At 63.0% G+C, this 57671-nt stretch carries 38 protein-coding genes and 2 pseudogenes (2 of these 40 cut by a window edge); 24 read left to right on the forward strand and 16 right to left on the reverse strand.

Annotation, left to right across the window (positions count from 1 at the left end; translation table 11 throughout):
• The 7 genes from murG to lpxC form a co-directional block, all read left to right on the forward strand.
• On the forward strand, positions 1 to 618 hold the 3' portion of the coding sequence (gene murG, locus CKW13_RS00990) for an undecaprenyldiphospho-muramoylpentapeptide beta-N-acetylglucosaminyltransferase (RefSeq protein WP_095106078.1). 453 nt of this gene lie to the left of the window's left edge; only the last 618 of its 1071 coding nucleotides appear in the window; its start codon lies beyond the left edge, outside the window; it ends in the stop codon at positions 616 to 618.
• A complete protein-coding gene (gene murC, locus CKW13_RS00995) occupies positions 611 to 2068 on the forward strand; it encodes a UDP-N-acetylmuramate--L-alanine ligase (RefSeq protein WP_095106080.1) in 1458 nt (485 codons plus the stop codon). Before murG ends, murC begins: the two co-directional genes overlap by 8 nt.
• A complete protein-coding gene (locus tag CKW13_RS01000; RefSeq protein ID WP_095106082.1) occupies positions 2065 to 3021 on the forward strand; it encodes a D-alanine--D-alanine ligase in 957 nt (318 codons plus the stop codon). The genes murC and CKW13_RS01000 overlap by 4 nt, the downstream gene beginning before the upstream one ends.
• Before the next feature lie 4 nt (positions 3022 to 3025).
• Positions 3026 to 3892 (forward strand): cell division protein FtsQ/DivIB, encoded by an 867-nt coding sequence (locus tag CKW13_RS01005; RefSeq protein ID WP_095106084.1) that lies wholly within the window; start codon positions 3026 to 3028, stop codon positions 3890 to 3892.
• A 14-nt stretch (positions 3893 to 3906) separates the two neighbouring features.
• Entirely contained in the window at positions 3907 to 5166 is a 1260-nt protein-coding gene (gene ftsA / locus CKW13_RS01010; RefSeq protein ID WP_095106086.1) for a cell division protein FtsA, read from the forward strand.
• Between the two features lie 102 nt (positions 5167 to 5268).
• On the forward strand, positions 5269 to 6456 hold the full coding sequence (ftsZ, locus tag CKW13_RS01015) for a cell division protein FtsZ (RefSeq protein ID WP_095106090.1): 1188 nt from the start codon (positions 5269 to 5271) through the stop codon (positions 6454 to 6456).
• 112 nt (positions 6457 to 6568) lie between these two features.
• The gene (gene lpxC, locus CKW13_RS01020) at positions 6569 to 7480 is read left to right on the forward strand and encodes a UDP-3-O-acyl-N-acetylglucosamine deacetylase (RefSeq protein WP_095106092.1); all 912 of its coding nucleotides are present in this window, start codon (positions 6569 to 6571) and stop codon (positions 7478 to 7480) included.
• A gap of 72 nt (positions 7481 to 7552) precedes the next feature.
• Here lpxC and CKW13_RS01025 read toward each other — a convergent pair whose 3' ends face one another.
• From CKW13_RS01025 to CKW13_RS01055, 7 genes are all read right to left on the reverse strand, one after another.
• Entirely contained in the window at positions 7553 to 9046 is a 1494-nt protein-coding gene (locus tag CKW13_RS01025; protein WP_095106094.1) for a sensor domain-containing diguanylate cyclase, read from the reverse strand.
• A gap of 86 nt (positions 9047 to 9132) precedes the next feature.
• The gene (locus CKW13_RS01030) at positions 9133 to 10419 is read right to left on the reverse strand and encodes an OprD family porin (RefSeq protein ID WP_371856211.1); all 1287 of its coding nucleotides are present in this window, start codon (positions 10417 to 10419) and stop codon (positions 9133 to 9135) included.
• Positions 10420 to 10680: 261 nt separating this feature from the next.
• Positions 10681 to 10905 carry a hypothetical protein gene (locus tag CKW13_RS01035; protein ID WP_095106096.1) on the reverse strand — a complete coding sequence of 75 codons (225 nt, stop codon included), beginning with the start codon at positions 10903 to 10905 and terminating at the stop codon, positions 10681 to 10683.
• A 133-nt stretch (positions 10906 to 11038) separates the two neighbouring features.
• On the reverse strand, positions 11039 to 12400 hold the full coding sequence (locus CKW13_RS01040; RefSeq protein WP_095106097.1) for a heavy metal sensor histidine kinase: 1362 nt from the start codon (positions 12398 to 12400) through the stop codon (positions 11039 to 11041).
• Positions 12393 to 13067 carry a heavy metal response regulator transcription factor gene (locus CKW13_RS01045; protein WP_095106099.1) on the reverse strand — a complete coding sequence of 225 codons (675 nt, stop codon included), beginning with the start codon at positions 13065 to 13067 and terminating at the stop codon, positions 12393 to 12395. The genes CKW13_RS01040 and CKW13_RS01045 overlap by 8 nt, the downstream gene beginning before the upstream one ends.
• Before the next feature lie 8 nt (positions 13068 to 13075).
• Positions 13076 to 16177, reverse strand: a complete 3102-nt coding sequence (locus CKW13_RS01050; protein ID WP_095106100.1) for a multidrug efflux RND transporter permease subunit — start codon at positions 16175 to 16177, stop codon at positions 13076 to 13078.
• On the reverse strand, positions 16174 to 17343 hold the full coding sequence (locus CKW13_RS01055) for an efflux RND transporter periplasmic adaptor subunit (RefSeq protein WP_095106101.1): 1170 nt from the start codon (positions 17341 to 17343) through the stop codon (positions 16174 to 16176). The genes CKW13_RS01050 and CKW13_RS01055 overlap by 4 nt, the downstream gene beginning before the upstream one ends.
• 212 nt (positions 17344 to 17555) lie before the next feature.
• Here CKW13_RS01055 and CKW13_RS01060 point away from each other — a divergent pair, with 212 nt between their 5' ends.
• From CKW13_RS01060 to CKW13_RS01065, 3 genes and pseudogenes are all read left to right on the forward strand, one after another.
• Positions 17556 to 17807: a hypothetical protein gene (locus CKW13_RS01060; protein WP_095106102.1), complete on the forward strand. Its 252-nt coding sequence runs from the start codon at positions 17556 to 17558 to the stop codon at positions 17805 to 17807.
• A gap of 305 nt (positions 17808 to 18112) precedes the next feature.
• A pseudogene (locus tag CKW13_RS24915) lies at positions 18113 to 18394 on the forward strand (PAS domain-containing protein); the annotation flags it as partial.
• A 198-nt stretch (positions 18395 to 18592) separates the two neighbouring features.
• Complete coding sequence (locus CKW13_RS01065; protein ID WP_371856212.1) at positions 18593 to 19696, forward strand: methyl-accepting chemotaxis protein; 1104 nt, start codon at positions 18593 to 18595, stop codon at positions 19694 to 19696.
• Positions 19697 to 19710: 14 nt separating this feature from the next.
• Here CKW13_RS01065 and CKW13_RS01070 read toward each other — a convergent pair whose 3' ends face one another.
• The 4 genes from CKW13_RS01070 to CKW13_RS01085 all read right to left on the reverse strand — a co-directional run bounded on the left by CKW13_RS01070 (position 19711) and on the right by CKW13_RS01085 (position 22363).
• On the reverse strand, positions 19711 to 20454 hold the full coding sequence (locus CKW13_RS01070; RefSeq protein WP_095106105.1) for a YkgJ family cysteine cluster protein: 744 nt from the start codon (positions 20452 to 20454) through the stop codon (positions 19711 to 19713).
• A gap of 92 nt (positions 20455 to 20546) precedes the next feature.
• Positions 20547 to 20864 (reverse strand): hypothetical protein, encoded by a 318-nt coding sequence (locus tag CKW13_RS01075; protein WP_095106106.1) that lies wholly within the window; start codon positions 20862 to 20864, stop codon positions 20547 to 20549.
• A 117-nt stretch (positions 20865 to 20981) separates the two neighbouring features.
• Positions 20982 to 21506 (reverse strand): N-acetyltransferase, encoded by a 525-nt coding sequence (locus CKW13_RS01080; RefSeq protein ID WP_095106108.1) that lies wholly within the window; start codon positions 21504 to 21506, stop codon positions 20982 to 20984.
• Entirely contained in the window at positions 21461 to 22363 is a 903-nt protein-coding gene (locus CKW13_RS01085; protein ID WP_095106109.1) for a chemotaxis protein CheV, read from the reverse strand. The genes CKW13_RS01080 and CKW13_RS01085 overlap by 46 nt, the downstream gene beginning before the upstream one ends.
• Before the next feature lie 262 nt (positions 22364 to 22625).
• Here CKW13_RS01085 and CKW13_RS01090 point away from each other — a divergent pair, with 262 nt between their 5' ends.
• The 3 genes from CKW13_RS01090 to CKW13_RS01100 are packed head-to-tail and all read left to right on the forward strand — an operon-like array spanning position 22626 to position 26519.
• Complete coding sequence (locus tag CKW13_RS01090; RefSeq protein WP_095106110.1) at positions 22626 to 24248, forward strand: hypothetical protein; 1623 nt, start codon at positions 22626 to 22628, stop codon at positions 24246 to 24248.
• Positions 24245 to 25354 carry a hypothetical protein gene (locus tag CKW13_RS01095; protein ID WP_095106111.1) on the forward strand — a complete coding sequence of 370 codons (1110 nt, stop codon included), beginning with the start codon at positions 24245 to 24247 and terminating at the stop codon, positions 25352 to 25354. Before CKW13_RS01090 ends, CKW13_RS01095 begins: the two co-directional genes overlap by 4 nt.
• 55 nt (positions 25355 to 25409) lie before the next feature.
• Positions 25410 to 26519, forward strand: coding sequence for a hypothetical protein (locus tag CKW13_RS01100; RefSeq protein ID WP_141233935.1), 1110 nt, complete (start codon positions 25410 to 25412; stop codon positions 26517 to 26519).
• Positions 26520 to 26587: 68 nt separating this feature from the next.
• On the opposite strand, the gene norR is transcribed toward CKW13_RS01100, so the two are convergent.
• A complete protein-coding gene (norR, locus tag CKW13_RS01105; protein WP_095106115.1) occupies positions 26588 to 28135 on the reverse strand; it encodes a nitric oxide reductase transcriptional regulator NorR in 1548 nt (515 codons plus the stop codon).
• A gap of 145 nt (positions 28136 to 28280) precedes the next feature.
• Here norR and hmpA point away from each other — a divergent pair, with 145 nt between their 5' ends.
• Positions 28281 to 29462, forward strand: coding sequence for an NO-inducible flavohemoprotein (hmpA, locus tag CKW13_RS01110; RefSeq protein WP_095106117.1), 1182 nt, complete (start codon positions 28281 to 28283; stop codon positions 29460 to 29462).
• A gap of 139 nt (positions 29463 to 29601) precedes the next feature.
• Here the strand turns inward: hmpA and CKW13_RS01115 are convergent, their stop codons facing one another.
• Complete coding sequence (locus CKW13_RS01115) at positions 29602 to 30570, reverse strand: LysR family transcriptional regulator (RefSeq protein ID WP_095106119.1); 969 nt, start codon at positions 30568 to 30570, stop codon at positions 29602 to 29604.
• A 310-nt stretch (positions 30571 to 30880) separates the two neighbouring features.
• Here CKW13_RS01115 and CKW13_RS01120 point away from each other — a divergent pair, with 310 nt between their 5' ends.
• The 4 genes from CKW13_RS01120 to CKW13_RS01135 are packed head-to-tail and all read left to right on the forward strand — an operon-like array spanning position 30881 to position 35655.
• Positions 30881 to 32392 carry an efflux transporter outer membrane subunit gene (locus CKW13_RS01120; RefSeq protein WP_095106121.1) on the forward strand — a complete coding sequence of 504 codons (1512 nt, stop codon included), beginning with the start codon at positions 30881 to 30883 and terminating at the stop codon, positions 32390 to 32392.
• Positions 32393 to 32404: 12 nt separating this feature from the next.
• Positions 32405 to 34597, forward strand: a complete 2193-nt coding sequence (locus CKW13_RS01125; protein WP_095106123.1) for an FUSC family protein — start codon at positions 32405 to 32407, stop codon at positions 34595 to 34597.
• Positions 34587 to 34787: a DUF1656 domain-containing protein gene (locus CKW13_RS01130; protein WP_095106125.1), complete on the forward strand. Its 201-nt coding sequence runs from the start codon at positions 34587 to 34589 to the stop codon at positions 34785 to 34787. The genes CKW13_RS01125 and CKW13_RS01130 overlap by 11 nt, the downstream gene beginning before the upstream one ends.
• Positions 34788 to 34797: 10 nt before the next feature.
• Entirely contained in the window at positions 34798 to 35655 is an 858-nt protein-coding gene (locus CKW13_RS01135) for an HlyD family secretion protein (protein ID WP_095106127.1), read from the forward strand.
• 121 nt (positions 35656 to 35776) lie between these two features.
• Here the strand turns inward: CKW13_RS01135 and CKW13_RS01140 are convergent, their stop codons facing one another.
• Positions 35777 to 36169 carry a DUF4440 domain-containing protein gene (locus tag CKW13_RS01140; RefSeq protein ID WP_095106129.1) on the reverse strand — a complete coding sequence of 131 codons (393 nt, stop codon included), beginning with the start codon at positions 36167 to 36169 and terminating at the stop codon, positions 35777 to 35779.
• A gap of 115 nt (positions 36170 to 36284) precedes the next feature.
• Between CKW13_RS01140 and CKW13_RS01145 the strand changes: the two genes are divergently transcribed.
• The 5 genes and pseudogenes from CKW13_RS01145 to CKW13_RS24925 all read left to right on the forward strand — a co-directional run bounded on the left by CKW13_RS01145 (position 36285) and on the right by CKW13_RS24925 (position 53509).
• Positions 36285 to 37175, forward strand: a complete 891-nt coding sequence (locus tag CKW13_RS01145) for a LysR family transcriptional regulator (protein WP_095106131.1) — start codon at positions 36285 to 36287, stop codon at positions 37173 to 37175.
• Between the two features lie 186 nt (positions 37176 to 37361).
• On the forward strand, positions 37362 to 41300 hold the full coding sequence (locus CKW13_RS01150) for a Tc toxin subunit A (RefSeq protein ID WP_176465023.1): 3939 nt from the start codon (positions 37362 to 37364) through the stop codon (positions 41298 to 41300).
• Between the two features lie 27 nt (positions 41301 to 41327).
• Positions 41328 to 42284 (forward strand): annotated as a pseudogene (locus tag CKW13_RS24920) (neuraminidase-like domain-containing protein); the annotation flags it as partial.
• 1410 nt (positions 42285 to 43694) lie between these two features.
• Positions 43695 to 46172 (forward strand): hypothetical protein, encoded by a 2478-nt coding sequence (locus tag CKW13_RS24655; protein WP_256576495.1) that lies wholly within the window; start codon positions 43695 to 43697, stop codon positions 46170 to 46172.
• A gap of 2 nt (positions 46173 to 46174) precedes the next feature.
• Positions 46175 to 53509 carry a SpvB/TcaC N-terminal domain-containing protein gene (locus tag CKW13_RS24925; RefSeq protein WP_177454736.1) on the forward strand — a complete coding sequence of 2445 codons (7335 nt, stop codon included), beginning with the start codon at positions 46175 to 46177 and terminating at the stop codon, positions 53507 to 53509.
• Between the two features lie 74 nt (positions 53510 to 53583).
• On the opposite strand, the gene CKW13_RS01165 is transcribed toward CKW13_RS24925, so the two are convergent.
• Positions 53584 to 54408 carry an SDR family oxidoreductase gene (locus tag CKW13_RS01165; protein WP_095106137.1) on the reverse strand — a complete coding sequence of 275 codons (825 nt, stop codon included), beginning with the start codon at positions 54406 to 54408 and terminating at the stop codon, positions 53584 to 53586.
• A gap of 27 nt (positions 54409 to 54435) precedes the next feature.
• Positions 54436 to 54900 (reverse strand): multidrug transporter, encoded by a 465-nt coding sequence (locus CKW13_RS01170; RefSeq protein ID WP_095106139.1) that lies wholly within the window; start codon positions 54898 to 54900, stop codon positions 54436 to 54438.
• A 180-nt stretch (positions 54901 to 55080) separates the two neighbouring features.
• On the opposite strand from CKW13_RS01170, the gene CKW13_RS01175 reads away from it, so the two are divergent.
• Positions 55081 to 57671, forward strand: the 5' portion of a protein-coding gene (locus tag CKW13_RS01175; protein WP_095106141.1) for an RHS repeat domain-containing protein. It continues 37 nt past the right edge of the window; the window shows 2591 of its 2628 coding nt (coding positions 1-2591); the start codon lies at positions 55081 to 55083; the stop codon falls past the right edge of the window.

Raw genomic sequence — 57671 nt, forward strand, 5'->3', positions numbered from 1 at the left:
TCGGCCTCGCGCCGTACCACTGGCAACCCGGTGCGCGGCGAACTGTTCCTCAATACCCCGCGCCCGGCCCTGGCCGAGCGCCGCGCGCGCTTGCTGATCCTGGGCGGAAGCCTGGGCGCCGAACCGCTGAACAAACTGCTGCCCGAAGCCCTGGCCCTGGTCGCCGCGCAGCTGCGCCCCGAGGTGTTCCACCAGGCAGGCAAGCATCACGATGAAGTCACCGCCCAGCGCTATCGCGCCGCGGGTGTCGATGCCCAGGTGCAACCCTTCATCAAAGACATGGCCCAAGCCTATGGCTGGGCCGACCTGGTGGTCTGCCGCGCAGGCGCGCTGACCGTCAGTGAACTGGCCGCTGCCGGGCTGCCCTCGATGCTGGTGCCGTTGCCCCATGCCATCGACGATCACCAGACCCGCAACGCCGACTATTTGGCCCGTGAAGGCGCTGCCTTCCTGATGCCGCAGAGAACGACTGGTGCAGCGGACCTTGCCGCTCGCCTGACAGAGGTTTTGATGCAACCAGAACGACTCGACACCATGGCCCAGGCTGCTCGCCGCCTGGCCAAACCCGATGCCACCCGTAACGTGGTCGATACCTGCCTGGAGGTGGTTCATGGTTGAGAATCAAAAAGCCATGCCGCAACCGGAAATGCGCCGTATCCGCCGCATCCACTTCGTCGGTATCGGCGGCGTGGGCATGTGCGGGATCGCCGAAGTGTTGTTGAACCTGGGCTACAACGTCTCCGGTTCCGACCTCAAGGCATCGCCCGTCACTGAACGCCTGGAATCCTTTGGCGCTCAGATCTTCATCGGACACCGCGCCGAGAACGCCGCGAGCGCCGATGTATTGGTGGTTTCCAGTGCCGTGAACACCTCCAACCCGGAAGTCGCCACCGCCCTGGAACGCCGTATCCCGGTGGTGCCGCGCGCCGAGATGCTGGCCGAGCTGATGCGTTACCGCCACGGCATCGCCGTCGCCGGCACCCACGGCAAAACCACCACCACCAGCCTGATCGCTTCGGTGTTCGCCGCCGGTGGCCTGGACCCGACCTTCGTCATCGGTGGCCGGCTGAATGCAGCAGGCACCAATGCACAACTGGGCACCAGCCGTTACCTGATCGCCGAAGCCGACGAAAGCGACGCCAGTTTCCTGCACTTGCAGCCGCTGGTGGCCGTGGTCACCAACATCGACGCCGACCACATGGCGACCTACGACGGCGACTTCAACAAACTGAAGAAAACCTTCGTCGAGTTCCTGCACAACCTGCCGTTCTACGGGCTGGCGGTGCTGTGCCTGGACGACCCGGTGGTGCGCGAAATTCTGCCGCTGGTCAAGCGCCCGACCGTGACCTACGGCTTCAGCGAAGAAGCGGACGTGCGTGCGATCAATGTTCGCCAGCAAGGCATGCAGACCTTCTTCACCGTTCTGCGCCCCGACCGCGAGCCGCTGGACGTCTCGGTGAACATGCCGGGCAACCACAATGTGCTCAACTCCCTGGCGACCATTTGCATCGCCACCGACGAAGGCGTCAGCGATGAGGCCATCGTCCAGGGCCTGTCGGGCTTCCAGGGTGTGGGCCGACGCTTCCAGGTCTACGGCGAACTGCCGGTCGAAGGCGGCAACGTGATGCTGGTGGACGATTACGGCCACCACCCGACCGAAGTCGCGGCCGTCATCAAAGCGGTGCGCGGCGGTTGGCCGGAGCGGCGCCTGGTGATGGTCTACCAGCCGCACCGCTACAGCCGCACTCGCGATCTGTACGACGATTTCGTGCAGGTGCTGGCCGACGCCAACGTGCTGCTGCTGATGGAGGTCTACCCGGCCGGCGAGGAGCCGATCCCGGGGGCCGACAGCCGCCAGTTGTGCCACAGCATCCGCCAGCGCGGCCAACTCGACCCGATCTACATCGAGCGCGGTGTCGACCTCGCGCCGCTGGTCAAGCCACTGCTGCGCGCCGGCGACATCCTGCTGTGCCAGGGTGCCGGTGATATCGGCGGCCTCGCGCCCAAACTCTTGAATAGCCCGCTGTTCGCGGGGGCCGTTGCTGCCGGCCAGGGGAAATCGAAATGACTGCTGCCTACGCCAACCTGGCCTCCACCCTGGACCCGAAAAGCTTCGGCCGCGTCGCTGTGCTGTTCGGCGGCAAGAGCGCCGAGCGCGAAGTCTCGCTCAAGTCCGGCAATGCGGTACTCAGCGCGCTGCAAAGCGGTGGGGTGGACGCGTTCGGCATCGACGTGGGCGACGATTTCTTGCAACGCCTGCTCAGCGAAAAAATCGACCGTGCCTTCATCATCCTCCACGGCCGTGGCGGTGAAGACGGCAGCATGCAGGGCCTGCTCGAATGCGCCGGCATCCCTTACACCGGCAGCGGCATCCTCGCCTCGGCCTTGGCCATGGACAAATTGCGCACCAAACAGGTGTGGCACAGCCTGGGTATTCCGACGCCGCGCCACACCGTGTTGTGCAGCGAAGAGGACTGTATTTCTGCCATCAAGGAACTGGGCCTGCCTTTGATCGTCAAACCGGCCCATGAAGGTTCAAGTATTGGTATGGCCAAGGTGACCTCCGCCCCCGAGTTGATCGAGGCGTGGAAAGCGGCCAGTACCTACGATTCGCAAGTGTTGGTCGAGCAATGGATCCAGGGTCCGGAGTTCACCATCGCCACCCTGCGTGGCCAGGTTTTGCCGCCCATCGCCCTGGGCACGCCCCACACCTTTTACGACTACGACGCCAAGTACCTGGCTTGCGATACCCAGTACCGGATCCCGTGTGGTCTGGCGCCGCAGAAAGAACAGGAACTCATGGACCTCACCGCCAAGGCCTGCGATGCGCTGGGCATTGGCGGCTGGGGCCGGGCCGATGTGATGCAAGACGCCGACGGGCAGTTCTGGTTCCTGGAAGTCAACACCGCGCCGGGCATGACCGACCACAGCCTGGTGCCGATGGCGGCCCGTGCGGCCGGCCTGGATTTCCAGCAACTGGTGCTGTCGATCCTGGCGGCCAGTGTCGAGGCGAGAGGTTAAACCCATGCAAGGCGCATCCCTACGTCATCAGCAACCCGCACCCGGCCGCAAGCCGGTGCCGCGTGGTGCCAGCCGTATGGTGGCAAAAGAGCCGATGTCGGTGCGCCTGCCCAAAGCCAATTTCGGCTTCCTCAAGGCCTTGTTCTGGCCAGTGCTGCTGGTGGCGCTGGGTTTTGGTACCTATGAAGGCGCGCAGCGCCTGATGCCTTACGCCGACCGGCCGATCACCAAGATTAATGTGCAGGGCGACTTGAGCTACATCAGCCAGCAAGCGGTGCAGCAGCGGATCGCCCCCTATGTGGCGGCGAGCTTCTTCACCATCGACCTGGCCAGCATGCGCGCCGAACTTGAGACCATGCCGTGGATTGCCCACGCCGAAGTGCGCCGCGTGTGGCCGGACCAGGTGGTGATCCGCCTCGAAGAGCAACTGCCCGTGGCCCGTTGGGGCGACGAGGCACTGCTCAACAACCAGGGCGAGGCATTCACGCCGCGTGAGCTGGCCAATTACGAGCACCTGCCGCAGTTGTTCGGCCCGCAGCGCGCCCAGCAGCAGGTGATGCAGCAGTATCAGGTGCTCAGCCAGATGCTGCGCCCGATGGGGTTTTCCATTGCCCGTCTGGAGTTGCGTGAGCGCGGTAGCTGGTTTTTGACCACCGGTGCCGGTAGCGCGGGCCCGGGGATCGAGCTGTTGCTGGGCCGCGGGGCTTTGGTGGAAAAGATGCGCCGCTTTATCGCCATCTACGACAAGACGCTCAAAGAACAGATTACGAACATTGCGCGCATCGATTTGCGCTACGCCAACGGCCTCGCCGTCGGCTGGCGCGAACCTGCGACGCCCGAGGCGGCCCAACCCGCCGTCGCGAAGAATTGAGAAGAGGCAGGACCATGGCAAACGTGCAAAGCGGCAAAATGATCGTCGGTCTGGATATCGGCACCTCCAAGGTGGTGGCGCTGGTGGGCGAGGTCGCGGGCGACGGCACGCTGGAAATCGTCGGCATCGGCACCCATCCTTCCCGCGGCCTGAAGAAGGGCGTGGTGGTGAACATCGAGTCCACCGTGCAGTCGATCCAGCGCGCCATCGAAGAAGCGCAGTTGATGGCGGGCTGCCGCATCCACTCGGCGTTCGTCGGTGTTGCGGGCAATCACATCCGCAGCCTGAACTCCCACGGCATCGTGGCGATCCGCGACCGCGAAGTCAGCTCCGCGGACTTGGAGCGGGTACTGGATGCGGCGCAAGCGGTGGCCATCCCCGCCGACCAGCGCGTGCTGCACACGCTGCCCCAGGACTACGTGATCGACAACCAGGAAGGCGTGCGCGAGCCGCTGGGCATGTCTGGCGTGCGCCTGGAAGCCAAGGTCCACGTAGTCACCTGCGCGGTGAACGCGGCACAGAACATCGAAAAATGCGTGCGCCGTTGTGGCCTGGAAATCGACGACATCATCCTTGAGCAACTGGCCTCGGCCTACTCGGTGTTGACCGACGACGAGAAAGAGCTGGGCGTGTGCCTGGTGGACATCGGCGGCGGCACCACCGACATCGCAATCTTCACCGAGGGCGCGATCCGCCACACGGCGGTGATCCCGATTGCGGGTGACCAGGTGACTAACGACATCGCCATGGCCCTGCGCACCCCGACCCAGTACGCCGAAGAAATCAAGATCCGCTACGCCTGCGCCCTGGCCAAACTGGCCGGCGCCGGCGAAACCATCAAGGTGCCGAGCGTGGGCGACCGTCCACCGCGCGAACTGTCGCGCCAGGCCCTGGCCGAGGTGGTCGAGCCGCGTTACGACGAACTGTTCACCCTGATCCAGGCCGAACTGCGTCGCAGCGGCTACGAAGACCTGATCCCGGCCGGCATCGTACTCACCGGCGGTACTTCGAAAATGGAAGGCGCGGTGGAGCTGGCCGAAGAGATTTTCCACATGCCGGTGCGCCTGGGCGTGCCCCATGGTGTCAAAGGCCTGGATGACGTGGTGCGCAACCCGATTTATTCCACAGGCGTTGGCCTGTTGATGTATGGCCTGCAGAAGCAGTCCGACGGGGTGTCGTTCTCCGGCATCGGCAGCAGCCGCGACAACAACAGCGATGAGGCCAAGGCGCCGTTGCTGGAGCGGTTGCAGGCGTGGGTCAAAGGGAATTTTTAAGCTTCAAGTGGCACGCTACACGCGGCAAAAAGCAGCATGCAGGACGTAGTAAGCAGTAGGCGCAGTAGGCGAAAAAACTAGAGAAATGAAAGGAGAGGGAAAATGTTCGAACTCGTAGACAACATCCCGCAAAGCCCGGTCATCAAGGTTATCGGTGTTGGCGGAGGCGGCGGCAACGCTGTCAATCACATGGTCAAGAGCAACATTGAAGGCGTTGAGTTCATCTGCGCCAACACTGATGCCCAGGCGCTGAAAAGCATCGGCGCGCGGACCATCCTGCAACTGGGCACTGGCGTGACCAAAGGCCTGGGTGCCGGCGCCAATCCTGAAGTCGGCCGTCAGGCCGCTCTGGAAGACCGCGAGCGTATCGCCGAGGTCCTGCAGGGCACCAACATGGTGTTCATCACCACCGGCATGGGCGGCGGTACCGGTACCGGTGCGGCGCCGATCATCGCCGAAGTGGCCAAGGAAATGGGCATCCTCACCGTTGCGGTGGTGACCCGTCCGTTCCCGTTCGAAGGCCGCAAACGCATGCAGATCGCCGATGAAGGCATTCGCCTGCTGTCGGAGAGCGTCGATTCGTTGATTACCATCCCTAACGAAAAGCTGCTCACCATCCTGGGCAAGGACGCCAGCCTGCTGTCGGCGTTCGCCAAGGCTGACGACGTGCTGGCCGGTGCCGTTCGCGGTATCTCCGACATCATCAAGCGCCCGGGCATGATTAACGTCGACTTTGCCGACGTGCGTACCGTGATGAGCGAAATGGGCATGGCAATGATGGGCACTGGCTGCGCCAGCGGTCCGAACCGTGCGCGTGAAGCCACTGAAGCAGCCATCCGCAACCCGTTGCTTGAAGACGTGAACCTGGAAGGCGCGCGCGGCATCCTGGTGAACATCACCGCCGGTCCTGACCTGTCCCTGGGTGAGTACTCCGACGTGGGTAGCATCATCGAGGCGTTCGCTTCCGAGCACGCGATGGTCAAGGTCGGTACCGTGATCGATCCGGACATGCGCGATGAGCTGCATGTCACCGTGGTCGCCACCGGTCTGGGCGCGAAAATCGAGAAGCCTGTGAAGGTCATCGACAACACCGTCCACACCTCCATGGCTGCCCAGGCACCTGTTGCCTCGCGTCAGGAACTGCCGTCGGTGAACTACCGCGACCTGGACCGCCCAACCGTGATGCGCAACCAGGCCCAGGCCAGTGCTGCGACCGCGGCCAAGCTCAATCCGCAGGATGATCTGGATTACCTGGACATCCCGGCGTTTCTGCGTCGTCAGGCCGATTGATGGAATGTATCAGGGGGATGAAGGTGATTGGTGTTCAGCAAAGGCCGGGTCTGCTATTATCGCCAGCCTTTGTTGATACCAGTTCGCAATTTGCGCTGAAGCGGCCCAAGCCATGATTAAACAACGCACCCTGAAGAATATTATCCGTGCCACAGGTGTAGGCCTGCATTCCGGGGAGAAGGTATACCTGACCCTCAAGCCTGCGCCTGTAGACACCGGCATTGTGTTTTGTCGTGCCGACCTGGACCCTGTGGTGCAGATTCCTGCTCGCGCAGAAAACGTTGGCGAAACCACGATGTCGACCACGCTGGTCAACGGTGACGTCAAAGTGGACACGGTGGAGCACTTGCTTTCGGCCATGGCTGGCCTGGGCATCGATAACGCCTACGTCGAGCTCTCCGCGTCCGAAGTCCCGATCATGGATGGTAGCGCTGGACCCTTCGTATTCCTGATTCAATCTGCCGGCCTGGAAGAACAGGACGCAGCCAAGAAGTTCATCCGTATCCTGCGTGAAGTGACAGTGGAAGACGGCGACAAGCGCGCCACTTTCGTCCCTTTCGAGGGTTTCAAAGTGAGCTTCGAGATCGATTTCGATCACCCGGTTTTCCGTGACCGCACCCAAAGTGCAAGCGTGGATTTTTCCAGCACTTCGTTCGTAAAAGAAGTCAGCCGCGCCCGTACCTTTGGTTTCATGAGTGACATCGAGTACCTGCGCAAGCACAACCTCGCACTCGGCGGCAGCGTTGAAAACGCCATCGTGGTGGATTCGGATGGCGTGTTGAACGAAGACGGCCTTCGCTATGAAGACGAATTCGTCAAACACAAGATCCTCGATGCAATCGGTGACCTCTACCTGCTGGGCAACAGCCTGATTGGTGAGTTCAAAGGCTTCAAGTCGGGCCATGCACTGAACAACCAGCTCCTGCGCAAACTCATTGAGCAGAAAGATGCCTGGGAAGTCGTGACCTTCGAAGACGCCAGCACCGCGCCGATCTCTTACATGCGTCCGGTTGCGGCCGTGTAAGCAATACTCTCTTTCTTTAGTTTTTAAAGGCTGCCTTCGGGTGGCCTTTTTTTATGCTCGTGTCATTGGGTTTCAACCGGCCACTTCCACCCGGTTGCGGCCGCTGTACTTGGCCCGGTACAGGGCCTTGTCGGCGCGGTAGAACAGGGTGTCGAGGCTGTGCTCGGCCTGGCCGTGCCAGGTGGCGACGCCGACGCTCACGGTGATCGAAGTGTCTTCGCCCGCCATGGGCGCCAGCTGTGCCACTTCGGCGCGCACGTTTTCGGCCAGGCGTTGGGCACCGATGGCGTCGGTTTCCGGCAGCACCACGGCGAACTCCTCGCCGCCGTAACGCGCCGCCAGGTCGCCGGGGCGGCGGATATTGGCCTTGACCACCGCTGCCACCCGGGCCAGCGCCTCGTCGCCCAACTGATGGCCGTGTTGGTCGTTGAGGCGCTTGAAGTGGTCGATGTCCACCATCAGCAGCGACAGCTCACGGCCCGAGCGCTGGGCCCGGGCCCATTCGCGCTCCAGCGCCTGGTCCAGGGTGCGGCGGTTGGCCAGCCCGGTCAGGCTGTCGGTGGCGGCGAGGTGGGCCAGCTCCTGCTCGGCGCTGTGGCGCCGGCGCAGTTCATGGCACAGCAACAGAGTCAGCCACAGCAGGCCCAGGCACAACACCCCGGTGGCGAGGGTGACCACCCATGCCGTGCGCCACCACGCGGCAAACACTTCGTCGGTGGACAAGGCCACGACCACCAGCAGCGGCAGGTTGCCGACCTGGGAAAAGGTGTACAGCCGCTCGCGCCCGTCGATGCTGGAAATGCCGCTGAAACTGCCATTGCCTTCATGCAGGATGCGCACGAAGTTGGGCCGGGCACTGAAGTCGATGCCAATCTGTTCTTCCCCGGCATTCGGCGGCTCCTGGGCCAGCAGCAGGCCGCTGGTGCTCAGCAGGTTGATGGAACTGTCGCGTTCGATGCTCAGGCTGCGGAACAACTGATTGAAGTAGTTCAGGCGCATCGCCGCTTCCGCCACCCCCATGAACTCGCCCTGCTCGGAGCTGATGCGGCGGCTGAAGCTGATGCGCCAGTCGTGGGGCGGCAAGGCGCTCTTGAACGGGCGGCTGATGAACATGCCCAGGTTGGGGTTGTCTTGATGGGCGCTGAAAAAGTCGCGCTGGGCGTAGGTGGTGCTGCGCGGGATCACCGAGGCCGAGTCGGCCACCACCTTGCCCTGGCGATCGAGGAGCATGATCGCGCCCTTGTACGGCGCCGCCGTGGCACGGTCGAATTGCACCAGGTGGCGGACCTGCGGCGAAACCTGTTGCAGGTCGGTGCGCAGGGACGCAGCGATCAGGCCTTTGAGGGACAGGTCATACAGCTCCACATTGCGCAGCACATCGGCGTCGATCAGTTGCACGATATTGGCCGCCGCGCGGGTCGCCGCCACCTCGGCGCTGCCGTGTTCGCGGATCAGCAGGAACGTGACGATGCCGACGATGGCGATCACCGTCAGTGAACTGCCGAGCACCAGAAACCATTCCGAGCGGCTGCGGGGGATCAGGGGCGAAAGTGGGCGAGCAGGCATGTTCAATCCCTGATGACAGTGCGCCCTGTATAAAGGCCGGGCATGAAAAAGGCCAGCGAAACGTGCTGGCCTTTCAGTGGCGCGGATTACATCAGATCAAGGGGGTAATCGACAATCACCCGGTACTCGTGCGTGTCTTGGTCCAGCGAGCCGTAGCCGTTGCCGCCCCGGTGGGTGGCCCACTGCAGGTGCACGGCCAGGTCCTTGGCGGTGCCGCCCTGGACCACGTACTGCACGTCGAAGTCGCGCTCCCAGTGCTTGGCGTGGCGGCCGTCAGCGTTGTACCAAGTGGCGCCGTAGCCGGCGCTTTGCGGGTCGACTTTGCTCAGGTCCAGCTCGCCGCGTGAGTAGCTCACGGCCCCCGTCAGGCCCGGTGCGCCTACGCCGACAAAGTCATAGGCGTACTTGAGTTTCCACGAGCGCTCGTTGGGGCCGTTGAAGTCTGAATACTGCTGCGAGTTATCGAGGAACACGCTGTCGCCCTGGTTGATGTAGTCGAACGGCGTGTTGCCGTTGACCCGCTGATACGCCGCCGTGACGCTGTGGCCGGCCACCCCCAGCACCAAGTGCAGGCTGTAGGTGTTGTTGTCGATGGCGCCCAGCAGTGCCTCGCCGGTGTCCTGGGTGTGGTAGTAGTGCAGGCCCGGGTTGAGGCTGACGGCGTCGCTCAACTGCCAGGTGTAATCCAAGTCGTAGTAGTACTGGTTCCAGATGTCCTTGAGTTCGGCGGCGTAGAGGCTGCTGGTCAGGTTAGGCACCGCGCTCCAGGCCACGCCGGCCCAATTCAGGTGCTGGCTGTCGCGGTGGTCGGGCAGGGTGCCGTAGGACGTGCCAATGCGGCCGTGGCCGCTCTGGTTGTAGAGCTTGGTGAAACTGGCCTGGCCGCCTTCGATCAGCACGCCGTCGAGGTGGGTGTTGCGCAGGCTGAAACCGCGAAAGGTCTGGGGCAGCATGCGGGTCTCGCCGCCTGCGATGACCGGGTTGCTGAGCAGCAGGTCGCCGGCCTTGAGCTCGGTGTCCAGGGCCCGCACTTTCAGGGCGCCGCCGGCGGTAGAGAACGCGCCCGGGGCTTTGCCGTTGCCACTGCCGCTGGGCAGGATGCTGGAGCCGTCGGTGCCACCACCGCCGTCGAGCTTGAGGCCGAGCATGGCGTGGGCGTCCAGGCCGAACCCGACGCGGCCCTGGGTGAAGCCGGATTCAAACACCCCCAGCAGGCCCTGGCCCCATTCGATATTGTCGTCGGCGCCCTGCAGGCGATTGCGGTGCATGTAGTAGTTACGCGCATTGAGCGTGAGGCTTGCGCCGTCGGCGAAGCCATCGCCCGTTGTGTCGTCAGCCTGGGCCGAGGTGCCCAGTGCGGTGGCCAGGGCCAGCCACAGGGGGCTGAGTTTGAGAGTGAGGCTCACAGGGGTAAAAACTCCTTGGGTAATTATTTTTTTAGGGCCACAGATGACTTGTGGGAGCGGGCCTGCCTGCGATGAGGCCGTGTCAGCCGCTGGAGAGGCTGGATACGAGGCGCCCCGGCCCACCTTTTGGCCCACGAAAAAAAGCCGCTAAACAGCAGCGGCTTTGGCTGACAACCGGGCGGGGGAAGAGCCCTGCCTGGCGTCGGGGGAAACAGTCGGGTGGGGCGATCAGCTGTCTTTGTGCGCCGGGTCTTGGGCCGGGGCGGTGGCGCTGTGCTGCGGTTGTTCGGCGTCGCGGGCCTTGGCGGTCAGTTCGGCCCGGGATTTCTCGTAAGCCTCGGCGCGGGCTGCGTTTTTCGCAACAAAGGCGACCGACTCTTCGGCCATCACCAGGGGTGAGAGGAACAACGACGACAGAGCGAACGCGCTGGCAATACCCATTACATTGGACATCTTGAAGACCTTCTTGCAGAGCAAGTGCTATTTGGTGTGAGCAAATTAGCGGTGTTGGCGGCCGGGAAACAGAGCAGATCGCATAAAGGACTGTTGCGTCATCGGCAACAGTGCGGCGGGCAGGGTGCCAGGCTTACGCCGGCAGATAAATACCAAAGGTATTGATACCGCCCTCGCTGCGCACAAACACATCACCGCCGTGCATCAGCGCAATGGCTTTGACGATGGCCAGCCCCAGGCCATGGTTGGCGCCGCTGTTGCGGCGTGAGGCATCGACCCGGTAGAAGCGCTCGAACAAGCGCGGCAGGTGTTCGCCGGCAATGGCCGGGCCGGGGTTGGCCACGGCGAGGGTCACCTGGTGTTCGCCGGCCTCGATGCGCACCTCGATCACCTGCCCGGCGCCGGTGTGCTGCACCGCGTTGTTGAGCAGGTTTATCAGGGCGCGGCGCAAGTGGGCGGTTTCGATTGGCACCTGGGCGTCGCCCTCCACCTGCACCCGCACCTGGGCGTCTTCGAGGATGAAGTCCAGGTAGTCCAGGGTGGTCGCCACCTCGCTGGCCAGGGACGCGGTGGTGAGCTGGGTGGCTTTGCTGCCCTGGTCGGCGCTGGCCAGGAACAGCATGTCGTTGACGATCGAGCGCAGGCGTTCCAGCTCCTCGAGGTTCGATTGCAGCACCTCGAAGTAATGCTCGGCCGAGCGCCCGCGCGTGAGCGCCACTTGGGTCTGGCCGATCAGGTTGGTCAAGGGCGAGCGCAGTTCGTGGGCGACGTCGGCATTGAAGGACTCCAGGCGCGAGTAGGCCTGCTCGACCCGTTCCAGGGTGGCGTTGAAGGCGCTGACGAACTGCTTGAGTTCCGGTGGCAAAGGCGACAGTTGCAAGCGCCCGGACAGGCGTGGCGGCGCCAGGCGTTGGGCTTCGTGGGAGAGTTTTATCAGGGGCTTGAGGCCAATGCGCGCCACCCAGTAGCCCAGGGCCGAGGCCAGCAGCACGCCGACAATCGCCAGGCTAACCAAGGCGACGAGCAAGTGGTGTTGGGTCTGGGAAAAGGTCTCGGTGTCGATGGCGATCAAAAAGCGCAGCGGCGGGCGTTGCTCTTTGGCCGGCAACTGGCTGACCAGCACTTTGAACGGGTAGGCGTGGCCGGGCAGGGTGAGGTCGCGCATGCCCAGCGGGCCGTGGGCGAAGGCGCGCACGCGGGCGTCGGGGGTGCCGTATTCGTAGGCCGGGTCGGCGCTGACGGCCCAGAAGCGGATGCGTTTGTCTTCTTCGCTGAGCAACTTGAGCTTGGCGCTGACCTTGCCCCAGTGCTCGGCGTTGCCGTAGCGGCCCAGGGTGGATTCGAGCACGCTGTAGCGCGCGTCCAGTTCCGCTTCGGGCAACAGGCCCAGGCCCTTGTCCACTTGCAGGTACAACGCGCCGCCAATGAGCAGGAACACCAGCAGCGCCACCAGGGTGAACAGGCCACTGAGGCGCAGGGCGATGGAATCAAACACTGCGGCTCTCCAGCACGTAGCCCATGCCGCGGATGGTGTGCAGCAACTTCTCCTCGAAGGGCCCGTCGAGCTTGGCCCGCAGGCGTTTGATCGCCACTTCCACCACGTTGGCGTCGCTGTCGAAATTGATGTCCCAAACCATCTCGGCAATCGCGGTCTTGGAGAGGATTTCGCCCTGGCGCCGGGCTAGCACGCTGAGCAGGGAAAACTCCTTGGCGGTCAGTTCCAGGCGTTGCCCGGCGCGGGTTGCCTTGCGGCTGAGCAGGTCGATCCACAGGTCGGCGATGCTGATCTGCACCGGTTCGTGGCCGCCGCTGCGCCGCGTCAGGGCTTGCAGGCGCGCCACCAGTTCGAGGAAGGAAAAGGGTTTGCCCAGGTAGTCGTCTGCGCCCTCGCGTAGGCCGCGAATGCGGTCTTCGACGCGCTCGCGGGCGGTGAGCATGATGACCGGCGTCTGCTTGCGCGCCCGCAGCGCCCGCAGCACACCAAAGCCGTCGAGGCCGGGGAGCATGACGTCGAGCACGATCACCGCGTAGTCGCTGCCCAGGGCCAGGTGCAGGCCCTCGATGCCGTCGCGGGCGACGTCCACGGTGTAGCCCTGTTCGGTGAGGCCGCGGTGCAGGTAGTCGGCGGTTTTTTCTTCGTCTTCGATAATCAGGACGCGCATGACCCGCCTCAGTCTGTGGTCGCCAGGGCCGCGTTGGGTGCGGGCATAGGCCGATGGAATAGCCGTTCGAGGGCCAAGTATATGACCGGCGTGGTGAACAGCGTCAGCGCCTGGCTCACCAGCAGGCCGCCGACCACCGCAATACCCAGGGGCTGGCGCAGCTCGGCGCCAGGGCCGGCACCGATCATCAGCGGCAAGGCGCCGAGCAGGGCGGCGAGGGTGGTCATCATGATCGGCCGGAACCGCGTCAGGCAGGCCTCATAGATCGCTTCTTGCGGGCTCAGGCCCCGGTTGCGCTGGGCGTCGAGGGCAAAGTCGATCATCAGGATGCCGTTTTTCTTGACGATGCCAATCAACAGCACCAAACCGATGAGGGCCATGATGGAAAAATCCTGGCCCCACAGCCACAGCATCATCAGCGCGCCGAGGCCGGCCGAGGGCAGGGTGGAGATGATCGTCAGCGGGTGTACGAAGCTCTCGTAAAGCACGCCGAGGATGATGTACACCGCCACCAACGCAGCGAGGATCAGCCAGGGTTGGCTGGCCAGGGAACTCTGGAACGCCTGGGCCGCGCCCTGGAAGGTGCCGATCAGGCTGGCGGGCATGCCGATCTCATTTTTCGCCGCATCGAGCATGCGCACCGCGTCGCCCAACGCCACGCCGGGGGCGAGGTTGAACGACAGGTTGGCGGCCGGGAACATGCCGTCGTGGGCGATGGACAGCGGCCCGACACGCGGCGCCTGCACCGTGGCCAGGGCCGACAGCGGCACCATCTCGCCGGAAAGGGGCGAGCGCAGGTAGAAGTAGTTCAGGCTTTCGGCCTTGCCCCGTTGTTGCGCGTCCAGTTCCAGGATCACGTTGTACTGGTTGGTTTGGGTTTGGTACTCGTTGACCTGGCGCTGGCCGAAGGCGTCGTACAACGCCTGGTCGACATCGCTGGCGGTAAGGCCGAAACGCGCAGCGGCGATGCGGTCGATGTCGATGTGGGTGATGCTGGCGCCCAGTTGCAGGTCGTTGGACAGGTCGCGAAAGGCCGGGTTGGCCCGCAGTTTTTCGCTCAGGCGTTGGGTCCAGGTGTTCAGCGTCGGCCCGTCGTTGCTCTTGAGCACGTATTGGTACTGGCTGCGGCTGGGGCCGGAGCTGAGGTTGATGTCCTGGCCGGCGCGCATGTACAGCACGATGCCCGGCACCTTGGCCAGTTGCGGGCGGATGCGGTCGATGAACTGGCTGGCGGACACGTCGCGCGCGCCGCGCTCCTTGAGGGCAATCCAGAAGCGGCCGTTGGCGATGGTCTGGTTGCTACCGGTGACCCCCACCGAATGGGAAAACGACTGCACCGCCGGGTCGGCGCCGACGATCTTCGCCAGCTCGCGGTGCTTGGCCACCATGTCCGGGTACGACACATCGGCCGCCGCCTCGCTGGTGCCGAGGACGAAACCGGTGTCCTGCACCGGAAAAAAGCCCTTGGGGATCAGCACATAACCGGCCACTGCCATGGCCAGGGTCAGGCCGAAAATTCCCAACATCAGCCGCTGATGGGCCAGGGCCTGTTGCAGCCAGCGGTCGTAGCCGGCCAGCAGGCGTTCGCCGAACCCCGGCGTGGCGTGGGCGTGGTGTTTGGGCGCGCCCATGAACAGCGCCGCCAACGTCGGCGCCAGGGTCAGGGACACCACCACTGAAATCAGGATGGTCGCGGTGGCGGTCAGGGCGAATTCCTTGAACAGCCGCCCCACCACGCCGCCCATGAACAGCAGCGGAATAAACGCCGCCACCAGGGAAAAACTGATGGACACCACGGTGAAGCCGATCTCCGCCGAGCCCTTGATCGCCGCCGCGCGCCGGCCCAGGCCCGCCTCCAGGTGACGGTGGATGTTCTCCACCACCACAATCGCGTCGTCCACCACAAAGCCCACGGCAATGACGATGGCCACCAGGGTCAGGTTGTTCAGGCTGAACCCCATCACGTACATCAGGGCAAAACTGGCCACCAGCGACACGGCCAGCACGCTGGAGACGATCAGGGTCGCCGACCACTGGCGCAAGAACAGCGCCATCACCGCCACCACCAGCAGCACGGCGATCAGCAGGGTCAGCTCCACTTCATGCAGGGACGCGCGGATGGTCTTGGTGCGGTCCGACAGCACCGCCACCTCGACCGACGCCGGCAGCATGCCTTGCAGGCGCGGCAGCTCGGCCATGATCCGGTCCACGGTGGCGACAATATTGGCCCCCGGCTGGCGCGAGATCACCAGGTTGACCCCCGGCGTGTCCCCGGACCAGGCCTGTACATAGGCGTTCTCGGGGCCCTCAACCACCCGCGCCACGTCGCGCAGTTGCACCGGCGCGCCGTCTTGGTACGAGACGATCAACTCGCCGTACTCCTGGGGGTGGAACAACTGGTCGTTGGTGGACAGGGTAGAAATGCTCGACGCGCCGTACAGCGCGCCCTTGGCCAGGTTCAGGCTGGCCTGCTGGATCGCCACGCGCACATCGGCCAGGGTCAGGCCGATGGCCGCCAGTTTGTCCGCCGAGGCCTGCACGCGGATCGCCGGGCGTTGCTGGCCGGTGATGTTGATCTGGCCCACGCCGTCGATCTGGCTGATTTGCCGGGCCAGCAGGGTTTCGACGTAATCGCTCAACTCGGTGCCGGGCATCTGGCTGGAATTGATGGTCAGGATCAGCACCGGGCTGTCGGCCGGGTTGACCTTTTTCCAGGTCGGCAGGCTCGGCATGTCGTCGGGCAGTTTGCCGGCGGCGGTGTTGATCGCCGCTTGCACCTCTTGCGCGGCGGTGTCGATGCTCTTTTCCAGGGTGAATTGCAGGGTCAGGTTGGTCGAGCCCAGGGCGCTGGTGGAAGTCATCTGGGTGATGCCGGGGATGGCGCTGAACTGCACTTCCAAAGGCGTGGCCACGGAGGAGGCCATGGTGTCCGGGCTGGCGCCGGGCAACTGGGCGCTGACCTGGATGGTCGGGAATTCCGCCTCGGGCAACGGCGCGATGGGCAGCCGTGGGAAGGCGATCAGGCCCAGCAGTACCAGGGCGAACGTCAGCAGCAGGGTGGCTACTGGGTGGTCGATGCACCAGGCCGACACCGAACCCCGGCCCGTCATGGCGCCACCTGCGCGGCGGCGGTTTCGATCACCGGGGGCGGCTCAGTGAGCACCTCGATTTTCGAGCCGGCCTTGAGCCGTGACTGGCCGTCGCTGACCAGCACATCCCCAACGTTCACGCCTTGGAGGACGGTCTGCTGGCTGTCTTGGTACAGCACCTGCACCGGTACGGTTTGCACCGCATCCCCCGTTACCCGGTACACAAAGTGCCGCTCCAGGCCACGCTGCACCACGCCGGGCGGCACCACCAGGGCGGCCTTGTCCACGGCGGTCTGGATTTTCAGGGTCACCAACTGCCCCGGCCACAGGCGGTGGCTGTCGTTGGCAAATTGCGCCTTGGCCCGCAGGGTGCCGGTGTTGGCGTTGATTTGGTTGTCGATCAGGCTCAGTTGGCCCACCGCCAAACGCTCGCCACTGAGGTCATCGGTATCGGCGCCGAGAAAGGCGCTGACGGTGGCGCGCTCCTGGGCGCCGATCAGCCGTTGTAGCGTCGGCAACTGCTGCTGGGGCAAGGAAAACTCGACGCCAATGGGGTCGATCTGCGTCACCGAAAACAGCCCCTGGGCGTCGCTCATGCGCAGCAGGTTGCCTTCATCCACCGTGCGAATGCCCACGCGGCCAGTGACCGGCGAGCGGATCTGCGTATAGGAAAGCTGCACCTGCGCCGCATCGATGGCGGCCTGATTGCCCTGGGTGGCGGCCTTGAGCTGGCTGACCAGAGCCAGTTGCTGGTCGTAGGTCTGCTTGGACACGCCATCGTCGACGCTCAGCAGTTTGTAGCGCTTGAGGTTGACCTGGGCCACCTGCAACTGCGCCTGGCTCTCGCCCAACTGGGCGCGGGCCTGGTCGAGGCTGGCGCGGATGGCGCGGTCGTCCAGGGTCGCCAGCAGGTCGCCGGCCTTGACCCATTGCCCTTCCTTGACCAGCAAACGGGTGAGGGTCCCGTCGATCTGCGGGCGGATCACCACGCTGTGCAGCGACAGCACCGAGCCGATGGCCGTGACGTAACGCGGGACATCGCGCTCCACCACGCTCACCACCCGCACCGGCACCGCACTGGCGGCGGCGCGCTTGGCCGGCGCCGGGCGGTCGAGTAGCCACAAGGCCAGGGCGGCGAGCACCATCAAGGCGATGGCGAGCAACAGGGGTTTCTTCTGGATACGCATGCTTATGGAACGCCAGAGCAAAGGGTCGAGGGGGCAGTGCCGTACTTATAACCGCTGGCGCCGGTCAGCACCGTGACCGCCAACTGACAGGGCTGACAGGTTCGCGCCGATCATCGGTGCAAGGCGCCCGTCCAACAACCCTGGCACGCAGGTATACTGGCGCCTTTCGCGGCCCGCCAGTGGCCCGACCCACTGCCTGCACCGGAGCTTCCATGACTTCCCGCACGTCCCCGCCCGTGGCCACCGCCCCGGACGCCGAACCGGCTGACCTGACCCCCGAGGCCCAGGCCGACGCCGACGGCCAACCGTCCATCCCTGCCTTCAAGTTCCCGTTCAAGCCCGGCGAATTGGCTGGCGCGAAAAAAGCCGACCAGCCCTGGTACAAGAACGGCGCCAAGAACGGCCACACCAAAACCCCCGGCGCCGCGCCTCCCGGCACCCGCCGCTCGATGGGCAAGCGCTGAGCCCCACGCCCATCCGTCTTCACACAGGAGCAGCACTGGGGTTGCTCCGCGGTCGTCACGGCACACAACGCTTGAGTCGAAACCTTGGCGTCAATGAACCGCTGAAAACCGCCCCTGCCCGACGCAACCCTTGCCACGGCTCGCTTTCGCCCAAGCCCTCGTAAATTCACGCCGTTGCGGGCGTCTGCAATACGACTTTAGTGGCGATTTAATTGCACAGAAACTGAGCCAGATCAAAATTTGTGCACTCAGTGCGCTTAGAGTCAGCAGCCCTGCCGACCCCTGACAAAACGAGCGCGCAAGCCATGAAGATCAATTTGCCGGTGACCGGGCGCAATGTGGACTTTGCCCCGGACGCGAACATCCTTTCGACCACCGATCTCAAAGGCGCGATCACCTACGCCAACAAGGACTTCATCGACATCAGCGGCTATGGCCGGGAAGAGTTGCTGGGCTCGCCGCACAACCTGCTGCGCCACCCCGACATGCCGCCCGAGGCGTTCGAGCACCTGTGGGCCACGCTCAAGGGCGGCAACTCGTGGATGGGCATGGTGAAAAACCGCTGCAAAAACGGCGACCACTATTGGGTCAGCGCCTACGTCACCCCGGTGACCCGCAACGGCCAGGCCGTGGAATACCAGTCCATCCGCACCAAGCCCTCAGCCCACCAGATCGAGCGCGCAGAGCGGGCTTACACGCGCATGCGCAACCCGCGTTCCTCCTTGCGCCAGTTGACCCCGGTGTTGGGCCTCAAGACCCAATTGTGGTTGATGCTGGCCGCGCTGATGACCCTGGTGCTGGGCGCCGGCACCTGGCTGGCGGCGTTCTCGCCGTGGCTGGCGTTGCTGGCGTTGGGCGCGGGCATGGCCCTGGGCGGCGTGGGCATGCACCTGCTGCTGCGTCCTCTGGACCGCATCACCCAGCGCGCCCGCCGCATTGGCGACAACCCGCTGAGCCAGCGCATCTATGCCGGGCGCAGCGATGAACTGGGGCAGATCGAATTCGCCTTCCAGATGCTCGAAGCCCAGGTCGGCGCGGTGGTCGGGCGTATCGGCGACGCCTCGCAGCGCCTGGCTGGGCACGCCGCGGAGCTGGTGGAACACCTGCAAAGCAGCCACACCAGCACCCTGGCCCAACAGGCCGAAACCGACCAGGTCGCCGCCGCCATCCACGAAATGGCCGCCAGCGTGGCGCAAGTCGCCGGCCACGCCCAACGCGCCTCCCAGGCCGCCGACCAGGCGGGCAGCGAAACCCTTGAAGGCCATCACCTGGTGGGCGAAAGCCGCAGCGCCGTGCTGTTGCTGGCCACCGAACTGGCCAACGCCACCGAAGTGATCCACCAACTGGAAAGCCACAGCACCGAGATTTCCGGCGTGCTGGAAGTGATCCGCAGCATCGCCGAGCAAACCAACCTGCTGGCCCTCAACGCCGCCATCGAGGCCGCCCGCGCCGGGGAACAGGGCCGCGGCTTCGCCGTGGTCGCCGACGAAGTGCGCGGCCTCGCCCAGCGCACCCAGCAATCGACTAACGAAATCCAACGCATGATTAGCACCTTGCAAACCGGTGCCCGCGATGCAGTGGTAGTGATGCAGCAAAGCAGCCAACACGTGGAAAACAGCGTCGACCAAGCCCAACGCGCGGCGACGGCGTTGGACGGCATCAGCCGCCGGGTCAAACAGATCACCGAAATGAGCGTGCAAATCGCCTCGGCGGTGGAAGAACAAAGCGCGGTCAGCGAAGACATCAACCGCAACATCATCAGCATCCGCAGCGCCTGCGAAGTCACCGTCACCGCCGGCCAGCAAAGCCACGTCAACTCCGGCGACGTGGCAGGCCTGGCCGGGGACCTGCGCATGCTGGCGCAGGAGTTTTGGCATAAGCGCCACTGAGGCGCGCGCTGCCGTTACGCCGCGCGCAGGGAAATAAACGCGTAGTTGAGCGGGGTTTCCCGGGTGACTTGGGCGCCGGTGGCTTGGACTTGCGCGGCGATGTCTTCGCCCGAAACGTGGAATTGCCAGGGCTGGGCGGTGGTCGCGGCGATGCGTTCTGGGGCCATGGCGTTGGCGAAGGCGGCCATGTCGGGCAGGTAGGCGGTGAAACCGTCGCCCTTGAGGGCGGTGGTGTGGATGCCCAGTTGCTGGCAGATGGCTTGTTTGCTGTGGATATCGTCGCGGTCGGCCTGGCGTGAACGTTGGATCAGGGCGGCCAGTTCCGGGTCTTGCAGTTCGCCGCCGAGGATCAGTTGCGGGCCTTGTTCCCAGGCTTCGCTGGGGCAGTCTTTGGCGCTGGGCGCCAGGGCGATGTGCGGGTTGATTTCCATCGGGTAGATACGGCACACCAGCGGTCGGCGCTGGTAAATGCGGCATAGCTTGTCTTCGTCCAGGTTGCGGCACGGGCCGACATTGAACGCGGCGAAGGTGATGGCGACAAAGGCCTCGGTGGCGCCGCTGGGTACCTGACAGGAGCGGCGCTGGGCGTGTTCGCGTTGTTGCGCCACCAGGCCCAGGCCGGTGCCGAGAAAACCTTCGACCAGAACGATGATGCTGCCACCATCGGCTGCCCATTGGCGGGCTTCGTCCAGGGTCAGGGGGACGTGGTGGTCGGTGCAGCATTTGCCGCAGCCGACGCAGGAAAACTGAGTGTTCATGACTGGCTTGGGTGCCTCTCGGAAAGCAGCGCCGTGACGGGATTATGTCGCCGTCACAGCAGAGCGAGTGGCTCAAGCAAGGAGTACGCCAGTCACTGCGCCTTGCGGATCGAATCCCATTCGGTGACATAGGCTGTCTTACTTTTTTTGTGATAGAGGCACAGTTCGCTGCCTTTGCGCCCCTTCATATGCTTCTGCGGATACTGGCCTTGCAATAGCAACGCGGTGTAGCCGACCCGGTCGTCGAACTGCGCGGGCGCGCCGACGGGGCTGGTTTTAATCAGGCCGCTGGCCTTGGTACAGGCACTGAGCACGGCTTTGTCGTGGGCGGCCCAGGCGTCGGGGCTGGCGGCGTGGGCCTGGAAGGTGAACGCCACAAGGGCGAGCAGAGGCAGGGTGCGGATGTTCATGGCGCGGGGCTCCTTGGCAAAAAAAACGAGTATGCCTCAACGGCATTTTGTAGAAAGCGGGCTCGCCCGCGCAGGGGGGAAGCAGATTTTTACGGCCGCTACGCGCCCGCTTGCTACCTACAGCCGTACCGGGGTGGGGCTGGGTACGGGGGCCATGCCGGCCCGTTGGTACAGGCGCCGGGCGGGGTGGTTGTGGCTCAGCACCTGGAGGTCCAGGCAGGCTTCGCGGCGTTGCTGCAAGACCTCGAAGGCGTGCAGCAGCAGGGCGTGCCCCAGGCCTTGGCGGCGGGCGCGGGGGTGCACGGCGAGGTCTTTGAGGTAGGCGCTGGTCCAGCAGTGGGCCACGCCGACTACACCGTGGCCGTCGCAGGCGATAAAACACAGTTGCGGGTCATATTCGGCGTCGGTGGCAAAGCGTGCCTGCCAGGTGGTGAGGTCGGGCATCGGCTCGCTGTCGCCCTGGTGGCTGAGGCGCAGCAGTGCGTGTACAGCGCCGGCCAGTTCCGGGCAGTAGGTGCGCAGGTGCACGCCCACCGGCCACTGCGGCGCCGGCAGCGGCCCGCGCAGGTCGCGGCGCAGCAGCAGGGCGGGCAGGCTCAGTAGCCTTGTTGGGCCACGGTTTTCGCGGCGGTAATCAGGCATTGGGTCAGTTCGGGCGAAGAGAACTTGGTCAGCACCGCATTGGCCCCGGCCACCCGGGCCTTTTCGCTGTTCATCGCGCTATCGAGGGAGGTGTGCAGCAGCACATAGAGGTGGGCGAAGTCCGGGGTTTCACGCAGGGTGCGGGTGAAGGCGTAGCCGTCCATTTCCGACATTTCGATGTCGGAGACGATCAGGTTGATCTGCTCGGCCGTGCCTTGCAGTTCCAGCAGGCAGTCGATGGCCTCTTTGGCGCTGCGGGCGGTGTGGCATTGCAGGCCGAGGTTGCGCAAGGTATGCACCGACTGTTGCAGCGCTACCTGGCTGTCGTCCACCACCAGGATGCGCGCGTTGCCCAGCACTTCGGCGTCTTCCATGCTCAGCTCGGTAGGGGCCATTTCGATCTGGGCCGGGGCGATGCTGTGGATAACTTTTTCGATGTCCAGCACCTGCACCAGGTTGCCGTCCACCTGGGTCACCCCGGTGATGTACGAGCGCACGCCGCCGGCGCCATAGGGCGGCGGGCGGATGTCGGTGGTCAGGCAATGCACGATCTTGCTCACGGCCTGTACATGCAGGCCTTGTTTGGAGCGGCTGATGTCGGTGACGATCAGGCAGCCGCCGTCCGGGTCCACCAGGGGCCGCTCGCCGAGGGCGCGGCTGAGGTCGATCACCGACAGCGAAGTGCCGCGCAGGGTGGCGATGCCTTTTACGTGGGGGTGGGATTCGGGCAACTTGGTCAGCGGCGGGCAGGGGATGATTTCGCTGACCTTGAGCAGGTTGATTGCCATCAGCTTGCCACTGCGCAAGGTAAAGAGCAGAAGCGAAAGTGAATCTGCGCGGGCATGAGTGGTGGCCATATGAACCTTCTGTGAAAAGTGGCGTGCATTTTAATGCCGCCAAAAAACTATCGTTGACGGGTTATCGACCCATTGTGGGCAGGCTTTAGCGTAGTAGGGCCAGGTTTGTTTCGGTGGTGGCCATGCTGCCACGCCTACGGCCCTCACTGCGTCGGTTATAAATTGTCGTAGGCCGATTCCCACCAATCGCGTCCGTTTGGTCTGATTTCGCGCAATAAATTGCCTCGCTAGCATCGCGTTTTGTCCTGCGCGAGTGCGTGCCATGCCGCCATCCTCTCCCCCAGAAACCGCTGTCCCCGCCGACAACATGCGCGTCGCCCTGGCGTACATCACCGGTGCCCCGGAAAAACTCTTCGACGCCAGTGTCGATACCGCCCTTTGGGTGTGGGAGGCGATCCAGGGGGATTTCAACCAAGACCGCAGCACCGGGCAAATCGCCTTCGACGCGGCGATTTCCATGGTGCCGCTGGTGGACCAGATCTGCGACATGCGCGACTTGGTCGCCAACTGCCGCGAACTGCAAAAAGACCACAGCAACACCTGGGCCTGGGTCGGCCTGTGCCTGACCCTGATCGGCCTGTTTCCGGTGCTCGGTTCCCTGGTCAAGGGTGTGCTGAAGATCTTCTTCCTGTTCATCCGCCGCTCCGGTGGCCATGCCGTGGAGCAGGCCGTGGACGAGGCGATGACCTGGGTCATCACCCTGCTGCGTAAAAAGGAAGTGGTGAAGTACTGGCGTGGCATGAAATGGGGCCAGGTGTTCCAGACACTGGCCGACGCCATCAAAAAGGTGCGCAACCAGATAGACGTCTTGAGGTTGCTGCACGCCTTCGACCGGGGCATTGCCCTGCTCAACACTTTGCTGGGCAAAGTCAAATACGTCCCTGGGGCCGCCGCCAAGGCCGAGCAAACCCTGAACATGGTCAAGGCCGTGCGTTTGCAAGCCAACGCCCATATCGGCAAAGCGCTACAACCGATACGCGACGCCCTCGACATCGTGATCCGCCGGTTGGAGATGGAACACCTGATGCAGCATCGGGCGATCCTGAACACGGTGAATGTGCACTTTCACGGCGGATTGCCCGAGGCGCGGGCGGTGAAATTGATGCGGGACGCGAAGCCGTTGCCGGGGTGGCTGAGTCGGGGGGAGCCGGGGGAGTTTAAGTCGCTGAAGGCGTCTAAAGAAAGAGCAAAGGTCAAGGAGAAAGCTGAGCAAGGCTTTCCGCACCTCGATGATAAGCAGATCAGAACCTTTGCCAAGGGATTGGAGGCAGTTGAACTGGTCGGCCCCCTACGCCTTTACCGCATCATAGGCCCCGGCAGTGTTGCCAGCGCCCAGGACTGGGTCACGGAAGCCGTGTTCAAGCAAATCATGGATTCAGCCAACCCCAAGTCTGCCTGGCGCAAGTACCTGGCGGTGTGGCCGGACTGGAACGTCAATGGCCAGTTCGTGGTGTACGAACTCAAGGCCGGGGAAACCCTCAAGGTCTGGAAAGGCCCCGCGGCGTCCCAAGTCAAGGATGGGGAAATGGAACTAGGTGACCGCTATCTGGAAGGCGGCTGGGAACAAATCAAGTTCGATGCCAAGTTCATCCGCAACAGCGCCGGCGAAAGCACCGCTGAAGCCTTCGACACCCTGACCTACTACCGCGTGGATCGCCATACCGGTCGCATGGAGCCTGCCCCGGACATGAACTACGAGCGTTACAAGAACCTGTCGCCACAAGAGCAGGAGTTCTATGAGTGCCTGCGCGAAAAAATCAATCACCCCGCCATCAGCGGCCCCTTTGATACCGCCTGGGGCATGACCGACTTTGATACCCAACTTAATAACGTGCGCCTCGGCCTGCCCAACTTGCCCGGCCAAGTAACGGAGTTTAAAAAATGAATCCGCTTTATCCGATGACCCCGACTTATCACCTGTCCCTATGGCAAAAACGCCAGGCAGCAATGCTCTATTACTACTCGTCGCAAAGTTACTTGGACGCGTTGTTGCCGAAGATCGAAGAGTTGATCGTCATGGCTGAGATGCTTTTGGAGCGCCGTTCGATTCTCGACCCCCTGATGGTCAGCGAACGCTGGGGTGTACGCGATACGGCAGCCAACTGGAGCACCGGTGGGTTTCCGGCCTTGATTGCCTATCGGCAAAGCACGATGTGGCATATGGCCAAACGCGCCGACCAGTGCTACGGCATCACGGGAACCAATCAATGCGCTCATATGCTGGGCGAACTTTCAATGCAATGGGCCACTGCAGAACAGGAGAAGGAGTTTCGCGAACGGGCCAATGAGGTGTTTTCCTATGGTTTCAAAATTGATGAGGTTATGTGCCGCGATTGGGATGACATCACCTTCTGGTATGTCTGGAAAGACTGCAAACAGCACTTCCCTCAATTACCAAAGTTCAAAGTTCATCTGGATATTGAAGGTGAGACGGGAAGAGTACCGATTCGCACGGGTGTGTACCTCCCTCAGGATGATCCCCATGGTGCTTTGCAGTTCGGTTGGACCGGAGGCGGTGAGGGGATGTGGAAGTCTCTTGAAGAGTGCCAAACATTCAACGACATCGGGCTGGACGCCTTGAACGCAGTTGGGCGAGCAGGCCTGTGGGGCGATGATATCGGGTTATTGAACTTTGCTCGGCAACGTAAATACGCCAGTGTGTTCCCTAACATTGAACATCCGGCCCGCCACGAAATAATGGATAAAGCCTTCACCGAACGCCCCTGCAAGTGGTACTTCGTCGAACTTCTCGAAGGCGAGTTCGAAGACAGCGACCCCGACGCCATGGCCGACGCGCCCGGCAGCGAACCGCAGCACCCGCCGCGCAAAGCCAGCGGCGAGCCGTGCCCCCACGCCGGTTGGTGGTTCAGCCCCGCCCGTGAAGGTTCGCGGCAGTATTTCCGTGATGGCGCAATTTTTCCCAAGCTGGAAGGCGACTACGGCTACACCTTCTGGCTCTGGAGCCCGGATCAGTCCAGGCCAACACTTTGATCGTTAAATGCAGGCCAGGTGAACCCGTCTGGTCTGCACTGCCCGGGCACACAACATGAACGCTCTTTATCCGATGACCCCAACTTATCACCTGTCGCTTTGGCAAAAACGCCAGGCAGCCATGCTCTATTACTACTCGTCGCAAAGTTACTTGGACGCTTTGTTGCCGAAAATCGAAGAGTTGATCGTCATGGCTGAGATGCTTTTGGAGCGCCGTTCGATTCTCGACCCCCTGATGGTCAGCGAACGCTGGGGTGTACGCGATACCGCAGCCAACTGGAGCACCGGCGGTTTTCCGGCCTTGATTGCCTACAGGCAAAGCACAATGTGGCATATGGCCAAACGCGCCGACCAGTGCTACGGCATCACGGGAACCAATCAATGCGCCCATATGCTGGGTGAGTTTTCAATGCAATGGGCCACTGCAGAACAGGAGAAAGCTTTTCGCGAGCGGGCCAACGAGGTGTTTTCCTACGGTTTTAAGATTGACGGTGTCATGGAACGGGGCTGGAACGATGTGATTTTTTGGGTTATTTGGCAGCAAGTTAAAGGGCACTTTGCGCGCTTGCCGAAATTCAAAGTGCATATGGATATTGAAGGTAAAACCGGGGAAGTTCCGCCACGTACCGGTGTCTATGTCTCTCAGGATGATCCTCTGGGTGCCCTGCAATTTGCCTGGACTGGAGGCGGCGAAGGTATGTGGAAAACACTGAAAGAATGTAAAACATTCAATGATATAGGCCTGGACGCTTTGAAAACCTTGGGACGCGCAGGCTTGTGGGGCGATGAAAACGGACTTGCAAGGTTCATTGAACAATCGCCCTATAAAGGCGTCTTTAAAGAGTCGTACTTCTACGCTCGTACCCGAGTACAAGTTCACTCTTTCACCGAATGCCCCTGCAAGTGGTACTTCGTCGAACTTCTCGAAGGTGAGTTTGAAGACAGCGACCCCGACGCCATGGCCGACGCGCCCGGCAGCGAGCCGCAGCACCCGCCACGCAAAGCCAGCGGTGAGCCGTGCCCCCACGCCGGTTGGTGGTTCAGCCCCGCCCGTGAAGGTTCGCGGCAGTACTTCCGTGATGGCGCGATTTTTCCCAAACTGGAAGGCGACTACGGCTACACCTTCTGGCTCTGGAGCCCGGATCAGTCCAGGCCAACACTTTGATCGTTAAATGCAGGCCAGGTGAACCCGCCTGGCCCGAGGCAACATCAGCCCCTAGACCCACCCACGCCTCATTTAAGCCCCAACCGCTTGGCCATGCGCCCCAGGTTGGCCCGGTCCAGGCCTAGCTCACGGGCGGCGCTGGCCCAGTTGTGTTGGTGGCGGTCCAGGCAGGCGCTGATGAGTTGGCGCTGGTACTGCTCGGTGGCCTGGCGCAGGTCGGCGCCGGGTTCGGCAGGGTGCGGGGTGACGGGGGCGGGGGCGCGGGGGGCGGCTACGCTGGGCAGGTCCAGGTCGGCGGCGCTTAGGCTGAGGATTTTCGGGCGTTCGCGGCCGTTGCCCAGGGCCTTGAGGGCGCTGCGGCCGATCAGGTGTTCCAGTTCGCGCACGTTGCCCGGCCAGGCGTAGGCCAGCAGCGCGGCTTGGGCGTCGCTGGTCAGGCGCAGGCTGCCCAGGCCCATGCGCGAGCGGTTTTGCTCCAGGAAGAAACCGCTGAGCAGCAGCACATCGCGGCCGCGTTCGCGCAGGGCCGGGACCCGCAGCGGGTACACGCTCAGGCGATGGTAGAAGTCGGCGCGGTAGCGGCCATTACGCACTTCGGCGGCCAGGTCGCGGTTGGTCGCGGCGATCAGGCGCACGTCCACCCGGTGTTCCTTGTCTGAACCCAGGCGCTGCAACTGGCCGCTTTGCAGCACCCGCAGCAGCTTGGCCTGCACGCTCAGGGACAACTCGCCCACTTCATCGAGAAACAAGGTGCCGCCATTGGCTAGCTCGAATTTGCCGCGCCGGTCGCTGGTGGCCCCGGTGAAGGCGCCGCGCACGTGGCCGAACAGCTCGCTTTCGACCAAGGTGTCGGGCAGCGCTGCGCAGTTGAGGCTGACAAGCGGTTTGTCGCGCCGTGTCGAGGCCGTGTGCAGGGCCTGGGCCACCAGCTCTTTGCCGACGCCGGTTTCGCCGCTGATAAGTACCGTCAGGTCGCTGCCGCCCACCAGGCTGACTTCTTCGAGTAGGCGTTTGTGGGCCTTGCTTTGGCCGATCATCTCCCGGGGTTGCTGGCCGCTGGCCTGGCGGTAGACCTCGGCGCGCTGGTGTTCGTCCTCGGCGCGCAGGGCCAGGCGTTCGATGCGCTCGGCGGCGCTGACGGTGGCGGCGGCGAGGCTGGCGAAGGCGTGCAGGTCGCTCAGGGGGATGGCGTCGAAGCGCCGCGGGTCGAGGGCGTCCAGGGTCAGCAGGCCCCAGGGGCGTTCGTCGATAAACAGCGGGCAGCCCATGCAGTCGTGTACGTGCAGCGCTTCGTCCAGGCCATGGACGAGGCCGTCGTAAGGGTCGGGCAATGGGCTGTCGCTGGCGAAGCGGGTGGGGCCCGGGCCTTCGAGCAGCGCGGCGAACCGCGGGTGCTCGCTGATCTTGAAGCGCCGCCCCAGGGTGTCCGGGCTCAAGCCGTCCACCGCCAGGGGCACCAACCATTCGCCGTCCAGGCGCAGTAACGCGGCGGCATCGCAGGGCAGCAAGGCGCGCATGGCCTCGAGCAGGCGCCGGTAGCGCTCGCTTTCGGGCAGTTCGCGGGACAGGTCGGCCACCAGGGGCAGCAGGGTGGTGAGCAGGGTAGTTGCGGTCATATTGACTCCGTGTAGTCGCAGTGACTATAAGGCGGGCGTTGTCATAATGACTATCTAATATTTAAGTTATTGATTTTTAATGAATTAAAACATGGCACGAATACTGATAAGCCTAAGGTATTCCTAGAAAACACCGGAGTTACCCATGCTGAGCGTCCAGGATCGTGCCATCGTCAAATCCACCGTGCCCCTGCTTGAAAGCGGCGGCGAGGCGCTGATTACCCATTTCTACCGGATGATGTTGTCCGAGTACCCGCCAGTGCGCGTCCTGTTCAACCAGGCCCACCAAGCCAGTGGCGACCAGCCCCGGGCCCTGGCCAATGGCGTGCTGATGTACGCCAAGCACATCGACCAACTCGACCAACTGGGCGATTTGGTGGGGCGCATCATCAACAAGCACGTGGCGTTGCAGATCCAGCCCGAGCATTACCCCATTGTCGGCACCTGTTTGCTGCGCGCCATTGCGCAAGTGCTGGGGGATGAAGTGGCCACGCCTGCGGTCCTCAACGCCTGGGGCGCGGCCTACAACCAATTGGCGCAGATCCTGATCGGCGCCGAAAGCGCCATCTATACCCGCAAGGCCGAGGAAGTGGGCGGCTGGCGCGGTGGGCGCGAGTTCGTGCTGGCGGCGCGGGTGCAGGAGAGCGTGGAAATCACCTCGTTCTACTTCGCGCCCAAGGACCAGGGCCCCGTCCTTGCCGCCGAGCCGGGCCAGTACATCGGCCTGCAACTGTTTATCGAGGGCGAAGAAACCCGGCGTAACTACTCGCTCTCGGCCCTGAGCGACAACGGCCAATACCGCATCAGCGTCAAGCGCGAAGTGGGCGGGCGCGCTTCCAACTACCTGCACGACTGTTTGCAGGTCGGCGCCAGCCTGATGCTGTTCCCGCCGTCGGGGGAATTCACCCTCAGCGCCAGCGCCAAGCCCTTGGTGCTTATCAGTGGCGGCGTGGGCATCACCCCGACGCTGGCGATGCTCGAAGCGGCCCTGGCCAGTGAGCGGCCGGTGCATTTTATCCACTGCGCGCGCAATGGCTCGGTGCATGCGTTCCGTGGCTGGGTCGATGATTTGGCGGTGCGCCACCCGCAACTCAAGCGCTTTTATTGCTATGCCGAAGAGGACGGCATCAGCCCGCCGGCGGACCAGATCGGTTTGCTCGATCAGGAACAACTGGGCCTGTGGCTGCCGGCCGACCGCGACCTGGACGCCTACTTCCTCGGGCCCAAGGGCTTTATGGCTGCGATCAAGCGCCACCTCAAGGCGTTGGGCGTGCCGCCGCAGCAGAGCCGTTACGAGTTCTTCGGGCCGGCGGCGGTGTTGGAGTGATTCGCCGCTAGGCCGCTAGCGCAAGCAGGGCTCGCCCCCACAAGCCACCAGGCCTATTAAGGCCTGGTGGCAGCGCGCCCTGCTCGCGATGGCAGCCTTGAAACCGCCACCGCTGGCAAGCCAGGCGCCGACGGGTGGCCTATGTCGCCAGCCGGGCGCCGGCCAGGCTGCCGCTCAGTTCATAGGCGGCGAGTTCGGCCTGGTGGGCGGCGAGGATTTCCGGCAGGGAGCCGCGCAGGTATTCCACCCAGGTCTTGATCTTGGCATCCAGGTACTGGCGCGAGGGGTAGATGGCGTACAGGTTCAGTTCCTGGGAGCGGTAGTTGGGCATCACCCGCACCAACGTGCCGTTGCGCAGCGCTTCGATGGCGGCGTACACCGGCAACACGCCCACGCCCATGCCGCTGATGATCGCGGTTTTCATCGCGTCGGCGGAGTTCACCAAAAACGGTGAGCTGTTGATGGTGACCATCTCCTGGCCTTCGGGGCCGTCGAACAACCACTTTTCCAGCGGGATCACCGGGCTCACCAGGCGCAGGCAGGCGTGGCCGAGCAGGTCGCCGGGTTTTTGCGGGCAGCCGTTGGCTTTCACATAGGCCGGGGAGGCGCAGACGATGCTGTAGGTGATGCCCAGGCGCTGAGACACGAACCCCGAATCCGGCAACTCGCTGGCCAGTACGATGGACACGTCGTAGCCCTCGTCCAGCAGGTCTGGCACGCGGTTGGCCAGGGTCAGGTCGAAGGTCACGTCGGGGTGGGTTTTGCGGTAGCGGGCGATGGCATCGATCACGAAATGCTGGCCGATGCCCGTCATGGTGTGCACCTTCAACTGCCCGGCCGGGCGCGCATGGGCGTCGCTGGCCTCGGCTTCGGCTTCTTCTACATAGGCCAGGATCTGCTCGCAACGCAGCAGGTAGCGCTTACCCGCCTCGGTCAGGGCGATGCGCCGGGTGGTGCGGTTGAGCAGGCGGGTTTGCAGGTGGGCCTCAAGGTTGGAGACCGCGCGCGAGACGTTGGCGGTGGTGGTGTCCAGCTGTGCGGCGGCGGCAGTGAAGCTGCCAGCCTCGGCGACACTGCTGAAAGCGCGCATGTTTTGCAGGGTGTCCATGGAGTGCACTCAAGGGAGATGGCAAATTGTGACATGAAGTTACGGGCGACCGTGACCCCGACCAAGGGATTATCGCGCTAACGGTAATAAAGATTCACAGGAATGCCCGCTTATCGCCGCTGGGGGCGGACCCTAGAATTGCGTCGTTGTAGGAATGATGCACTTTCACCTGTGGGAGCGGGCTTGCCCGCGAGGGCGGCATGGCTGCTGGTGGGCATGTGCCGGCTGTACTCGCCAGAGCCCGCTCCCACAGTGAGTTAGCCGCTCCCGGAATGTTTTGCCTCCCCTCTTTTTTCAGGAATTCGCAGCAGTGCCGCGTCGCATCAGCAGAGAGCTGAAGACTCTCAGTGTTTGGGCTTTAACCTTGGCAATCAGCGGCTGCATCGGAACCGGAGGTATTGGCCCGCAAGGCCAGGCAATGCCTGTCGCTGCCCTGGCTACCGACGCCGCGATCCAGAGCGCGGCGGCGGATGCCCACTGGCCCAGCGCCCAATGGTGGCGGGCCTATGGCGACCCGCAGTTGAACCGCTGGGTCGAGTTGGCCGTGCAGGGCAGCCCCAGCCTGGCCATGGCCGCCGCCCGGGTGCGCCAGGCGCGGGCCATGGCCGGCGTGGCCGAGGCCGCCGAGGCGGTGCAGATCAACGGCACTTCTACCCTCAAGCGCCACAACTGGCCCACCGACCCGTTCTACGGCCCGGGTGATTTGGCCAACTCCACCACCTGGGACAACAATGCCGCCCTGGGCCTGACCTATGCCCTGGACCTCTGGGGCCGCGAGCGCAATGCCACTGAGCAGGCCCTGGACCTGGCGCACATGAGCGCCGCCCAGGCGCGCATGGCCCAGCTCGAATTGCAGAACAACGTGGTGCGCGCCTATATCCAGTTGTCCTTGCACTACGCCCGGCGCGACATCGTCTACGCCACCCTTGAGCAGCAACAGCAGATCCTGGCCCTGGCGCAACGGCGCCTGGACGGCGGCATCGGTACCCATTTCGAGGTCAGCCAGGCCCAGACCCCGCTGCCCGAAACCCACCGTCAACTCGATGCCCTGGACGAAGAAATCGCCCTGAGCCGCAACCAATTGGCTGCCCTTGCAGGCTTTGGCCCGGGGCAGGGCGCCCAATTGCAACGCCCGTCGCTGTCGCTGGGCGCGCCGTTGCCATTGCCCTCGGCCTTGCCCGCGCAACTGCTGGGCCAGCGCCCGGACGTGGTCGCCAGCCGCTGGCAAGTGGCGGCCCAGGCCCGTGGCATCGACGTCGCCCATGCCGGGTTCTACCCCAACGTGGACCTGGTGGCCGGCCTGGGCTTCATGGCCACCGGCGGCGGGGCGCTGGAGTTCATCACCGGCAAAAAACTCAACTACAACGTCGGCCCGGCCATTTCCCTGCCGATCTTCGACGGCGGGCGCCTGCGCGCCCAGTTGGGCGAAGCGTCCGCCGGCTACGACCTGGCCCTGGCGCAGTACAACCAGACCCTGATCGACGCCCTCAAAAGCATCAGCGACCAGTTGATCCGCCGCGAGTCCATGGACAAGCAGCAAGCCTTCGCCGCCGAGTCCGTGGCCTCGGCGCAAAAGACCTACGACATCGCCACCATCGCGTTCGAGCGCGGCCTCACCGACTACCTCAACGTACTCAACGCCCAGACCCAGTTGTTCGCCCAGCAGCAGGTGCAGCAGCAGGTGCAGGCCGCGCGCCTGAGTGCCCACGCCGAACTGGTGACCGCCCTGGGCGGCGGCCTCGGGGCCGGCGATGACAGCCCGCCCGAAAGTACCACCGTCGCCCACAAAACCCCGGCCGCGTTGGCCGTTTTCGACCACTAAAAGAAGGCCGCAATGACTCCCTTGCCCGCACCGCTGCGCTGGCTGTATGCCTTGGAATGGCGCCGTGGTTTCTTCGACTGGGCACGCAGCGATGGCGTGACCTGGGTGTACATCTTCAAGGTGTTGCTGGCCGCATTCCTCACCCTGTGGCTGGCGATGCGCCTGGAACTGCCGCAACCGCGCACGGCGATGATTACCGTGTTCATCGTCATGCAGCCGCAAAGCGGCCATGTGTTCGCCAAGAGTTTCTACCGCTTCCTCGGCACCCTCGCCGGCTCGGCGGTGATGGTGGCGCTGATCGCCCTGTTCGCGCAAAACACCGAACTGTTCCTCGGCTCCCTGGCCATCTGGGTCGGCATTTGCTCGGCGGGCGCGGCGCGTTACCGCAACTTTCGCGCCTACGGTTTCGTGCTGGCCGGGTACACGGCGGCGATGGTCGGCCTGCCGGCCCTGGCCCACCCGGACGGCGCCTTCATGGCCGCCGTGTGGCGGGTGCTGGAAATCTCCCTGGGCATTCTCTGCGCCACCCTGGTCAGTGCCGCGATCCTGCCGCAAACCGCCAGCGCCGCCATGCGTAACGCGCTGTACCAGCGCTTTGGCGTGTTCGCGCTGTTCGTCACCGACGGCTTGCGCGGGCGCAGCCAGCGCGAGGCGTTCGAGCGCGGCAACGTGCGTTTTATCGCCGAGGCGGTGGGCCTGGAAGGGCTGCGCAGCGTCACCGTGTTCGAAGACCCGCACATGCGCCGGCGCAACGGCCGTTTGAGCCGCTTGAACAGCGAGTTCATGGGCATCACCACGCGCTTCAACGCTTTGCACCAGTTGCTCGAACGCCTGCGCAGCAACGCCGCCGACCATGTGGTGGCGGCGATCAAACCCGGTTTGCAGGACCTGGCCGAGCTGCTCGACGGCTTCTCTGGCCGCGCCCTCACCGATGCCGACGCCGCGCGCCTGGCCGCCGCCCTGGCGGCCTACAAGGAAGGCCTGCCGGCGCGGGTGCGCAGCTTGCGGGCGCAGTTCCAGGAAGGCGCGCCGAGCGAGGCTGAGCAGCTGGATTTCCACACCGCCTACGAATTGCTCTACCGCTTTGTCGATGAGCTGCACAGCTACGCCCAAACCCACGCCTCCCTGGCCGACCACCACCACGCCCGCGAGCAATGGGACGAACCCTACACGCCGCAAACCAATTGGCTGGCGTCGACTGCTTCGGGGTTGCGCGCGGCCTTCATTCTGTTGGTGCTGGGCAGTTACTGGGTGGCCACGGCCTGGCCCAGCGGCGCCACCATGACCCTGATCGCGGCCGCCACCGTCGGCCTGTCCGCCGCCACGCCCAACCCCAAGCGCATGGCGTTCCAGATGGCGTGCGGCACCTTGGTCGGCGCGGTGATCGGCTTTATCGAGATGTTTTTCGTGTTCCCGTTGATCGACGGTTTCGCGTTGCTGTGCGTGATGCTGGCGCCGGTGATCGTGCTGGGCTCGTTCCTGTCCTCGCGCCCACAGTTCGCCGGGGTGGGCCTGGGCCTGTTGATCTTCTTCAGCACCGGTTCGGTGCCGGACAACCTCACCGTCTACAACCCCTACAGTTTCATCAACGACTACATCGCCATGATCATGGGCATGCTGGTGTGCGCGGCGGCGGGGGCGATCATCCTGCCGCCCAACAGCCGCTGGCTGTGGCAACGCCTGGAGCAGGATTTGCGCGGCCAAGTGGTGTACGCCATCAGCGGCAAACTCAAGGGGTTGGGGTCGAGTTTCGAGAGCCGCACCCGCGACCTGCTGCACCAGGCCTACGGCTTGGCGGCGGGCCAGCCCAAGGTGCAAAGCGAGCTGCTGCGCTGGATGTTCGTGGTGCTGGAGGTGGGCCACGCCATCATCGAGTTGCGCAAGGAACAGGCGATTTTGCCAGTGCACCCGGCCTACGCGGCGTCGCAGCCGTGGCGCCAGGCGATCCGCGTCATGGGCCGCTCGCTGGTGCGCCTGTTTTTGCAACCGAGCCAGAGCAACCTGGAGCGTGGCTTGATTGCCGTGGACCACGCCATCAGCCGCGTGCAGGCCACCGACGAGCCTTTCGCGCCGCACTTCGACACCTCGGCCCTGCGCCGGGTCAAAAGCTACCTGCACTTTATTCGCACCTCCCTGCTGGACCCGCAATCGCCGCTGGCGGCCTATGCCGTGGCCAAGCCCCAAGGATTTGCCCATGCCTCGTGAAATCGCCTTCCACGGCCTGTACATGCCGACCATGACCCTGATGTTTTTCATCGCGGCAGGCCTGGCCTGGGCCCTGGACCGCTTCCTGTCGGGCCATGACCTGTACCGCTTCTTCTGGCACCCGGCGCTGCTGCGCCTGAGCCTGTTCGTGTGCATTTTCGGCGCCTTGGCGCTCACTGTTTACCGTTGAGAACGACCCGATGAAAAAGCTCTTCAGCCTGCTCGCCACCTTGCTGGTGCTGGCCCTCGCGATGTGGATCGGCCGCACCTTGTGGGTGCACTACATGAACACCCCCTGGACCCGCGACGGGCGGGTGCGCGCCGACATCATCAACGTCGCCGCCGACGTCACCGGCGAAGTGGTGGATGTGCCGGTGCGCGACAACCAATTGGTGAAAAAGGGCGATTTACTGATGCAGATCGACCCCGAGCACTACCGCATCGCCGTCAAGCAGGCCCAGGCCCTGGTGGCCTCGCGCAAGGCCACGTGGGAGATGCGCAAGGTCAATGCCCACCGGCGTGCCGACCTCGATAGCCTGGTGATCTCCCGGGAAAACCGCGACGACGCCAGCAACATCGCCGACGCCGCCCTGGCCGACTACCAGCACGCCCAGGCGCAACTGGATGCCGCCGAACTGAACCTCAAGCGCACCCGCGTGCTGGCAGCGGTGGACGGCTACGTCACCAACCTCAACGTGCACCGGGGCGACTACGCGCGCATCGGCGAGGCGAAAATGGCCGTGGTCGATATGAACTCGTTCTGGGTCTATGGCTTCTTCGAGGAAACCAAGCTGCCGCGGGTAAAAGTCGGCGACCCGGCCGACCTGCAACTGATGAGCGGCGAAGTACTCAAGGGCCACGTGGAAAGCATCTCGCGCGGCATCTACGACCGCGATAACCCTGAAAGCCGCGAACTGATCGCCGACGTCAACCCCACCTTCAACTGGGTGCGCCTGGCCCAACGGGTGCCGGTGCGCATCCACCTCGACGAAGTGCCCGACGGCGTGTTGCTGGCGGCGGGGATCACCTGCACGGTGGTGGTCAACCCGGGCCAGTAGACAAGCCGCCAGTAGGCGCGAGCGCGCCCGCGATGAGGCCGGTGCAACCACAATGTTGTCGCCAGTAATGTCGCCATCGCGAGCGGGCTCTTGCCTACAGAGGAACTTTCACCCCACCCCTTCAGCAAAACGTCTCGTGCAGATGCCGCCAGCGCAGGGCGCCGCCGGGCAGTTGTTCGATAACGGCCGTGGCGCGGCGGTCGCTGAGGGGGCCGCTGGCGTCCGATTGCAATTCGCGGTAGCTCAGGGTGGCGCCGCCGGGGTGGCGGGCGAGGCCGCGCAGGTCGCTCAGGCTGATGCGCAACCCGGGGCGGGTGCCGCCCAGTTGTTCGAACAGGCCGCGCAGGGCCTCGCAGTCCAAGGCTCTGCCATCAGGCGCGACCATCGAAAACTCGGGCGAAAACCGCCCCAGCAACCGGGCCAGCAGCGCCGGTTCGGCGGTGCCGGCGAACCACTGTTCGATGTCGAGCAAGGTGTGGATCACTTCGTTGAAAAAATCGCGATAGTCGGTCATGCAAAGGGCTCGGCGTGAGGGGCGGCCCCGCAGGGTAGGGCGTTGTCCTGGCTAGGGAAACGACGCGATGGCTGCTAGTTTGTCAAAATTATTTTGACAAAGGAGGCGCCCGCCCATGGTCAGCCTGGATCGTTTCGACACCTTCAAAGCCGTGGTCGAGGCCGGCTCGCTCACGGCGGCAGCCCAGTTGCTGGGCCAGACCCGCGCCGTGGTCAGCTTCAACCTCAAGCGCCTGGAGGCGGAGTTGGGGGTGACCCTGGTGACCCGTAACACCCGGCAACTGGCCCTCACCGATGCCGGCGAGCGCTTTTACCTGCGTTGCCTGCGCACCCTGGACGAAGCACGCCTGGCCATCGAAGAGGCACGCAGCGAACACAGCCAGCTCAAGGGCACGCTGCGCATCACCACCACCGTGGAATATGCCCTGGCCAAAGTGGTGCCGGCGCTGGAGCTGTTCCGCCAGCAGCACCCACAGCTGCATATCCACCTGTCCACCTCATCGACCCACGCCGACCTGATTGGCGAGCGCTTCGACCTGGCGATCCGCCTGGGCCGCCTGCTCGACTCCAACCTGCGGGCGGTGCAGCTTGCGACCTTCGACGTGTTCGCCGTCGCCGCCCCGGCGTTGCTGGCCCGCCACGGGGCGGTCACTGGCCTGGCAGCTCTGCAACACCTGCCCACCCTGGGCCATGGCCGCGTGCCGCACCTGAGCGTGACCGACCCCCAAGGCGTGGAGCACGATTACCAGCCCCAGGCCGGCCAGGTCGCAGTGGTGGCCGACAACAGCGCCACCCTGCGCGCCTTCGCCCTGGCCGGGCACGGCGTGGCGATATTGCCGCAATGGCTGGTTCAGGCAGACCTGGACGCCGGCCACCTGCAGCACCTGCTGCCCGACCACCGTTTCACCCGCCAGGGCGTCTATGCCCTGTACCCCAACACCCGCCACCTGCCGCTCAAGGTGCGGGCGTTCATTGATTTTCTGAAGTTGCGCGAGGGGGGCGGCTAGCCTCCCGCACCCTTACCTGCGGGGCAGGAGAGTGGGTGTTGAGCAGGCCACCCACAGGTGGGGTGCTTTGCAAAGTCGCTTGCCATCGGTCGGAAAAGTACCGCCCCCTGTCAGATCTGACAGGTTCGCAAATGCCGCAACCGTCGTAGGGTCAAGGGCAATTTCCCCTGCGCAGAGATGGCTCCCATGGCAGATCACAGCGATCGTCTTTTGCTCAACCTGGTCAACGACCCCGCTGCAAAGAAAACTCCACGGGGCAAGGTCAATTTCGTGACCGCCATGCAGCAACTGGGCATTGCGTCGGTGTTCGATATCATCGGCCAACCCAAGCCGCAGTTCGTCGAGCGCCTGGGGGAAATTTGCGATGCCGACGGCGCCTTGGCCTACGAAAACGCACTGTGCTACGCCACCCAGATTGGCCGTTTATACCGTGAGCACCAGGTGTCCAGTGGCAAACCCCAGCATCTGACCCAGCGCACCGGCGTGCGGGCGCTGACGGAGGTGGGGCCCAGTTACCCGAACCTGTTCAAGGAAAACTGGGATGAGTTCTGCAAGGTGGGCGCCATCGCCGCGATCGACTCGCCCGTGGCTTACCTGCGCTCTCTGTTCCACTTCGCCACCCGCACGCTGGAGGGGTCCGGGCAGGGCACTCACCCCAAAATCCTGCTGCGCACGCGGCGCCCCGATATCGAGGCGCTCGTGATCGACCCGCAAAGCACCTTTGTGCCCAGGCCGATGCTGGACCAGGTCAACGAGGTGCTCAAAGGTGATATCCAGCGTTACCAGCAGGGCATCCCCGGTATGCCGCTGCCGGTCTATGACCTGCTCGCCAACCGGCGCCATCCGTTTATTTTTCCCTACAACTTCGCTCACCATCAGTGCCGCCTGGGGCTGGCGCAAAACAAGCTGCAACTGGGCGAGTTGAATTACCGGGTCAGTTTTGAATTGCCCGCGACCCAAGGCAGCCGCAATGTCTACGGCACCGTGCAGAACGCCCCCCATGAGGCGCAGCGGTTGTTGTCCGGGCTGAGCCCACAGCAGCAGAAATTGCTGATTGAGCCTTCGTTGTTTACGACGTTTTATCTGTCCAAGGCACAACTGGTTGCAGGGTGGGATGGGCCTTGGAATTGCCATCTCAATGCCCACAAGGCTGTGGGCATGGGCTTTGTTTTGCGTCCCGGGCAGAGCGCGATTCAACAGGTCGTGCCGCCTGCCGATGCGCTGGTCAGTGACTACAATGGGGTCAACCTGGCCACGCTGGAATTCACCAAGGCCGGTACAGCGCAAAAACACGTAGCCAACTTCAAATTCGGTACAAGAACCACCGATCCCCGTTACCTCTGGCGTTTCAACTATCTCAATGGGCCTAATGGCTCCACGCTGCTGCCCAATATCACGTGGGACAACAGCGGGCCAGCGTTCCCGGTGTTTGCGGGTTATCGCGCTGCATTTGTGGTGACCACCACCACTGGGACCTTGCAGGCGCCTGCAGGACTGGCAGCCTTGAGCTTTACCCTCGAACTCGATGAAAACATCACGTGGACCAACGAGCAGGTGTTGTTTTTCAGAAACCACTTCGATGTGGTCAGTGCCGGCGGCCAGGTCGAAGGTGGGCTCAATGAACTCAAGACTTTTCTCGACAAAACCGCGACCAATGCCGAGCAGGTCGAGGCGCTGCTGTCCCAGCGCAACTGCTTCCCCAGGCTATCGCCCAACTGCCCCAGTACCAACGTCAAGGCTAATGGGGCGGGGCGGGGCAAACCGTACCCCCATGCGTCCCACTACGGCGCCTGCTACGTCAACGGCCATGGCTCGGACCGCTATGACAGCGTCACGCCGGCCACCACCGCCTCCATTCAACGCGACCAATTCGACAATTCGATGGGGCTCAAGGAGGTCAAGACCGCCAACGCCACCTACTGGTACCTGACCAAAACCTCGCCCAACCGCTTCGACCGCCTGCAACGCATGATCCGTTTGCAGCGCTGGTTCGACCTTCCCTTCGCCGAACTGGACACACTCATCATCAGCGCCATTCGCAGCGAAGGCGAACACAACCTGACCATGGACCTGAACATCAACACCTTGCGGGTGCTGGGGGTTTATCGCTACTTGAGCGGGCGCTACAGCATCACTGCCGAGCAATTTGCAGCTTTTGTGCATGACCTCACGCCCTACGCCACGGGCGAGCGCGTGCCGCTGTTCGACCAGGTGTTCAACAAGGCGGCGCTGTTCGACGTGCCACTGGTGCTTGACCAGCAGCCCTTCAACCTGGCCGGCACCGACGCCGCCTCGAAAAGAACCGTGTCGCAACTGTGTGCCGGCCTGGGCTTACAGCCCACCCAGACCTCGTTCTTTCGTCTGGCCGGGCAAACCCAGCTCTACGTGGGCCCATTGCGCCGCGACCTGGCCACCGTGTCATCGCTGTATCGCCAGGCCCGGATGGCGCAGTTGTTCGGCCTCACACCCGAAGACAGTTGGGCGCTGGTCGACTTGCTGGGCGGCGAACGCTACCAGCGCTTGCTCAGCAACGGGCGCCTGGCGCAGCAAGGGGAGCGGCCGTTGAGCCCGATGATAATCGAGGCCAAAAATTCTGACGCTACATACGACATCCGCTTGACCTTGGTGGCTGATCCTCTTGAGGCGGGTGATGTGTTACGCCTGCTGCCGGGCTCCGCGTTGCTCGTCAACCAAGGGGTCGATTTTACCCAGGCAGCCCCCACGCGGTTATTTACCCTCGACTGGCCACCGCAGCCGGCGCTGGCGAACTTTTTGCGCAATGTCGACGGCAGCACGCTCAGCCTTGCGCCTATTGCCCCCGGCCAAACCCTGTCGTTGAGCGGTAGGGTAATCACTCGGGAGGCTTGGCAAGCCATCACTGAGGGCGCGGCAACGCTCACCAATTTGCGAGTCAAATGCGGTGCCCAGGGCAATCGAGATATGAAGGTCGAGAACATCTACGAAGGCGAACCCCTGAGTGCCGAGCCCGATATCCTCGACCTCCTGATGCAAATGGACTGGGCTGTGACCTGGCTCAAGGACAGCAAGCAAACGGTGCCACTGGTGCGGCAATTGCTGGGCCTGGACCCGGGCGACTACCTGCCGCCCGAAGGCTTGACCGACCGCGTGGCGAAGCTCGCCGAGGACGCCCGCGCGGTGCTGGTGAGCGACGCGCAACTGCTGGCGCTGAACCTGCCCACACATGAAAAAACCACCCAGGCCCGCGGCCCCGGCGACCCCATCAACTGGCGCAGCGTGCTGCTACCACTGCTCGACCCAACGGGCCTGGTCAAAGAACAACCCCTGGAGTTGGCCGACAACACCCAGGCGCAATTGCAGGCCGCCCTGGTGCGGGCCCTCCAACCGCTGGCCCTGGACCCCGCCGTCAGGGCTGCCAGCCTGGAGAAACTCGGCACCCTGCTCATGGCCGCCCACGGTCGGCAATTGCGCTTGATCGAAGGCCTGGCCCAGGAGTTGGTCAACCTGCCCATGGACCGTACCCAAGTGGTGGTGCACTGGGCCCAGACTAGCGTCTATCAACTGCTGGCGATGGTGCTGCAAGTGGGTACCAACGCCGAGGGCAGCAGTACGCTGATCGTCCAGCTCAAGGCTGTGTTGTGCCACGCCAAGGCCGCGCTGCACTTACGCCTAAGCACCAGCGCCCTGCGCCTATTCCTGGTACACCCGCAGTGGCTGGGCGCGGCGCAAGGGGGGCCGCTGTCATGGGCCAGCCTCTACCTGCTGGGCCGCTATAGCCAGTGGTTCAACCGCCAGAGCCAGGCAGAAGAAGCCCTGCTGGGCTACTTCATCAGCGCCAACCCGGCCAAGGCCCAACTCAAGAACAAAGCCCTGCGCAGCGCCGTCAACCAGGCCAGCGCCGAAGTGTTGGCCAACCTGCTGGACTGGCGCCAGGAAGACATCGCCCGCTTGTTCCAGGAACTGCCCCTGGGGCGCGCCACCTCCCTGGCCGAAGTGGACTGGGTGCTGCGCTGTCAACAGGCCTGCGCCGCCAGCGGCTTGACCGCCACCGACCTGCTGGCCGCCACCGCGTTGCACGCCGATAGCGCCAGTGTGGCGTGGCAAGCGGCGGGTGAAGCCGCCATAGCCGCCAGCCGCCGCGCCTGACCGCCATCATTTTTGCAAGGAGCAACCATGTCCAAGTCCATCGATGCCCAGCTCAACGAAACCCTGCGCGACGCCCTGGTGGCCTACTACCTCGACGAGGTGGTGCCCAACGCCCAGGAATTCGTCGGCTCCGGGCTCAACGACAAAATCAAGACCGCCAATGACCTCTATGAGTACAAGTTGCTCGATGTCCAGGTCTCCCAGGACGTGGCCACCAGCCCCGTGGCGTCGGCCATCGCCAGCCTGCAGCAGTACATCAACGGTGCGCTGATGGGCATGGAGCCGGGCTACGAAAACCGGGTCATGGAAGAACACCTGATAACCCAGTGGCGCGAGATCAACAGCCAATACCCCATCTGGGCCGCCAACCAGCAATTGCAGTATTACCCCGAGGTGTACATCGACCCCTCGCTGCGCCTGAGCAAATCGACCTATTTCGAGCAACTGGAGAACGACCTCAACCAGAACAAGATCCACATCGACACCGCCCAGGAAGCGGTACTCAGCTACCTGGCCAGTTTTGAAGAAGTGGCCAACCTGACCATCATCAATGGCTACATCAACACCGACGACTTCAAGAACGGGATGTACTACTTCATCGGTAAATCCCGCGCCGAAAGTGTGTATTACTGGCGCTCGGTGGACATGTCCCAACGCACTTATAAAAACCTCACCGGCACCGACCCCAACCGCCCCAAGTTCGACTACCCGCAACCCGGCGCCTGGTCGGATTGGAAAAAAGCCAACTTACCCATCTCGGCCGGCGCCATTGAACGCACGATACGGCCAGTGTTGTTCAATAACCGGCTGTTTGTGTTTTGGATCGAGTGCGTGGATAACAGCCCGGAGGCGACCACCGTCGAACAGAGCTATGTTCCCGGTGCTCCACCGACCCCCCCAGAACCGGGTTCACCGGTCACCACCATCAAGAACAACCCGATGTTGCGCTTGAACATGGTCTACAAAAAATACGACGACACCTGGAGCGTGCCGCAAACCTGTATCGAGGCGTGGAGCGAGGCGCCGCGGTTCAAGACGGAGAATCTTGAAGAGTGGGTTAACTGCATTGCCGTGCAGGACAGTTCGACATCGCCGGAGGCGATGTTCGTAGCGATGTATGCCGGCTATACCCCCGGCGATTCAGATGAAGGGAGAGACGATGAATACGCTTTTCTGAAAACGGCATTTGTTGATAAGAACTTTAATGTGAGCCCCCTTTTTCCATATGTTGGCAAGGTGCCTCAAATGGAAGTGACCCCCGGGGATAAAAAAGCCCATGTGTTGAAGGTCAGTCGTATTTTTGCCCACGCTAATGAGGGGCGCTTTCAATTCAAACTTCCTCCGTTCAGTATCCAGATAAAAAGTATCGAGAACAGTATGCCGCACCCAGGTGTTGACTCTTGGGACTATAACCGGTGGCAGAGCAGAATTGCGGGACCCGTAAAAGATGTGGATATTAGATATAACTCAGCGATGCAGCGCCTTGAATTTGATTCGAAGATAATGGCTCCATTTAGAACGCCCGTTGTGGAAGTTGGAGTCGTTTTGGCTGGTGCAGGTATAAATGTCGGTACGATAAACCTAATAGTTGCAACTGGCACTCCAGTTGACTCTTTGGGTCTTTATACTCTTTTGGAGGGTTCTTATATTTATTCTTACGGGGGTGCTTTTAACGAGTCCGCAGGGAAGTATTATTTTGCACTCTGGTTATTTAATCAGGACTCTCATGATGGCAGTTTTCTTCGAGATGCCACCGGCGTACTCTGCACGCTGACTCATATATTGGACGGTCAGTTTGAATCACTTGCCGGAAAAAAAATAACCAAGAAGGCTCTGGACGCTCTTCGCGAGGGAGTAGGAAGTATAAAGAGGTTTGAATATCAGCGAATGGAGCCCACTGCGGGTCAGATCGTTAACCGGAATGTGAGTCGTGTATCCATTAGTGATCCTCTTGGTTTTCAACGAGCCATATTCAGGCCGCAGAACCTTAATAGCCTGACGCCTGTGCATCCGGGTTACAGTGCGCTTAATTATACGAGTGTTGTTTTGGAGAGGGAGCCGCCCAATACATGGTCGATAAATATACCTATCAATACGGATACGCTGCTGCCTGATTGGAATGTAAGTTGGCCGCAGAACTATAAAAAAATTCCGTTGATACATGGGGTCAAGGTATATACCGTGACCCCCGGCTCGGGAAACGTAGAAGTCGGCCATGCCCTTAAACTAACCCAAGTTGAATTGCACCTGGTTGCTCAAGTCAGGAGCCCGCTTATCGCTCCACGTATCAGCACCCGCGCGAGCCCTATCCATGGTATCGCTGAGTTCATCGATTTTGCCGGCTCCGGTATCCCCCAGAGCGACGATGGCCTCGCTGCACGCCAACCCATCCGCATGAACACCTTGTTTGCACGCGAACTGATCTTTCGGGCCAGTATCGCCCTGGAAAACCTGCTCTCGTGGGAAACCCAAGGCCTGGAAGAACCTCCGCTGCAACCGCCCGCGGCCCGCAACCTCATGGATTTCCACGGTGCCAACGGCAAGTACTTCTGGGAGTTGTTCCTGCACCTGCCCTTTTTGGTCAGCCAGCGCCTGAGCCTGGAGCAGCAGTTCGACGGTGCCGAGCAGTGGCTGGGCTTTATCTTCGACCCCGCGCGCAAGGCAGGTAATGGTCGCCCGGCTTACTGGAACGTACGGCCATTGATGGATGACCCCATGGCCGGGACCGAAATGGACCACGCCACCCGCAAACCCGCCGACCCGGACGGCATCGCCAGCAGCCACCCGGTGCGCTACCGCAAGGCCATTTACCTGCACTACATCAAGAACTTGCTGGACCGCGGCGATGCGGCCTACCGGCAACTGACCCCCGACAGCCTTGGCGAAGCCAAGCTGTGGTACGTGCGCGTGCTCGACCTGCTGGGCCCGCGGCCGGATATCCGCCTGGTGGACCATTGGACGCCCATGACCCTCAAAGCCCTGAGCGATTCCACCAACCCCGGGTTGCGCGCCTATGAGCAGCGCTTGATCGCCCAGGACCAACAGCGCGAGCAAAGCGCCGCGGCCAATGACGGCCACTCGCTGTACAGCTTTGCCGAGCCGCCGCTGTACCTGCGCACCTTCGGCCACGACGCGAGCCTGGCGGACTTGGACAGCGACCACTTGCGCCTGCCGATCAACCAGCACCTGGTGCACACCTGGGACATCGCCGAGTCGCGCCTGGCCAACCTGCGCAACAACCGCACCCTGGACGGCAAGCCCCTGTCGCTGCCGCTGTTTGCCGCGCCCCTCAACCCTCGCGACCTGCTGGCGGCCTACGGCCAGGGCGCGGCCGGTGGCGGCAGTGCCCGGTTGCTGGCCCAGGATGTGCCGCACTACCGCTTCCACGTGATGCACAACCGCGCCGCCAGCGCGGTGGAAACCCTGATCCAGTTCGGCCAAACCCTGTTGTCGCTGATCGAGCGCAAGGAACAGGCGCAACTGCAGGAACTGCAATGCCAGCAAGCCTGGGAGTTCACTCAATTTGCCATCGACCTGCAACGCCAGGCGCACCTTATTGACGAAGAAAGCCACAAAGCGCTGCAGGCGAGCAAGGCGATCGCCCAGGGGCGGCTGAAGTTCTACGCCAAATTGGCGGATGAGGTCGTCAATACCGGAGAGGTCGTAGCCGCCGCTCTGCATCTGATCGGCCGCGTGGCAGAGGGTGTTGGGGCGGCCGCCAAGGCTGTGGGGGGAGGCCTGAAGATTCCGCCGAACGCGGTAGGGGGAGGGGGCGGTGCGGTTGTCGGATTTTCCAACGGACTCATGGCCGGCTCCCATGTAGGTGGCTGGCGCCTGGAAGGTGTACCGGGCATGGTCGAGGCCGTGGCTTATGGTGTTGTAGCCATCAGCCAGGGCAGTGCCGAAGCCATCGACCGCGCCGAACAGTTTCGCCGCCGCCACCAGGAATGGACGCTCGCCCGCGACCAGGCGCAACTGGAAATCGAACACCTCGACGCCCAGATGGAGGTGCTCAAAGCCCAGGCCCAGGCCACCGAGTTGCAGTTGCGCCAGGCCCTGGTGGCCCAGGAGCAAGCGCTGGCCACCTACGCCTTCCTGGGTAAGCGTTTCACCAATGCCCAGCTCTACCAATGGCTCAACGGCCAGTTCGCCACCTTCTATTACCAGGCCTACGACGCGACCTTGGCCCTGTGCCTGGCGGCCGAAGCCTGCTGGCAGTTCGAGTTGGCCGACTACACCAGCCGCTTTATCCAGGCCGGCGCCTGGAACGACAGCTACCGCGGCCTGGGCGCCGGCGAGGCGTTGAAACTGCAACTGCTGAAAATGGAGGCCGCCTACCTGGCCCGCAACGATCGGCACCTGGAAATCACCAAGACAGTGTCCGTGCGCCAACTGCGGGAAAAGGACCCGGCCTCGACCATCAATCAGGACTGGGTCACCGTCACCGCGCGTCTGCTCGACGAAGGTGTGGTGGCCTTTGAACTGACCCAGCCGATGTTCGACAAGGACTATCCCGGCCACTTGCTGCGCCGGATCAAGCGCATCAGCGTATCGCTGCCCGTGACCCTGGGCCCTTACGAAGACATCCGCGCCCTCCTGACCCAAACCTACAGTGGCGTGCGCATGGCCGACGGCAGCCTGCGGGAAAACCTGCGGGCCAGCCAGCAAGTGGCGCTGTCGGGCGGGGTGGACGACGACGGCTTATTCACCTTCGACTTCAATGACGAGCGTTACCTGCCGTTTGAAGGCACCGGGGCTATCTCGCGTTGGGTCCTGCACTTCCCCAACCACGTGCAGCAACTGCCCGCCTTGCAAAGCCTGACCGACATCATCGTGCACCTGCGCTATACCGCGCGGGCGGGGGGGAACTGAAGGTGAGCCGTGACGCAGCGCAGGTTGTCAGCCCACCGTCACTGCCCAAGGGCGGTGGGGCCATCCGCAGTATTGGCGATGGCTTGGGGGTAGTGGGTAGCGGGGGGGCGGCGTCGTTTGGGCTGGCGTTGCCGATTTCTCCCGGCCGGGGGTTCGCGCCGTCCTTGTCGCTCGGCTACAGCAGCAGTACCGGTAACAGCCCTTTTGGCCTTGGCTGGAGCAAAACCGTCAAGGCTATTACCCGGCGTACCGCCAAGGGCGTGCCGGCCTACACCGATGGTGACCTGTTCGTCGGCCCGCAAGGGCAAACGTGGATGCCTGAGCGCGATAGCCACACGGGTGCCCTGGTCTCCCGGAGTGTGAGCCACTACAACGGCTTGCCGGTGGGCGATCACCGCGTCGTGCGGTATTGGCCCAGGATCGAAGATACCTTCACCTTGGTCGAGCACTGGACCGACGATACCGACCCGGCCGGTTTCTGGTTACTGCACGACGCCGACGGCAACTTGCACCTGTATGGCAAAAGCCACGCCTCACGCCGGGCCGACCCTGATGACCGGCAGCATGTGGGCGTCTGGTTGCTCGATGAAAGCCTCAACACCCGAGGTGAGCACATCGTGTACACCTACCTGAGCGACGACCAGGGCCCGGATGAGCATCAGCCGCGTGACTACCGTGCGCAGCGTTACTTGAGCCAGGTGCACTACGGCAACCTGGATGCATGCGATCAGCTTTACGCCTGGCGCGCCGAGGGTTGGCAGGGGGTGCAATGGCTGTTTCACCTGGTGTTCGACTACGGCGAGCGGCCCTATACGCTGACGTCGATACCCGGCTACGAAGCGTCGCAACCCTGGCCCGAGCGTACCGATCCTTACTCCAGTTTCGAGTATGGCTTTGAGTTGACAACGCGGCGCCTGTGTCGGCAAGTCCTGATGTTCCACGATTTCCCCGAGTTGGGCCCCGAACCCGTGTTGGTGCAACGCCTGCTATTGGAATACCGGGAAACGGCATTGGGCTACAACCATCTGTGCGCTGCCCACAGCCAGGCCTTTGGCCCTGACGGTAAGGCGCAGGGCCGCCCGCCGATGGAGTTTGACTACAACCCCTTCGATCTCCAGTGGGGCGCTGAGCGCTTTGAAGCCTTTGAACCCATGCCCGGCCTCAATGACGGACAGCGTTACCAGTTGGTGGACCTGTATGGTGAGGGGCTGCCGGGCATCCTGTACCGTGATGACAAGGCTTGGTACTACCGCGAGCCGCTGCGGGCAACACCGGCGAGCCATGCCGATGAGGTGGCTTACGGCCCCTGGTGCGAACTCCAGCAGTTCCCCAACACCAATAGCTCAAAGCCTGTGTGGCAATTTCTCAGCGACATCACCGGCGACGGTTCGCTCGATTGGGTAATGGCGCAGCCTGGTCTGGCGGGTTTCTTCACCTGCAAGCCCGAGCGCAGTTGGTCGAACTTTACCCCGCTGGAGGCGTTCCCCCAGGAGTTTTTCCACCCGCAGGGGCAGTTGGTCGACCTGATGGGCAATGGCCTGTCGGATTTGGCCATGATCGGCCCGCGCAGTGTGCGCTTGTATGCCAACCGCCGGGAAAAAGGCTTTGCCCCTGGGCAAGAGGTGGCCCGTGAAGCTGACGAGGACGCCTTGCCAATGCCCAGCAACAACGCCTGCGAACTGGTGGCGTTCAGTGATGTGATGGGCAGTGGCCAGCAACACCTGATCCGCCTCCGCCACAACGAACTCAAATGCTGGCCCAACCTGGGCCGCGGGCGTTTCGGCAAAGGCTTTGTGTTCAGCGAGCTGACGTTTGCCTACGAAGAATTTGACGCCTCGCGGGTACTGCTGGCGGATCTGGACGGCTCCGGTGCCGCCGATCTGATTTACCTACAACCTCAGGGTGCGCTGATTTTCATCAACCGTAGCGGCAATGGCTTTCAGAACCAGCCCATTTTCCTGCCATGGCCAGAAGGCGTGTGCTACGACCGCTTTTGTCAGGTCAGTACCGCCGACTTGCAGGGGCTGGGTTGTGCCAGCCTGGTGCTGACGGTTCCCCATATGACGCCCCGGCATTGGCGTTACGACTTTGTCAGGGCCAAGCCCTATTTGCTCTGTGCAACCAACAACAACATGGGGGCGGCGACGACGATCGGTTACCGCAGTTCGGCCCAGGAGTGGCTGGATGAGAAGCACCACCTACTGGCCTGCGGCCGCTCGCCAGTGTGTCGCTTGCCCTTTCCCGTGCCCGTGGTCGGTAACCAGACCCAGCATGACGAAATCACCGGCAATCGACTGACCCAGCGGTTTACCTATCGAGAGGGGTTTTATGACCCGACGGAACGTGAGTGGCGTGGCTTTGGCCTACTGCTGAGCACCGATTGTGAAGCGTTTGCAGGGCCCCATCAGGAGGGCTACAGCGCGCCGGTGTTGCGCAAGACCTGGTTTCATGTCGGGCGTGATTTGCACCAGCACTGCGAGGGCTGCTTTGCGGGTGACCCCAGCGCCCAGCCCTTAGGGCCTCACCTGCTGAGCCGTTATCACGAGCAAGACGGGCTCGATCAAATCACCGAACCCAGCGGCCCGCAGCGCGAGGCCATGCTCGTGGCGCTTGCCGGCCAAGTGCTGCGCGTTGAGACATTCGCCGCCGATGGCGGCGTGGGCGTGCCGTACACCCTGGAACAAAATCGCTACCTGGTGCGCCAGTTGGATCGGCCGCTCGGTGGCCGGTTTGCCCCTTATACCGTGATGCTGACGCTGCCCGTGGAGGCCATCAGCTACCACTACGAGCAACAGGCCAATGACCCGGCTTGTCGCCACAGTGTCGGTTTGCGCTGGGATGCCTTTGGCCAATTGAACCAGGGTATTGTCGTCAGCTATGCCCGCCGCTTGAGCGCTGGGGATAACCCGCCCGTGCAACCCGATGAACGCTGGTGCAGTGATGCCCACGATGAGGCGCAACAGGCTTACTACCTGCACGAAACCTTGGCGCAGTTTATCCATCTCACGCAGCTGCAAGGCTGGCACCTGGGCCTGGCGTACTTGCAGCGGGAGAACGCCTGGCGATTGGGTAAAGGCGCAGGGCCGGAAGGCTTGACCCCCCAGGCCATCAGCTACGAGGCTTTTAGCCGCCAGAGCGACGACAACCCCCTGCACCCGCACGCCAAACGGGTGTTGGTTCGCCAATCGGTACAGCGTTATCGCGACCCGACAGACCTTTCGCATTACCTCCCCCTGCCCAATGGCGCCGCCAGTTTCGAGGCCTTGGCCGATTGTCAGGAAATTGCTGAACTCGATAGCACCGCTCTAGCGGCTTATGACCTGTTGCGAAACGAGCAGGGTGAAATGCCCTTCGACCTTGAGGCGAGGCTCTTGGCGAGCGGTTATCACAAGATGCCCTGGGTGTTGGACGGGGGGGCGAACTCCCAAACGCCGCTATGGTCGGTCAAGCGCGGCTTCAACACCTATGCACCGCTGAGTGGCTTTTACAACGTACTGACCGTGCGCCCGACTCTGAGCCACGGGGTCACCCACCTGGGCTATGACCCTCGTTGGCTGCTCAATACCCGCGTGCAGTTGCCGGACGGTTGCCAGACCCGCGTCGACAGCATCGATTACCGCCTGCTGCTGCCGACGCGAACGGTTGACGCCAATCGCACTGTCCAACAAGCCTGCTACGGAGCTTTCGGCCAAGTGTTTGCCACCAGTCATCAGGGGACAGAGCTGGGCGTGCCCGTTGGCTTTGCGCCGATAGAGGACTATCAGCGGCCACAAGACGACACCCCAACCTACGCCATCCAGGCCCCCGACAACGCCTTGCTCAACGCTGCAACGGCCTACTTTGAGGACCCGTTCAGTTGGATGGGGATCGTGCCCGAGGCAGCCCGTAAAGATGCGGCCTGGCTGGAGGAATGCATTGCCCAGGGCGATGTGTTGCCCAGTGGGCATATCCGTGCCAGCGCTCGCCAGTTGCCGACCCTGGAGCGCTTGACGCAAGCCCGTCAGCGTTTGCTTGCGTTGATTCCAAAGGTGCCCCGCGAACCGATGCACTCGGCCACCTTGCAGGCCGACCGCTACCCTGGCGATCCGCGACGGCAAATTCGGATTGCCCTGACCTGTTGGGACGGTTTTGGCCGGGCCTTGCAAAGCAAGGACAAAGCCGAACCTGGTGATGCCTATCAGGTCAGTGAGGCGGGGGCGTTGGTACTGGACGAGGTAGGCCAGCCCATCACCTGGCACACGGTGGCGCGCTGGCGGGTCAGCGAGCGCGTGGAGTACAACAACAAAGGCGAAGCGGTGCGGCGCTACCTCCCCTATTTCGCCGATCAGCCTCGCTACATTGACGACGCCTGCTTCAGGCAATTCGGTTATTACGACCAGCAGTTCTACGACCCACTTGGCCGTCCGAGCCGTACCGTCATGGCCAAGGAAGGCTACCTGCGGCGTTACACGTACCGGCCTTGGTACAGCCTTTTTGAGGATGAAAACGACACCTGGGAAGAGGTGCTGGCGCAGCAGGGCAAAACCGCTGCCACCCGCTCGGTTGACAGCCAGACGCCCACCTTGAATGTGATCGACCCTCGTGACCTGGCCGTTCGCACAGTGAGTTACTGGCGCAATGCTGCGGATCAGCCTGCGCAGCTACGGTGCCAACGAAGAGCCTTCGACGATGCTGGCAGAGTAGTTGCTGAATGGGACCCCCGTTTATCAGCCGATGCTGGCGCGCCCGCCAACGTGCTGAACATCTGGGCGCTCAGTGACAAAACCCTCGGTTGGCGCAGTGTCGATGCGGGTTGGCGCGTCAGTTTGTACGCACAAAGTGGGGCGTTGGAGCAGGCCTGGGACGCTCGCGGTCTTCAGCGCCTGACGCAATACGATGGGTTGCTGCGGCCCCTGGCGGTGTTCGAGCAAGGTTGCACGCAACGTTACGAGTACGCGGGTGCCGAGGCACACCTGGCCGGTCGCAACCTGTGCGGGCGACTGATTCGCCACGACGACCCGGCAGGCACATCGCTATGGGAGGGCTATGGCATGGCGGGCCAAGTGCTGGAGCAACGCCGGCACTTTTTGCGTGAACTGGAGCCACCGAACTGGCCACTGCCGTTGCCGCAGCGCGATGCCTTGCTCGAACCTGGCGAAGGCCTGCTAAGCGCGTATCGGTTCAATGCCCTGGGCGAGTTATGGACGCAAACCGATGCGCAGGGTAATCGCCACTACTTCAACCAAACCATTGACGGCCAACTGCGCGATTGCGCGCTACACCTTAACGGCGCGGCGGCCCCCCAGCTTTTGGCCGGTGACATCCACTACACCGCCCAGGGGCAGATCGAGCGGCAAACCTGTGGCAATGGCGTCGCCTGCCAATGGCATTACGACGCCTGGAACGGCCGCCTGATCCGGCTGCGCGCCACAGCGGCCAATGGCGAGCGACTCCAGGACTTGAATTACAGCTACGACCCGGTGGGCAACATGCTGAGTATCGAGGACCAAGCCATGGTGGTTCGCCACTTCGCCAACCAGCGTATTGACCCTATCAATCGCTACACCTACGACAGCCTTTACCAATTGGCCCACGCCACCGGGTGGGAGGCTGGCAGCGCCCGGCGCGGGCCAAAGCATATTGAAGACCCCAACGCCGTCGCCCAGTACCAACAAACCTATCGCTACGATGCTGGCGGCAACCTGGTAGAGCTGATTCATCAAGGGCCACAAAACCATGGCCGTAAACTGACCGTGGCCCGCTACAGCAATCGCTGCCTGCCTGACCAAAACGGGCACCCACCCAGCGAAGCGGAAATTGCCGCCCGTTATGACGCCAATGGCAACCTACTGGCCCTGGAGCCGGGCCGGCACCTGAGCTGGGATGGGCGCAACCAGTTGCAGCAGGTCTGCCCCGTGGCACGGGCTAGCGCCCTCAATGATGTCGAGCGCTATATCTACGATGCCGATGGCCTGCGCCGGCGCAAGGTCTACCTGGCGCACACCCAGGCGCGCACGCTCATCAGCGAAACCCGTTATTTACCAGGGCTGCAAATGCGCAGCAGCGAGGAGCAAAGCCTGCACGTCATCACCGCCCAGGCCGGGCTAGTGAGCGTCCAGGTACTGCACTGGCAATCGGGTGCACCCAAGCACCTGGGCAATGACCAGTACCGCTATCACCTGGCCGACCACCTGGGCTCCTGCACGTTGGAATTGGACAGCGACGCCCAGATCGTCAGCCACGAAACCTATCATCCGTTCGGCACGACGGCGTTTAGCGATCAAAGCGATAGCAGTTATCGAACGCAGCGGTATTCAGGCAAGGAGCGCGATGCGACGGGGCTTTATTACTATGGTTTGCGTTACTACATACCGTGGATGCAGCGTTGGGTTAATCCGGACCCGGCGGGTGCGATCGATGGCCTCAATCTGTACCGGATGGTCAGAAACAATCCCGTCAATCTGGTTGATCCCGATGGCCTGACGCCGGAGGGAGATTTGTTCAGAAAAATGTTCAACTCCAAGGTGTTTATTAAGGCCTTTAGGACAAATCCCGAACAGGCAATACAAGAAATGGAGCAGGTATTGCACGCCGAAAGCTACCCGCCCGAACTAATTAGTGGCGTTGTAAGACGGCTCAGGGCGCAGATACCAGCGGATGTTTCTGCACTCTCGGCGCAAGCCCAGGCGATGAGCCTGGACTCGGCGCCTCAAAAAACAATAAGTGGGGGGGGCTATGAAAACATGAAGGATTTTTTCGCCATCTACTCCACTAACGCCGGCTCTTCAGCGATTAACTCGGCACTGAGGGCTAACCGGCCCTTATCCGTTTCAGGCAAAAAGGTGGTGTCGGAATTGGCGGCGCGTCATGGCAGCCATCACTTTGAGGGGCGTACAGGCACACAGCGCAAACTGAACTTGATCGCGGTAGCCGACACGCTTGATGTGGCAGATATGAAAAAAGTCGCCAATCAGCTCTACCAACAATCCAACCAGGCCGTCAGCACCTTTTACCGAGGGCAGGATGTCACCTCCGCTGCCCTGGATAGTTTTTCCGATGCGATTGAAGCAGGAAGCATCCTGTACTCCCTCAGCCCGCTTTCCGTCTCCAGGGATAAAACCGTAGCCGAGGGTTTTATGACCGGCACCATTCCCGTGCTGATGGAAATCCGCGGCTTCAGTGCATCTGTCATGACGTCGTCGCTGACAGCCGACGGCGAGCAAGAGCGCATATTTTCACCTCACGCCGATTTTAAAGTGAGCGCTATGGGCACCAGGGCTACGAATTCCGCTCAGTACTTAATCCGACTTGAAGAAGTGCGGGGGCATCGAGGCCCGCGAACGCCGCTGTATTACTGAGGATGGGTGCCTGGCATGCCAGCGTTCGCGGCCTCACGACCGCTGTCGCGAGCAAGCCCTGCTCCTCGGCGCCCCTACAACCGCCCCGCCAACCCAAACCGCTTCATCAGGCCCTTCTCCAGCCACCCCTTGGGCACCAGCGCCGCCAGCAAGGGCAGGGCGCGGCTGCCGTTGCCCAGGCGTAGCAGGCGCGGGGGCGTGGTTTGTTGCACGGCTTTGAGCAGGTCGGCGGCGAAGTCACGGGCTGGGGTGGGTTTGTCCTGGGAGGCCTTGGCGCGGGCGCGGATGCCTTCGCGCAGGGGCCACCAGGGCGAGGTTTCGTTTATCAACTGTTCGGCCTCATGCCCGGCGTTTTTCGCAAAACTCGAGGCGATGGCACCCGGTTGCACCTCCATCACCCGGATGCCGAACGGCGCCAGCTCCATGCGCAGCGCATCGCTCAGGGCATGCACCGCCGCCTTGGACGCGCAATAGGCCCCGGCGAACGGCGTCACCAGCACCCCCGAGACGCTGCCGATGTTCACCACCAGGCCCCGGCTCGCCCGCAGCAGTGGGAACAGCGCCGCCGTCACGCCCACCGGGGCGAACACATTGGTCTGGAACTGGCGCTGCAGGGCCTGCACGCCGCCATCGAGCAGCGGCCCCATGGCGCCGTAACCGGCGTTGTTAACCAACACATCCAGGCCACTGCCATGCTGTTCCAGGCGCAGGGCCAGGGCTTGTAGCGCGGCGCTGTCATTGACGTCCAACTGCACTGCGTTGAACCCGGCCGCAGCCAGGGCCGCCACATCCTCGACCTGGCGGGCCGTGGCCCAGACGTCATACCCGGCGTTCTTGAACGCCTCGGCCAACGCGCGGCCAATGCCGCTGGAACAACCGGTAATCAACACCACAGGCATAGCGCGCTCCTTGTGCAAGAAAAGGGATCAATCGGAAAAATGGCCCTGCAAGCGCTCGGCCCGAAACTCCAGGGTTTGCGGGCGATAGCCTGGGCGCAGCGGCGGCAATGGCAAACAATCCTGCCAATCGGCGCCGGCCTGCAACTGCCCGGGGCCACGGTAGCGCGGCGCGGCGTACTGATTGTCTGCCAGGTCCACCGTGTCCCCCGGCGCATAGGCGGCGATGCGCCAGCGCAACTCGGTCAGCGGCACGTCGTTGCCATTGTTCAGGGCCAGCAGCAACGGGCGGTCGGCTGGGCACTGCTGGGGCGCGTAGCTGATGCGCAACTCCAGGCGCGCCAGTTGCCGCGCCTCGCGGTTGTCCAGCCATACCACCCAAGTGGCCACCAGGCCCAGGCCCACCGCCGCCGCCAACGACACCGGCACAGCCTTGGCCGGGTAGCGCAATAGCAACACCAGCCAGGTGACGACCAGCAAAACGCCAATGAACATGGCAGGGCACTCCAGATAAACCGAAGGCCATCGTACCGCCACTAGGCTGCACCAGCCCAGCGCAAACTCGGATGCGCAAGCGAGGGGCGGGCCGCCGTCTGTCGCTACTGTCAGTTCTGACAGTAGCCCGCCGGCCCTTCAAGGTGTTTGCTGCGGGAACCTCCCCACGGACGCACCACCATGGCCACTGTGCACCGCGCCACCCCCACCCTCACCGCTCTCGACCCGCGTGGCCTGGTGGTGCGCTCGGTTGCTTATTGCCGCAGCGCCGCCGATGGCCCGGCGGATGTGCGCATCCACCGCACAGAGCATGACCGTGCCGGGTGGGCCGTGGCCCTGTGGGACCCGCGTTTGCTGGCAGACCCCAGCGCGCCGGCTAACCTGGCGACCCTTTACTCGCTGCGGGGCCACGTGCTGGGCACCGAAAGCGTGGACGCCGGGTGGCGGCGCAACCTGTGGGGCGCTGCGCAGCAGTGGATGAACGCTTGGGACGGGCGCGGCACGCTACGGCGCAACGCCTTCGACCTGCGGTTGCGCCCGCTGGCAGTGTTCGAGCAGGGTGGTTGTACCGAGCGCTACCGCTATGGCGACGGCACGTTCCCCCGTAACCAGCGGGGCCTGCTGATCCGCCACGACGACCCGGCCGGCACAGTGCTGTTTACCGAGTACGGCGTGGCCGGCCAGGCGTTGCAGCACACCCGCCGTTTTCTCCAGGCACTCGATGCGCCGGATTGGCCCGAGGCGCTCGCGCAGCGCGATGCTCTGCTGGAACCCGCCCCAGGTGCAACCAGCCACACCCGCTTCAATGCCGTGGCCGAGGTGGTCGAGCAAACCGACGCCAAGGGCCACCGGCAATTGTTCAGCCACACCCCCAGCGGCCAGTTGCGCCAGGTGCAACTGCAACTGGCCGGGCAGGGCAACCGCCAGACGCTGGTGTCGGCCATCCGCTACGACGCCCAGGGCCGTACCGAGCAGGAAACCGCCGGTAATGGCGTGGTCACCACCCTCACTTACCGCGCCGAGGACGGCCGCTTGATCCGCTTGCATGCGGCGGGGCCTCAAGTGCTGCAAAACCTGCATTACGCCTACGACCCCGTGGGCAATGTGCTGAGCATCGAAGACCAGGCGCAACCGGTGCGCTACCACGCCAACCAACGCATCGACCCGGTCAACCGCTACACCTACGACAGCCTCTATCAACTGACTCAGGCCACCGGGTGGGAGGCCGGCGCAGCCAACAAAGGCCCGCACTTCTCGCCCTTTGCCGACCCGGCCCCCCGCGCCAACTACCGGCAAACCTACGCCTACGATGCCAGTGGCAACCTGCTGACCCTGGCGCACCAAGGCCCGCAAAGCCACGGCCGCACCCTTACTGCTGCGCAACACAGCAACCGCTGTTTACCTGAGCGCAACGGCCAACCGCCGACCGAGGCCGAGATCGCCGCCGCGTTTGATGCCAATGGCAATTTGCTGGCGTTGCACCCCGGGCAAACCCTGGCCTGGGACCGGCGCAACCAGTTGCAGGAAGTGCAACCGGTGCAGCGCGACAGCGCCCCCGACGACAGCGAACGCTACATTTACGGCGGCGATGGCTTGCGGGTGCGCAAGGTGCAATCGAGCCAAACCCACGCCCGCACGGTGACACGCGAAGTGCGCTACCTGCCGGGCCTGGAAATCCGCACCCGCCCCAGCGAAACCCTGCACGTCATCGTGGTGCAAGCCGGGCGCAACAGCGTGCGGGTGCTGCACTGGGAAACCCCGCCCCCGCTGGCCAACGATCAAATTCGCTACAGCGCCAGCGATCATTTGGGCTCTTGCACCCTGGAGCTGGACAGCGCCGGTGCGGTGATAAGCCACGAGACGTACCACCCCTTCGGCACCACGGCGTGGTTTGCCGGTAGAAGTGAAGTAGAGGCCCGTTATAAAACCGTGCGTTATTCCAATAAAGAACGCGATGCCACGGGGCTGTATTACTACGGCTTTAGGTATTACATGCCGTGGTTACAGCGTTGGGTTAATCCGGACCCGGCGGGAAATATTGATGGGTTGAACTTTTATAGAATGGTTAGGAATAGTCCGATTATGGATGTTGATTTGAAAGGTTTGGCACCCTCGCGGGTGCTGCGTTGGTTAAAACGCACCTTTACAACGAGTGAAAGTGAGTCAACTCCGGTTCCTGCACCTGCAGAAAACGCACCGGTATTTGATCGGGCAGTTTATGCACTCGCACAACGATTTAGTAAAACCACGCGGCAAGAGGATTTCGAAAAATTCGCCGCTAGTGTTTATGGGGGTGTAGCCCGGCAGAATGTACCTGTTGGAGGTTTTCTTTACCGTAGTCATTATGAGGGGGCGATCGAGCCTGTTGGTTTGGTTCGGGCGTCAGGCGCTGAAAGTCCACACACGCAAGCGTTCACCCGACAACTGTTTGAACACAGTGGAATGCAGGCGGGCCTATCCGGGAAAGTGCTTTCTTTTACGCCTAATCTCCCTGTTGCAAAGCGGTTCTCGCAGCGGCCAAATAGTGTGTTGGTGAGGGTGGATACACGAAAGGTCGATGTTCCGTTCAGGGCAATGGCCAATATCATAGCCACAGATGCAGAAGAGCTAATCCGCACTGGGGTAATACGGGTTCCACATTTAGTGAATGCACTTGGTTACGTGTCTCAAGGGGAATATGAAACTTTCTATATGGGCGGTGACGTGCCTGAGGGAATTGTCGAAATATACAGCTCGGGCAAGTGGATTTCGATTCAAGAGTACTTGTCGGT

This window comes from Pseudomonas sp. Irchel 3E20 (genome assembly GCF_900187645.1).
In the GTDB taxonomy this organism is placed as follows: Bacteria; Pseudomonadota; Gammaproteobacteria; order Pseudomonadales; family Pseudomonadaceae; genus Aquipseudomonas.

What these genes read in the sequence shown, in the direction of transcription:
- murC (WP_095106080.1), top strand. Translation starts at nt 611, where the DNA reads ATGGTTGAGAATCAAAAAGCCATGCCGCAACCGGAAATGCGCCGTATC.
- CKW13_RS01000 (WP_095106082.1), top strand. Translation starts at nt 2,065, where the DNA reads ATGACTGCTGCCTACGCCAACCTGGCCTCCACCCTGGACCCGAAAAGC.
- CKW13_RS01005 (WP_095106084.1), top strand. Translation starts at nt 3,026, where the DNA reads ATGCAAGGCGCATCCCTACGTCATCAGCAACCCGCACCCGGCCGCAAG.
- ftsA (WP_095106086.1), top strand. Translation starts at nt 3,907, where the DNA reads ATGGCAAACGTGCAAAGCGGCAAAATGATCGTCGGTCTGGATATCGGC.
- ftsZ (WP_095106090.1), top strand. Translation starts at nt 5,269, where the DNA reads ATGTTCGAACTCGTAGACAACATCCCGCAAAGCCCGGTCATCAAGGTT.
- lpxC (WP_095106092.1), top strand. Translation starts at nt 6,569, where the DNA reads ATGATTAAACAACGCACCCTGAAGAATATTATCCGTGCCACAGGTGTA.
- CKW13_RS01025 (WP_095106094.1), bottom strand. Translation starts at nt 9,046, where the DNA reads ATGCCTGCTCGCCCACTTTCGCCCCTGATCCCCCGCAGCCGCTCGGAA.
- CKW13_RS01035 (WP_095106096.1), bottom strand. Translation starts at nt 10,905, where the DNA reads ATGTCCAATGTAATGGGTATTGCCAGCGCGTTCGCTCTGTCGTCGTTG.
- CKW13_RS01045 (WP_095106099.1), bottom strand. Translation starts at nt 13,067, where the DNA reads ATGCGCGTCCTGATTATCGAAGACGAAGAAAAAACCGCCGACTACCTG.
- CKW13_RS01050 (WP_095106100.1), bottom strand. Translation starts at nt 16,177, where the DNA reads ATGACGGGCCGGGGTTCGGTGTCGGCCTGGTGCATCGACCACCCAGTA.
- CKW13_RS01055 (WP_095106101.1), bottom strand. Translation starts at nt 17,343, where the DNA reads ATGCGTATCCAGAAGAAACCCCTGTTGCTCGCCATCGCCTTGATGGTG.
- CKW13_RS01060 (WP_095106102.1), top strand. Translation starts at nt 17,556, where the DNA reads ATGACTTCCCGCACGTCCCCGCCCGTGGCCACCGCCCCGGACGCCGAA.
- CKW13_RS01065 (WP_371856212.1), top strand. Translation starts at nt 18,593, where the DNA reads ATGACCCTGGTGCTGGGCGCCGGCACCTGGCTGGCGGCGTTCTCGCCG.
- CKW13_RS01070 (WP_095106105.1), bottom strand. Translation starts at nt 20,454, where the DNA reads ATGAACACTCAGTTTTCCTGCGTCGGCTGCGGCAAATGCTGCACCGAC.
- CKW13_RS01075 (WP_095106106.1), bottom strand. Translation starts at nt 20,864, where the DNA reads ATGAACATCCGCACCCTGCCTCTGCTCGCCCTTGTGGCGTTCACCTTC.
- CKW13_RS01080 (WP_095106108.1), bottom strand. Translation starts at nt 21,506, where the DNA reads ATGCCTGATTACCGCCGCGAAAACCGTGGCCCAACAAGGCTACTGAGC.
- CKW13_RS01085 (WP_095106109.1), bottom strand. Translation starts at nt 22,363, where the DNA reads ATGGCCACCACTCATGCCCGCGCAGATTCACTTTCGCTTCTGCTCTTT.
- CKW13_RS01090 (WP_095106110.1), top strand. Translation starts at nt 22,626, where the DNA reads ATGCCGCCATCCTCTCCCCCAGAAACCGCTGTCCCCGCCGACAACATG.
- CKW13_RS01095 (WP_095106111.1), top strand. Translation starts at nt 24,245, where the DNA reads ATGAATCCGCTTTATCCGATGACCCCGACTTATCACCTGTCCCTATGG.
- CKW13_RS01100 (WP_141233935.1), top strand. Translation starts at nt 25,410, where the DNA reads ATGAACGCTCTTTATCCGATGACCCCAACTTATCACCTGTCGCTTTGG.
- norR (WP_095106115.1), bottom strand. Translation starts at nt 28,135, where the DNA reads ATGACCGCAACTACCCTGCTCACCACCCTGCTGCCCCTGGTGGCCGAC.
- hmpA (WP_095106117.1), top strand. Translation starts at nt 28,281, where the DNA reads ATGCTGAGCGTCCAGGATCGTGCCATCGTCAAATCCACCGTGCCCCTG.
- CKW13_RS01115 (WP_095106119.1), bottom strand. Translation starts at nt 30,570, where the DNA reads ATGGACACCCTGCAAAACATGCGCGCTTTCAGCAGTGTCGCCGAGGCT.
- CKW13_RS01125 (WP_095106123.1), top strand. Translation starts at nt 32,405, where the DNA reads ATGACTCCCTTGCCCGCACCGCTGCGCTGGCTGTATGCCTTGGAATGG.
- CKW13_RS01130 (WP_095106125.1), top strand. Translation starts at nt 34,587, where the DNA reads ATGCCTCGTGAAATCGCCTTCCACGGCCTGTACATGCCGACCATGACC.
- CKW13_RS01135 (WP_095106127.1), top strand. Translation starts at nt 34,798, where the DNA reads ATGAAAAAGCTCTTCAGCCTGCTCGCCACCTTGCTGGTGCTGGCCCTC.
- CKW13_RS01140 (WP_095106129.1), bottom strand. Translation starts at nt 36,169, where the DNA reads ATGACCGACTATCGCGATTTTTTCAACGAAGTGATCCACACCTTGCTC.
- CKW13_RS01145 (WP_095106131.1), top strand. Translation starts at nt 36,285, where the DNA reads ATGGTCAGCCTGGATCGTTTCGACACCTTCAAAGCCGTGGTCGAGGCC.
- CKW13_RS01150 (WP_176465023.1), top strand. Translation starts at nt 37,362, where the DNA reads ATGGCAGATCACAGCGATCGTCTTTTGCTCAACCTGGTCAACGACCCC.
- CKW13_RS24655 (WP_256576495.1), top strand. Translation starts at nt 43,695, where the DNA reads ATGAACACCTTGTTTGCACGCGAACTGATCTTTCGGGCCAGTATCGCC.
- CKW13_RS01165 (WP_095106137.1), bottom strand. Translation starts at nt 54,408, where the DNA reads ATGCCTGTGGTGTTGATTACCGGTTGTTCCAGCGGCATTGGCCGCGCG.
- CKW13_RS01170 (WP_095106139.1), bottom strand. Translation starts at nt 54,900, where the DNA reads ATGTTCATTGGCGTTTTGCTGGTCGTCACCTGGCTGGTGTTGCTATTG.